Genomic DNA, 51,137 nt, shown 5'->3' with positions numbered 1-51,137 from the left:
AATCCCGATAAAGGTCGAAGGGCGATAGCCCCACATGGAATTCAAGGCCGCTGGCATTACATCTCTCTGCTACTGATGCCAGATATTCACGGTCCGATTTGGGCCAAGAGCGCTGCCACGCCTTGCGAAGATAAGCGTCGGCTTTTGGCGCGTAGAGGTACGCTTCTACGCCAATCGCTGGCAGCCACTTAACCATTAGCAAACGTGAAGCTTGCGTCCAAGACCTACCGTAAAAGCCCTCTAGGACGCCCAAAAGTGGTTTATCAGCCTTCAAAACGTTGTTTTTGCTTCCTGTGGTTATGAAAAATCTGTATCCATATTCGCAAAAGAACTAGGTTTTACGCAACAAACTATGGAATATCCCCAAATAATCGCTTTACTATAGAGGTGACCCCATTTCCTCGCAGGAATGTTGTCACCGGAACAAACCCAATGTTCCGTTTTGAAGGATTTAGTTCCTTTATGTTTCACTCCTAATGGTCTTATTGGGCTCCTTTCGGAGCCCATTTTTTTGCCTGAAATTCATGAAAACAACTATTTTTCAGAGACTTAAAGTATATATCTAGAATGACTGTCATAAATAGTTAGGGCGACGGGATCGTGACTGACTTCAATGGGGGACTCTTAGCGGCGGGCCCTGTTGTCGTTCTGCTGTAGTTAGCTTGGCGCCAGTTTAGCGCCAGTACAGCCCCTGCCAGGTATCGATCGACCATTAAACGGATTTGATGCTGAGCACAGCGCGCGTAGCAGTTGACGCAGCAGCTTGTCTCGCGTTGACACTTACATCGTGTGTGTAGGGCGATCTGAGGTCAGCATTCCTGCAAGATGTTCTTCAATTTTGGCGTTTGCCGCTGCATCCTGCTCGGAGAATTGCACACCAATACCTGAGGTTCGGTTGCCCTGAGCACCGCGAGGCGTCACCCAAACTACTTTGCCCGCGATGGGGATCTTTTCGGCCACCTCCATGAGTGTCAGCAGCATGAAAACTTCATCGCCAATTTCGTAGCTCTTATTCGTAGGCACAAAGAGCCCGCCATTTTTGATAAACGGCATATACGCTGAATAGAGAACCGCCTTGTCCTTTATGGTCAGAGACAGAATTCCCTGGTGACCTGACGACTGTTCATTCATGATGATCGGGGCGTATCCTAGGCAGTCTTGAGTGTAGCATTGCGTTTACCTCTCCCATAGCCCATTGAGAGCGGACACCGCACTGAATCGCAAAAGATCGACATTAGGATTGCTGCCGCTTCGCCTGGCAGCACGCAGTCGATTAATGTCATCGAGTGCCATGAATCCTCGCCGAGCTGCATTTGAGCGAAGTTTGCCCGCAGGAAGCCCTACGAGCCAGCTTTGCAACACACTCTCAATGACATCCAGTGCACTGCCGGGTTCAACATTGGCTACCGCCTGCTCGAAGGCGAGCGATTTTTGTTCCTGGCGCAACATTTCCCGCGCGCTGCGGTGTAAACCAATAAGTGCATCGCGCTCTTCTCCGTGCAACTTATCCAGAGCTTCGAGGGGCCGGGTGTTACAAAGCCCCAGCATTTCCTCTGCGCTATCCGGACTGACGTCACTCTCACCCAGCGATGCCATCAACCAGTCTCGCGCAATAGTTAAGGTTGGTGAAGGCAGCTGCCAACGCTGACAGCGCGAGCGGATCGTTGCTGGCAAGGGGTAGCCACTTGCAGTAACCAGCACTATGAACGTATCCGACGCGGGCTCTTCCAGACATTTCAAAAACGCGTTGAACGCCGCCACGGTTAATGATTCCGCAGGCGAAATAAGGATCACTTTGTGCTGCCCAAGCGTTGGCGTACCCGCCGCAAAGCGAGTGACTTCCCGAATAGCATCAATACCTATGGCTTTACCCGCTTCCAGGGGCAACACACTAATAAAGTCAGGGTGGGCGGCAGAAGCACTCAAAACGCAGGTTTTGCAATGGCCGCAGTTCCCCTCATCGTCACGCTCACTGCAGAGTAAAAACCGCGCCACGGCCAGTGCCAACATATTTCGCCCTGTGCCGGGCTGCCCTTCCAAGAGCATGGCATGAGGTAATCGCTGCTTGCTGAACAGCCTTAACAGACTGGACCACTCGGCGCCGTGCCAGGGGACACAGCGGGACTGTGGCGGAGGTGTTTCCAGCGTGGGCGGCAATGCCATTAGACCTGCACCAGCGGAGGGCAGGCAATCAAATCCTTCACAACCGCTTCCAAGGCGGACTCTACTTCGCTTAGCTCGGCGGCGGCATCGATGATTTGGTATCGGCCGCTGCTCCGCCTGGCTCGGGACAAATAGGACTGTCGTACGCGCTCAAAAAACGCCTGGTCCTCTAGCTCAAAGCGGTCCAGCGCTCCCCTGCCCCGCGCCCGCGACAAACCCACCTCTGCAGGAACATCCAGCAATAGAATCAGATCGGGCCTAAGTTCACCTTGCACCAGGTCTTCCAATACGCCCACGGGGGCCTCTCCGATGTTTCGACCAGCGCCCTGATACGCGTAGGTGGCATCGGTAAAGCGATCACATAAAACCCACTGCCCTCTATTGAGCGCGGGGATGATGCACTCGGACAGATGCTGGGCGCGGGCGGCAAACATCATGAGTAGTTCGGCTAGCGGATCAATAGCGATTTCCGACGGCGCAAGGAGCGTTTCCCGTAGTTGCTCGCCCAACCGGGTTCCCCCGGGCTCGCGCGTGCAGACGATATCAACTCCCGCCTCACGCAATCGCTCTTCGACAAAGGACATGGCCGTGCTTTTACCCGCACCTTCGCCACCCTCAAGCGTGATAAATAAACCTTGCTGCGCCACTACTGCTTGTTCTCCGGTGTTGATCGATAATCGGCGCGTCGAGACAACTGATAGCGACGCACTGCGGCTTCATGCTCATCTAAAGTAGCGCTGAATTGATGACTCCCATCGCCTCGCGCTACAAAATACAGGGCGTCACCATCTTCGGGGTTTACCGCGGCCATGAGTGCAGCTCGCCCCGGCAAGGCGATGGGCCCCGGAGGCAGACCATGATGTCGGTAACTATTGTAAACATTAGTTTCATCACGCAGATGTGAGCGCCGCAGATTACCCTGAAACGCGTCCCCAAGTCCGTAGATTACCGTGGGGTCTGTTTGCAAGCGCATACCCATTTGCAGTCTGCGTACAAAAACGCCTCCTATAGCCGGCCGCTCCTGGGCGAGACCCGTTTCTTTTTCTATGATCGAGGCCATAACCAGTGCCTCGTAGACATTGCTGTAGGGAAGCCCTGACTGACGCTGCCCCCAGATTTCTTCCAGCGCCTCCTTCATCATGCGGTGCGCCTCTGTGAGCAAATCCAGATCGCTGTCGCCGCGCTCGTATTGATAAGTCTCGGGCAAAAAATAGCCCTCGGCGTTCGTTGCGGGCGCGACTAACTCCAGCAAGCGGGGATCATCAGCATCTGACAGCAGCGACGTAACCCCTTCACTGGACTGAATCAGCTGTAGTGCTTCGTTGAGCGTGATGCCTTCGGGTATCGTTACGAGGTAGCGTACGGTTTTTCCGCTTTGCAACAGCGAGAGTAAGGTTTTGGGAGTCGTTTGGGGCTGTAAGCGATACTCGCCCAATCGAATTCGGCTATCAGCCCCCAACAGACGCCCGGCTAGATTAAACAGGCGCTCCTGTTTGAGCACTCCCGCTGTGGCAAGGCGCCGTGACAATCGACTCAGGCTGTCCCCTGCCTCTACCTGCACGATGAGACCCTCTTCCGGTATCACCAACGGGCTTTGCCACCACTCGCGAATGACCAGCGCGACGCCGATGGAGACCAATAAGGCTGCAGCGGCAGCAATCCCTAGAGTGCGCAGCATTGCCGAGCCTCATCAAAATACGCAGTTTGTAACTGGCTGACTATCGCGCTGGGCTCAAAGAGACGATTTCCCCAGCGGGAGACACCGCGAATGCCGATAACGCTATTGCAAAGAAACACCGCGTCCGAATTACTCAGCTCAGCTTCAGTAACAGGCGTTTCTGTTACCCGCAGACCAAGCTTCACAGAGAGGCTCTCGACAACAAGTCGGCGACGCGTGCCTGATACGCCACTTTGATCGCAGGGTGAAGTTAGCAAGTGGTCGCCCTGCAAAAAAAACACATTGGCATTGCTGGAACACTGATAGGAACCGTCACCTCTTGTCAGCACAACATCATCCACGCCCCGCTCATCTGCTTCCGCGGCGGCCATCACTTGCTCCAGACGATTGCAATGCTTTAGACCCGCGAGCAGCGGTTGATCCCCCATGATAATTGATGAGGTCGCCACCTCTGCAGCCGGCAGCGCTTCGAACGGTTCCCTGCCAAGGGGCGAGTGCGCAGCAGTCACCCTGGCTGCGACTCCTTTTGAGGGCGCATAACCTCGCTTGCCGTCCCCGCGGCTCACTGTGACACGCAAGATCCCTGCTGTGATTTGATAGTGATGCTGCACGCCGGTGATGGCATCGCGAACCTCCGCCATATCTACAGGTATGCGCAAGCGGTCTACTCCCAAACGGAGTCGCTCAAGATGCAGATGAGGCCAAAGGGGAATTCCATTGGCGATAAGCAGCGTTTCGAATACGCCATCGCCGTAGAGAAACGAGCGATCAGTTGCCGGCACCAGCAAGGCGCTGTTCTTCGCCGCCGCTGCCTCCAAGCTAAGGCCTACACGCGGCCAAAGATTAGCGAGCCATTGGTACCACCAAAACCAAAGGAATTGGACAGGCTGTGCGTGATAGTCATCTCTCTTGCTGTGTGTGGCACGTAATCCAGTATGCAGCCCTCACCTGGTGTATCCAGATTGATTGTCGGCGGCGCCACTTGATCGCGAAGGGCCAGTACTGCAAAGACCGCTTCTACCGCGCCTGCCGCACCCAACAGGTGTCCAATCATGGATTTAGTCGAGCTCACGGCAACCTTAGACGCTGCAGAACCGAACACTGTCTCCACTGCCCGGCTCTCGGCTACGTCGCCAGCAAGCGTAGAGGTCCCATGAGCATTGACGTACTCGATCACAGCAGGGTCAAGCTGCGCGTCAACTAAGGCATTGCGCATAGCATCAGCAGCACCACGGCCGTCTTCGGGCGGCAGTGTCATGTGATAAGCGTCTCCACTCATGCCAAAGCCATTGACCTCGGCGAAAATCTGAGCGCCCCGCGCTTTCGCACTCTCGTACTCCTCGAGGAACATCATGCCGGCGCCATCCCCCAGCACAAAACCGTCGCGATCAGCGTCCCAGGGGCGCGAGGCTGCTTCGGGGTCATCGTTGCGGGTAGACAAAGCACGCGCGGCGGCAAAACCACCAAGACCTACTTTAGTTGTTGCCATCTCGGCACCGCCCGCCAGCATCGCGTCGGCATCACCCTGCGCAATCATCCGCGCTGCGAGCCCTATGTTGTGTGTGCCACTGGTACACGCCGTAACAATAGCGATGTTGGGACCACGCATGCCGTAACGCACAGACAGGTTACCGGCGATCATATTGATGATAGAGCCCGGTACGAAAAACGGGGAAATGCGCCTCGGACCTGTGCTATTTACGATTTCTGAATTCTTCTCGATTTGACCAATGCCACCGATGCCCGAGCCAATGGCACAACCCACGCGCCCCGCATTTTCTTCGGTGACAGTAAAGCCAGCATGCTCTACGGCTTGTATCCCCGCAGCCATACCGTACTGAACAAAAGTATCCATTTTTCGGGCGTCTTTTGCCGGAAGGTACGCCTCTATATCAAAGTTTCGAACGCTGGAGCTAAATCGCGTGCTGTAAGCGTCAACATCAAAAGCTTCGATAGGTGCCGCGCCGCTGCGCCCCGCGAGAATCGATGCCCAGCTTGACTCCACGTCGTGTCCCACGGGAGTCACCAACCCCATTCCCGTTACAACTACGCGTCTTCCCTTCACAATTGCTCTCCCTTCGCTACCGAATCACTGTCAACTTACAGGCCACACACAAACAGAAAAGCCGTGATACCTGGCGGTAGTCACGGCTCTTCGCGTGCTAAACGCGCTACGGCGCGCTAGCAATGCACTCAGGAGAGGTGCTCGTTAATGTAGTCAATAGCCAGCTTAACCGTTGTAATTTTCTCGGCTTCCTCGTCGGGGATTTCAGTTTCGAACTCCTCTTCGAGCGCCATTACAAGCTCTACTGTGTCAAGCGAGTCTGCTCCGAGATCTTCTACGAAAGAGGCCTCAGTCTGTACTTCTTCTTCTTTGACGCCGAGCTGCTCAGCGACGATTTTTTTTACGCGTTCTTCAATGCTGCTCATGATCCTCGAATACTCCTGCTGAAGGAAAACCTACATCCCCAATGTTCTTGGGCAGGTCGGAAGTCTACCGGTTTTTTTCTAGCCGGCATACACCCACCCAGAACATTAAGCCATGTACATTCCACCGTTAATATGAATTGTCTCACCCGTTATGTACGCTGCCGACTCGCTGCATAAAAATGCAACTAAGGCTGCGATTTCTTTTGCCTCCCCCAAACGTGCCAGAGGAATCTGGGACAACATCGCGCTTCGCTGATCGTCGCTTAGCGCCGCCGTCATATCGGTATCAATAAATCCCGGTGCGACCGCGTTGACCGTGACATTTCTGCCGCCAATTTCTCGAGCCAATGCTCGGGAAAATCCTTCTGCGCCAGCTTTGCTGGCCGCATAGTTGCTCTGACCTGCGTTCCCCATGGAGCCTACCACCGAAGTAATGTTCACGATGCGTCCCCAACGCGCTTTGGTCATACCGCGAAGCGCTGCCTTGGATGTTTTAAACAGCGACGTGAGATTGGTATCCAGAACGCCCTGCCACTCATCATCCTTCATTCGCATGAGAATATTGTCGCGGGTAATGCCAGCGTTATTGACGAGAATGAGAGGCGCGCCAAAGCGCTCATTGATCTCTCCCAGCACGGCCGCAACGCTTTGGGGATCTGCAACGTCCAGTCGCATACCCGCGCCACCGTGGGCACTCAAACGCTCATTGATAGTTTCAGCACCACTGTCGCTGGTTGCAGTACCGATGACTGTATGCCCCTGCTGGGCCAAAGCATCGGCAATAGCTTGTCCAATACCACGCGTTGCTCCCGTCACCAGGGCGACACGCGATTCATGGCTTTGAGTTTCTTCGGACATTTTCGACCTCAATAATTAAATCAGGCGCCGAGTTCTGCAACGGCGGCCCGAAGGTTTTCTGGCTCTTCGAGGTACACGCAGTTTGCACTGCGATCAATACGACGCAGCAGTCCACCAAGCACCTTTCCCGCGCCGCACTCCGCGAACTCGACAGCGCCGCCCGCTTGCAAGGCAGCCATACAAGCGGTCCAGCGAACCGGGGCAGAAATTTGCGTTACGAGCAGGGCACGGATCTTCTCGGGATCCTGCTCGGTCTGAGCATGCACATTATGCACAACCGGGATATCAGGACTGGAAATCGTCAGCTCCTGCAGTACTTCGGCAAGCTTTTCGCCCGCGGGCTGCATGAGCGACGTATGGAAAGGCGCGCTAACGGGTAAGGGCATCGCTCGTTTTGCGCCTGCCTCCTTTAACGCGGCAATGGCTGCGTCAACGTCGGCGCTGGTCCCGGCAATAACGACCTGGCCCGGCGCATTAAAATTCACCGCCTGGACAACGCCATCGCTGTGCGCAGAAACCTCTTCGCAAGTCGCGTTCACAAGTTCATCGTCCACACCGAGAATCGCCGCCATGGCTCCCACACCTACGGGAACAGCCGTTTGCATAAAGCGGCCCCGCTCACGAACCAGAGAAACAGCATCGCGGAGAGTTAATGCACCTGCACAGCAAAGTGCCGAGAATTCTCCAAGACTGTGTCCTGCCATCGCAGCGGGACGAACGCCGCCTTGTGCCAGCCAGGCCCGCCAAAGCGCCACGGAGGCCGCAAGAAGCGCCGGCTGAGTATATTCAGTGAGATTGAGTTGCTCTGGATCACCGTCTCGAATCAGCGCAAGGAGGTCGAACCCCAAAGCGTCAGACGATTCTTCAAAAACAGCCGCCGACTCCGAAAACTCCAGAATCGCGTCATTAAGCATGCCGACGCGTTGACTACCCTGGCCGGGAAACAAAAAGGCTAAATCTTGGCGCATACATCCCCTTTGCAAAATCACTGGATCTCAACAGCTAGCATTCCACGTGAGTTTGGATAGAGACCGTAACAAGTACCGTATCCAAACCTCGCTTATACAGGTCTAGCAACGAACTGCGGCACCTTGGCAAAGTAAATACGATTCTTTCATCGCGCTTCACTTATCCAAAGGTGCCGCTAATTACCTACCGGACAGCCCAGCGCTAACGCACCGGGCTGAAGGACTTAGTCGTCAGATCCGGTCTCAACCACTTTTTTGCCACGGTAAAAACCGTCAGCAGTTATGTGGTGACGGCGATGAGTCTCGCCAGTAGTCTGATCGACGTTAAGCGTGGGTCCGCTTAGCGAATCATGCGAACGGCGCATGCCACGACGCGAGCGGGTCTTTTTGCTCTTTTGAACAGCCATGAGCTATTTCTCCTTCGTATCGTTGCTCTCCAGGAGCGACGATAAAACACTAAAAGGGTTTTCCGATGCTTTATCGGTCGACCCCAGTTCTTCGTTATCTGATCGGCTGGGCCGATCACTCTTAGGTGGCTCGCATTCTCCCTGCGGATGGTAAGCCACCACGGGCAATGCGAGCGCCAATTCTTCTTCGGCCACTTCCCACAGATCCACCTCGTCTACCGCTATCAGCGGTTCCAGACCTGCAGACAATTGTTTTGCCTGTTCGTCGTCCGGCACTATCCCCAAACGGCTATCTGGTGTGAGTTCGCAGACCACTGGCTGTAGACAGCGCTGACATTCCAGCACGACGCTTCCCTGCATCTCTACCGCCGCAAACTGTTGTCCTTCTTCGTCCTCCCCGAATTCCACCGTCACATTTATCAACGGTGCACGGGGGTCCAGTAGCTCTGCAAACTGAGGTAATTGCTCAGCGCCAAGGCTACCCGAATAGCGCGCCGACCGGGTCACCGCCTTGCGTATATTGACTCGGTTCGGGAGAGGGGCTGCCGACATGGCGGCGCACTATAGTGATCGCCCCCCCTATTGTCAAAAAAATCTTTACAATCCCGAGCGTTAGCTTAAGCATGGTGATATGAATCAAGCCTCCAATGCCCAGCTCGTCCTCGCCTCTACATCACCGTACCGTCGGCGCCTTCTGGAACGCCTGCAGATTCCCTTTAGCTGCGTAGATTCAAAGACCGATGAAACCCCCGAACCCGGGGAGCGGCCAGAGTCCCTCGCCCAGCGTCTGGGAGACGGAAAAGCACTTGCGGTAGCAACGCAGTATCCCGAATTTTTTGTCCTGGGTAGCGATCAGGTCGCCTCGACCGCCGGGCAGCTTCTTGGCAAGCCCGGCACCGTGCCGGCGGCAGAGAATCAGCTGCGCCTGTGTAGTGGGCAGTCCGTAATTTTCTTTACGGCGGTGAGTCTTGCCCGCGGTAACAAAGTCATTGCGCGACGCTGCGTGCAAACCACGGTGAAGTTTCGCCACCTGTCGGACTCGCAGGTTGCAGAGTATGTAGATCGGGAGCGCCCTTTAGATTGCGCAGGAAGCTTTCGCTGGGAAGGATTGGGCATCTGCCTCTTTAGGGCTCTTGAGAGCAGCGATCCTACGGCACTCGAAGGGCTGCCACTTATTGCGACCTGCGATATACTTAAAGACGCCGGCATATACCCTTTATAAATAGTTATTTAGCACATCTTTTTAATATTATTTCTAGCTCGTTATCTAGAGGCGCGCTCAGCTGATAGCGCTGCTCATTGAGCACAAACGATAACGATTCTGCGTGGAGAAAAAGACGTTTTAAGCCCAGCTTTTGAGCAAGCGCTTCACTGCGAGGGCTCTGGTATTTGCCATCCCCAAGCAGCGTGTGGCCCGCGTGCAGCGCGTGGACACGAATCTGGTGGGTTCGCCCGGTGAGAGGCCGGGCCTCCACCAAGGTCGTCTCCCTGAAACTGTCTCGAATTCTAAATTCAGTCACGGAGGGTTTACCGCCCTTCGCGACCTTAACCTGCCGCTCTCCCGATTTACGCTCAAAGCGCTGGAGCGGCGCGTCAACCAGACGTTGATGCCGGGGCCAGCTGCCTTCCACAAGCGCCAAATAACGCTTGTCGATTTTTCCCTGAAGGCGTAGCAGCTCGTGCAGGGCACGTAAGGCCGCGGGCTTCTTGGCCACAAGTACCAGGCCAGAGGTTTCCCGGTCCAAACGATGCACGAGTTCGAGAAAACGCGACTCAGGCCGCATGGTTCGCAGGGTCTCGATCATTCCAAACTGCAAACCACTGCCACCATGCACAGCAATTCCTGACGGCTTGTTAATCGCCAGGAGGTGATCATCCTCAAACACCACTCGCGCTGCGATCCGCTCCTGCCATCCAGGAGGTGCCGCGCCTGGCTCTCTAGGCGGGGGGGCGCTCAGGGGAGGCAGGCGGACAATATCACCCAGAGTGAGTCTTTGATCGGGCTTTACTCGCCCCTTGTTCACGCGGATTTCGCCTTTGCGCATGGCCCGATAGAGGCGAGTCTTGGGTATCGAGGGGCATTCGCGCAGGACAAAGTTGTCCAGGCGCTGGCCTTCGCCACGCTCGTCGACCGTTAGGTGGCGAACACCACTCATAAACGGCGGGCCGGCAAAACCAATCGCATCATCAGCATGGGGTCTATCGTCCTTCTTTTATTTGAGCATAGCCAAGCTTGCTGCTACTATGGTGAACGAACGGTGGATTTAGCGCCTCGATTTTACCCCTTGTACGTTTCAGCAGCTGATTCCTCACGGGAATCGCTGATTAGGAACGGGCCGCCCAAACTACTTTCTCTCGGCAAAGGTCCGGCAAAGGTCCGGCAAAGGTCCGGCAAAGGTCCGGCAAAGGTCCGGCAAAGGTCCGGCAAAGGTCCGGCAAAAGTTTGGCCATACGAGTTCACTGTTCAAAAGTATACGATGTCGCGCAAGCATGAGACGAATCCAGGCCCCCGCGACAAAGAAAAAGACAAAGAGACCGACAATAGAGTTCAACAAACATTGAGTTACATACAACGCTGATTGATTAGTTAGCTGTTCCCCGAGCAAGCATTGGTTCAGGCGCCGAGATTTAAGGCACCGACCCTTAGACACTCAAAGAACGTGCTCAGAGAAAATCCTCTGTTCGACTAACGAAGCTAAGCAAGCAGCGCCCGATGCAACACCAACAACCAGGGTTGCCGGGGCAAGACCAGAATTAGCGATGAGCGACAGCCAATGCTGACTGCTCAGAGATAACAACTAGTACAGCGAAACCGCCATAGTATGGCAGAGCTTTGCTGTAACACACTGAGTTTTGGCGGGTTTACGATTTCGTAGATCTGCGTTTTATGACTGTGTGTACTGGCGTGCGCCGGCTAAACCCCTTGAGAGGTTTAGTTAGACATGAAGAAGATGCTGATCAATGCTACGCACGCAGAGGAAATGCGCGTGGCACTTGTCGATGGCCAGAAGCTTTACGATCTGGATATCGAAAATAGAACCCGCCTGCAAAAGAAAGCCAACATCTACGTTGGCAAAATCACACGAGTAGAACCCAGTCTGGAGGCCGCCTTCGTCGACTTCGGCGCCGAGCGTCACGGCTTTCTGTCAGTTAAGGAAATCGCCCGAGAGTACTTCTATCGCAATCCCAGGGACATCGACGGCAAGTTTTCTATTCGCGATGTCGTCAAAGAAGGCACGCGCCTGGTCGTTCAGGTGGATAAAGAGGAGCGAGGCAACAAAGGCGCGGCACTCACCACCTTCATAAGCCTTCCCGGCCGATACATGGTGTTGATGCCCAACAACCCCCGCGCCGGCGGTATCTCCCGGCGTATCGAGGGCGACGACAGAGCTGAGCTGCGCGAGGCGCTGAGCGCACTGGAAATCCCAGACGGCATGGGCGTCATTATCCGCACCGCGGGCGTTGGACGCTCTGCCGAGGAGCTGCAGTGGGATTTAAACTATCTGCTGCAATTGTGGGAAGCCGTTAGCAAGGCTGGCGAGGAAAATCGTTCACCCGTACTTCTGTACCAGGAGAGCAATGTCATTATTCGCGCAGTCCGTGACTATCTCCGCGATGATGTAGATCAGGTTCTCATCGACTCTCCGGATGCGTTTAAGCAAGCCATGGATTTCGTCAGCATGGTGATGCCTAAGTACCAGCAGCGCATCAAGCTCTATGAGGACAACATTCCCCTCTTCAACCGGTTCCAGATCGAAAGTCAGATCGAGTCTGCCTTCCAGCGGGAAGTGAGACTCCCCTCCGGTGGATCTATTGTGATCGATCCTACCGAAGCGCTGGTGTCTATTGATATCAACTCGGCCCGAGCCACCAAGGGCGTGAATATCGAAGCGACCGCGCTGCAGACAAACCTCGAAGCCGCAGATGAGGTCGCGCGTCAGCTGCGTCTGCGAGATATGGGTGGACTGATCGTAATCGACTTTATTGACATGCTCGCGGCAAAAAACCAGCGCGCCGTCGAAAACCGTATGCGAGACGCCCTGGCCATTGATCGCGCTCGCGTTCAGGTGGGGCGAATTTCGCGCTTTGGACTCCTCGAGATGTCACGGCAGCGTCTGCGCCCTTCTCTTGGCGAGACCAGCGCAATCGTTTGCCCCCGCTGTACGGGACAGGGCAGCATCCGTGACACCAAGTCACTGGCGCTCTCGATTCTTCGCTTGCTCGAAGAGGAAGCGATCAAAGATCGCACTGCAGAAGTGCGCGCCATTGTGCCCGTCGACGTCGCTGCCTATCTGCTGAATGAGAAACGCGTCGCGCTGAGCGAAATCGAAACCCTGACGCGTGTTCGTGTGCTTGTCATTCCAAACCCGAATCTGGAGACGCCGCACTTTGAAGTTACGCGGCTTCGTGATGATGAAGTCGATGGGGATCAACAAACCAGCTACAAGGTAGAAATTGCTGTCCCTGATGCTGACAGCATTTCGGATTCACACGATCACAGTCTGCCCACTCAGGAAGCGCTGGTGCAAACCATCGCTCCTACAGCCGCCCCGGCGCCCGTAGAGACTGTTGAAGCCGGATCGTCCGCTCCAGCCGCTGCTACCGCAGCAGCAAGCACCGCTGTAGCGGGAGCAGCGGTCGCAGCGAAACCGGGTCTGGCCCAACGCTTATGGGTAAGCTTCTTCGGTGATCCCAATGCAGCGGTCGAAGAAACAGCGGCCGATGCACCAGAATCAAAGGCTCCCGCCTCGGTGGAGACGGATAACTCAGACAGCGACGCCTCGGATGAGGATCGTCCCAAGCGATCTCGCGGACGTCGACGACGCGGCGGTCAGGGCCGAAACCAGAATCGCAGTGGAACCAGCCAGGATCAGAGCACTGACACCGATGTCGAGGAAACCACGGCCGAGACCAGCGAAGCTAGTACGGACCTTGATTCGGACAGCGACAGCAATGAAAAGTCGGAAGAAGGTCCTCGCCGGCGTCGCCGTCGCCGCTCCCGCGGAGGTCGCCGTTCTGGCGGCGAAGGCCAGGAGAATAGCGGCGAAGCCAACGGTGAGTCTGCAGATGACGCTGATGAATCTTCAACTGCAGTCGCATCGGAAGACGATGACAATGCCTCTACAGAAGACAAGCCTCGAAAGCGGCCCAGTGATCAACGCCGAGGAGAGCCCCGCCGTCGCCGTCGTCGCCCCGTAGCAGCGACAGCAGAACCCGCTGTAGAAGGTAACGCAGACGCAGCCGCAGAATCCGGTATTGAAGCAGTCACTGAAGCCGTAGCGGTCGCTACTGTTGCGGAAACAGCGTCAGAGACCCCCGCAGTCACTGCTGAACCCGCTGCCGAAGCAGAGTCTCAATCGCAAGTTGTTAATCCCGAGGGTGCCGAGACGGTAGCGACGGACGAGCCTGCTGACCAGCCCGAGGCAGATCTTGCTCCGGTAGAAGAAGCTGGACTTGATTTAGCCGCAGAAGCGAGCCCTGAAATCGATGCTCAGCCAGAGCCCGCAGTTGCCAGCAGCAGTATCGAGGCCGCGATGGGTGTGGGTGCCGAGCCAGCCGAGCAGCCCAATAACGTTGTGGAAGCAAGCATCGAGACTCCCGCTGTTCAAACAGAGGTCGCTGCCGAATCCACAGCGACCTCAGAAGCAGAGTCCCCGGTCCCTACCCCGGAACCAGCACCGAGCCTGCACGTAGAGGCAGAGGCGGCTAATGCATCAGGCGCAGGACTCAATGATGGCGGGCGTGCAGTTAACGATCCCCGCGTCTCCCCTGCCCCTGTTTCTGAGCTGCATATAGAAACAGGGCAAATAGTGCTGTTTTCTGAAAGCGAGGCGCCGGCGGTAGCGGCACCCGAGCGTCAGGTAGCGCGTGCAAGCAACGACCCCAGAGGCCCCAAAGAGGCGGCCAGCGCGGAAGGATAGAGCTTGAATCCAAGCATTTAGCGAGCTTGCATTAAAGAAGTTGACTAGAGGGTCTGTCTCTCAAAGTCGTTATTCGAAAACACCGGAGCAAGGCGCAGTAAAGCGTCGGGCCCCGGTGTTTTTTTATGGGGCTTCGAAAACAACCTTGCCATCAACCATGGTCATGACCACCTTGCTCTTGTGCATGGAGTACGGATCCAGGGAGAACAGATCCTGATCCAAAACCACCAGATCAGCCTGCTTGCCGGGTGTGATTGAGCCAATCTCATTCTCAAGACCCAACTGAAAAGCACCGTCTAACGTGTAGCCACGGATAGCCTGCTCGAGGGAGATTCTCTCATCAACAGGGGGCTGGGGCAGATAGTCCTTGTCACCGGGTGGTTGTCGCGTGAGTGCCATCTCAATGTTGAAGACGGGGTTCATACCGTCAAGGCCAATCCAGCTAGCAGGAAAGTCACTACCCAGGGTAACTTTGCCGCCGGCCGCAGCAATGGAGTTTAGGGGGTACATGTGCCCCAGTCTTTCTTCTCCCAGATATGCCAAGGCGATGTCATCGTAGGCATACCAGGTCGGCGTCGATTGCACGATAACGTCCAGTTCGCCAAAGCGTGGCACATCTGCTGGATTGACCACCTGCGCATGACAAATCGTAAAACGACTCGTGGTGTCGGGGTGCTCTGCACGAGCGTACTCGACAAGGTCTAGAGCCATTCGCACCGCACCGTCGCCAATAGCGTGCAAATGCACATCGTTTTTTTTAGCGGCGGCACCAGCAATCACTGCCTTGGTTTTCTCAAGAGGCACGAGGGGCTCGGCACGGTGGCCGGGGGGCTCTATATAGGATTCAATGGTATAGGCCGTTTGAGCCTCTACGGTGCCATCCAGCGACACCTTTAACACTTCAACATCGAAAAACTCCTGATCGTAATCTGTGGAGAGTCGCTCAAGATCATCCAATGCAGTCATTAAGCCCCGCTCGCTGTTGACGTAATGGGAGCCAACTATCCGCAGGGGTAGCTTCCCCTCCCTCGCTCGCTTACCCATGAATCGAAAAAGTTCTCCGTCTCCCTCGATCATCCCTGCATCGAATGCGGCGGTAATACCCATGGAGGACATGCTGGCAAAAAAAACATCTGCGGAAGTGTCGAGAATGCCAGCGTCGATTACGCCCAACGCCTCCGAGATCCAACCAAATGCTTCGCCCTCAATAAGCCAGCCTGTGGGACTGCCATCGGGATAACGACGATAGTAATGCGCGCCGGGCTTGGGGTCCGGGGTTTCTGCCGTAAGCCCTACCATTTCCATAGTCAGCGTATTGACCCAAGCGGAGTGAAAGCCCTCATCGAAGATAATCACTGGTCGATCCGACACGACCGAGTCGAGATCTTTTGCCGTGGGACCCTCGGGGCCAAAGGCTGCCCCCAAAAAACCCGTGCCAATCAACGGATTCTGATCCGGATACTTCTCAGCATGTTCCGCTATCGTTGCCAGAGCTTCGGCGCGGGTCATATCCGGTGACAGCGATGCGGCAAACAGATACGGAAGCGTCGAACCCACATGCATATGACTATCGATGAAACCCGGAAGCAATAACTTGCCCGCTAGATCATGGCGTTGAGTGTCGGTGCCAATAAAGGCTGCTGCGCCCGTGTCACTGCCGACATAGACGATGGTATCCCCTCGGATGGCAACGGCCTCCGCCCAGGGTGCCGACGCGTCGAGCGTGTAGACTTTGCCACCAACGAAGACCTGATCGGCGGGCGTCTCCTGCGCCGAGATTGGACTGGCAACAAAAGCTGTCCATGCCAGTAAAGCAATACCCTGAAAAACGCGCATCTTCGTCGCTCCTTTAATCCGAAAACCTGGGGATACTCTTACGCCAGGAGCAGGTAATCAAGTGAAGCTGACTCTGTTCCCGGCGTTAGTTACTATGTATTCACACACTCTCGCCCACAAGTACGGCTTCAACAAGTACTGGCTCGGCAGACTGAACACGCACTTGATAAAGGAAATACCATGGCGCAGCAAAACGCTGATCAGGCAAACTGGTTAAAAGCGACTTTGCGAGATGGCTACGATCGACTCCAGCGGGGCGATCAGGCAGGAGCCGCAAATTGCTGCCGTCAGGTCTTGCAACGCAAACCCGATCTGGTCGAGGGTCACTTCCTGGTGGGCATGATCGCCATGAATGCAGAAGATCCGAAAACGGCGATTCAGGGTTTTGGGTCTGTCACCAAACTTCAGCCAGATCACAGCGGCGCCTGGGCGCAGCTGGCGCGACTGTTTATGCGTCGAGGGCAGATCAATCGCGCGGAGGATGCTCTGCATAAAGCGGTGGCTCACTCCGATGACAATGCCGTTGTCCACGACACCATAGCCACGGTATACACCCAGCTTGGCGACGCACTGAGCGCCGCGCAGTGGCAGGAAAAGGCGCTTGAAGCTCAACCACAAAATATCGGCTTTTTGATCAACCGCGCCAACAATCAAATGTTCTTGGGCGATTTTAAGGGCGCACGCCAGCGACTGGAGGAGGTCCTCCTCAAGAATCCAAAAAATGCGAATGCCCACTGGCTGCTCTCCGGTTTGGAGAAAGCTCGAGATCGACAACACATTGAGGAATTGGCGTCACTCCTGTCCACGGAGAAACTGGGTGATCGCGATCGCGCTTATCTTGCCTACGGCCTGGGTAAAGAACTTGAAGACATGGAAGATTGGCCAGCGGCGTTTCGAGCCTTCGCTGAGGGCGCAGCGGCGCGGCGCAGAGGCATTAAGTTCGACGAGAATAGTGAAAAGGCTGCATACCAAGCCCTCGCCGACACCTATACAGAGGACTGGCTTGGCAATAAGCAGACTGGTTGTGACGCGCAAGCCCCAATTTTTATAGTAGGACAGCCCAGGACAGGCACTACTTTGATAGAGCGTATTATCACCAGCCACAGTGAAGTTCACTCTGCGGGCGAGTTGCGCCAGTTTGAAGGCGCCTTCCGTCGCTTATTGCGAGAGCGAAGCGATGACGGCCTCACGGGCGTCATACGCGCCACTGGCGATCTGAACCCCGAAGAAATCGGCCGCGCCTACATGACGCTCAGCAAGCCCATGCAGGGCGAGGGCTCGCGTTTTGTCGATAAGTTACCCATGAACTTCAGGTTTTTGCCTTTGATTCTGGCTGCACTACCCAATGCGAAAGTAGTCCACGTCAGGCGGGGACCGATGGATGCCTGCTTCGCAAGCTTTAAGCAGTTGTTCGCTGATGCCTACCCGCATTCCTACGATCAGGAAGAGATGGCTCGCCATCACGGTCGCTATTACGCGCTGATGGCCACCTGGCGCGAGCGTTTTGGAAGCCGATTCATAGAAGTAGATTATGAAAAGATCGCTGGCGATCCCCAGCCCCATGCGCGAGAACTCATCGCAGACCTGGATCTGCAATGGGAAGACCAGTGCCTCGATTTCTACCAGCAAAGTGGCGCAGTAACCACAGCAAGTGCGGTGCAAGTCCGAGAGGCGGCACACACTCGCTCCGTGGGTCGCTGGCTGCGCTACGAGTCCGAACTTGCACCTATGCAAAAGGCTTTGACAGATCTCAACATCCCCCTTGAGCATTAGCACCCTACCCCATAGGGGTGTGTCTTTTACTGCGTCAGAGCTTGTCTCTCTTCTGCTAGTTTCGTAGTCTATGGTCGATATCGACAATCAGGGTTCCGGGTTTGATGGCGGACAGTCGTTGTGCCGTGAAACCCATGGAAGTTGCCAAAGAGCATATTCCCAAAGATCGATAGGTGATATGCCCGCAAAGAAAAGTCTCTAGCTGCGCATTATGTGCAGCGGGGTTTTAAGGTTAGCGGCTTCATAGGAAGCGCGGCTTAAAGACCTCGAGGCACTTATAAATGGCTTTGCCATCATGCATACAAGGGGTCGTCATGAATAAAGCTACACCCAAACGTTCTTTCACTGGTTCCTCAAAACCATCAGCTTTTGCGAAACCATCAAGTTCGCGCCGACACCTTGCACTGGCAGTATCTGCGGCACTGGCCGCAGGCGCAGCGCAGGCGCAACAACTAGAAGAAGTCATCGTTACTGCGACCAAACGTGCCGAGTCGGTGATGGATGTACCCTTGGCCGTCCAAGCTTTATCCGGAGACTTTTTGCGCAAGGTCAACACGGACGACATTAAGGATCTCGCAAACTTTACGCCGGGAGTTACCGGCAATTCCAAAGACAGCTTCCTGGACACCATTGCTGTTCGCGGAATCACCACCAATGACTTCGGAAACGGCGGCGACCCTTCTTTGGGCGTGTACAAAAATGGCTTCTATCAGGGCAGAAACGGCTCCGGCGTTACCAGCGTTTTCGACCTGGAGCGCTCAGAGATTCTTCGCGGACCCCAGGGCTTTCTCTTCGGGCGCAACTCCATCGCTGGCGCCGTAAACATCATTAGCCGCCGACCTACAGCTGGTGAGTCAGATTCTTATATGGACGTGCGTGTTGGGGAGCGGGGGATTTTCCGCTTTGAGGGTGGCACAAATTTCGACGTGAGTGATTCCATCACTGTGCGGATTGCGGGTCTTCATTCGCAGGAGGACGGTTATTCCACTAACGAGTTAACCGGGGAAGACTATATTCAGCATGAGAAGAGCGCCCTGCGCTTTACGGGCTCTTACGATGCTGGCGGCAACCTTACTGCCAACCTTTTTGTAGAGTGGGAAGATCGTGATCAGTCTGGCACCGTATACCGCGCGACGGGTAATGGACCAGCATTTGCAACGCTGGAGGGTATCTATGGCGACATTCCGCTGCCATCAGATCCTCGGGATGTTCGCGTTGATGGACCAAGGAATGGTCTGTTTGACGGTGGTGAAATCTTCCAGGTCAACTTAGAACTGAATTACGACCTTGGTTGGGCAACGCTGACATCGTTAACGGGTTATAAAGAGCACGACTACGGCTACACCGAAGATTTCGATGCAACCTCCATCACCATCTTTAACTACGAGCAGGTGCAGGAAGGAGAGTATTTTGAGCAGGAACTGAGACTCACCTCGGATAATGAGGGTATGTTCAACTGGTATGCGGGCCTCTCCTACTACCAGGAAGACATCGATACAGAGTTTCTCGGGCAGCAGGACGAAGACCTCTATTGCAACATTTACTGGGGCGATAACTGTCAGGGCGTTTTTGATTTCTATAACAACTACTACGACGGCGCGTATGCGTATGTGCTCTACGACTACTGGGGAACCTATGACTGGACCCCTAGCCCTAATGGCGGACTGATTGATGACTGGAACCGTACAGTCGGTAGTTATAGCGGCTGGGCTGCCTATGTAGACCTTCAGTTTCGCTTTACGGAACAACTGGATGCGAGCATCGGCATTCGCTACAACGATGATGAAAAAGAAATGTCCCAGGAGGTGCTTACGGGCCGCAACGGGAGCATCTTAGGGCAGGTCGTACAAACCGGATTCACCACACCCCTTGGCCCCGTGTCCGATACACAGAGCTGGAGTGAGCCCACGTGGCGGGGTGTCGTTAACTGGCGCCCTGCAGATGACCACCTCTTCTACGTCAGTGTTACTACGGGATACAAACAAGGCGGCTTTAACAGCTTCTCTGTCGATCCCGGAGGTCCGTTCAGTGGCGTAGAAGCCGTGCCGGGTTTATTCCGTCCCTCCTCCTTTGACTCTGAAACCGTTATTTCTTACGAAGTCGGCTACAAAGCCACGCAACTTGATGGCCGCAGCCAACTCGCTCTAAACGCTTACATGTACGAGTATGAAGATCTACAGGCTACCTGTGGAGTACCCGGATCGCCGGTCGTTGTCGTCTGTAATACCGGACAGGTTGACGGCACCGGTTTTGAAGGGGTTTGGAACTTTGCCATCAGCGATGTTCTGAGCTTTGGCATGGGTGTCTCGTGGTTCGATAGTGAAGCCACAGGCATACAAGACTTCTGTGGGGGCGGAGAGGTGCTACTGGATGACATCAATGCCTGTGAAGGCTCTCCTATCCCCAACATCCCTGAGTGGACTGCGTACGGAACACTGGACGCGGTCATACCAATAGGCGCCGGGGAAATATTTGGCAACCTGTCTGCCAGCTGGGAGGAAGACTCGGTAACCGACTGGGAGCCCTTTGCACCGGAAACCGTGGCTGCGGGCCTCCGAGAAATTGGCGCCTATACCGAGGTTCAGGCGCTCGGAGGATACCGGTCTGATACGGGCTGGGCTCTTGCGCTGTACGTGGAAAACCTTCTTGATGATGAGTATTTTGATCAAGAAACAGGCATCAGTTTCGATGGCTCGCCTTACGTGCAGTTTGGTTTCGGTCCCAGCCGACCGCGAACGGTAGGTATGCGCTTTACCTGGAACTTGTAAGCCACACATGCCCTCACGGCTTAAGATCAGCCGCCGAGATTTTCTCGGCGGCGTTGCCCTTGGCACTACTGCTGGAGCCTTAAGCCCGCTTGAGCTTCTGGCTCAATCCAATAACACAGCCTCCTACCCACCCGCTCTTACCGGCATGCGGGGCAGTCAGCCCGGCTCTTTTGACGTAGCCCATGCTATGGCCTGGGGCGGAAAAAAGTTCGCCACCCCCAAGGAGCAGACAGACAACGACTACGATCTAGTTGTGGTCGGCGGGGGCATTTCTGGTCTTGCCGCGGCCTTCTACTGGCAGCAGGAAAACGGTCCAGATAGTCGCATACTTATTCTGGACAACCACGATGATTTTGGCGGCCATGCGCGGCGTAACGAATTTACCGTAGACGGCAAAAAACTCGTGGGTTACGGAGGGAGTCAGTCCATAGATACGCCAGGGAGTTACTCCCCGGCGGCTGCTCAACTCCTCCGTGACGTCGGCATTTTTACCGATCGTTTCTATGAGTACTTTGACCAGGAATATTATGCGCGTAAGGAACTCGGTCGTGGCAGCTATTTCCCTGAAGCGGTGTATGGCAAAGACCTCACACTCCCGGGTTTGCGAAGCTGGCGCAGCACCGAAGACAACGCGCTTAACGAAGACGATGTAAAAGATTATCCGATACCCCCGAGCGCAAGGCAGGCACTCCTTGAGCTAATAAACAGCACAAATAACTATGCGGCCCACATTCCGCAGAAAGAACGCGCGGAGTGGCTTCGCAAGCAGAGTTATCGGGATTTCCTGCTTAACACCGTGGGCGTTCCTGAAGATGTTTACTACCTGTTCCGGGACGGCGCCCGAGGTTGGTGGGGCACGGGCTGGGATGCGATTTCAACCCTCTCGGCCTCTAGCATGGGGATGCCTGGAACTCTGCATCTGGATCTTCCCGAGGGTAGCTCCGGCGAACCTGAACGTGACGAACCCTATATCTTTCATTTCCCCGACGGCAACGCAGGCGTCGCAAGAGCCATTCTACGCAAGCTCATACCGACAGCCGTGCCCGGCTCGACGATGGAAGACCTGGTACTGGCCGACACCGACTATTCCAAGCTGGATACGCGGGGCAGCCCCTGCCGCCTCCGCCTTAACAGCACGGCAGTTGATGTGCGGCACACCACAGATGAGTCGCAGGTCGACGTAAGCTATGTGCGCGATGGAAAAACCTACCGTGTTCGCGCAAAACATGCGGTCCTGGCCTGTTACAACGCCATAGTTCCGCATATTTGCCCGGAGCTACCGGATGATCAGCGCGAAGCAATTGCCTACGGCACCAAGGTTCCTCTCATCTATGTAAGCGTAGCCATGCGTAACTGGCAGCCCTTCGCGGAGCTGGGCATGCACAGCATCAACGTCATGCAAACCGACTTTATGCATTCCTTTGGGATGGATTTTCCGGTGAGCATGGGGGGTGTGCAGTTCCCGGAGAGTCCCGATCAGGCAACTATCCTTCATGGCACGGTCGTGCCTTGTGCGCCCGATCAGGGTTTAACCGCCCGGGAACAACATGTGATTGGTCGTCGTTCCATTTACGAAATGAATTGGGATGAGATGGAGAGTCGAATTGTAGGTCAGATCTCTGGCGCGCTCAGGAGCACGAGCTTTGATGCGCAACGCGATATCGCGGCTATCACTGCCAATCGGTGGCCTCATGGCTACAGCTACGAGTACAACGACTACTCCGATCCTCCAGAATATGGACCCAGAAACGGTCCACACATTTTGGGCGCGCGACAAATGGGTCGTATCTCCATCGCCAATTCCGACGCGTCTGCCTACGCCTTTGTGAACGGTGCGTTGGATGCAGCTTATCGCGCTACGCGTGAGCAGCTGGCTTAGCCTGTGGACCCTTCCAGTCCCGATGCCCTGAGCCTCATTCCCACCACGCTGGTTTTCGCTCTCGCCATTTGGACCCGCCGCCCCATTGAATCGCTACTGTGCGGGTCCCTGCTGGGCTTACTTATGCTCCATGGCACCGGCTTTGTAACCGGGATGGCCGAAGCTTCCGTTGCGGTACTCACTGATCCGGACGTCGCGTGGATCATTCTAGTCTGCGGTCTCATGGGTGGCTTAATCGCCCTGTTAATGCGCAGCGGTGGCACCAGTGCGTTTACACATTTTCTAGGCGATCGAGTCGGTGACCGACGCGGTGCGCTATTCGCAACCTGGTTTCTGGGGATTGCCTTGTTCGTCGATGACTATCTGAACTCCCTGGCCGCAGGCGCGGCCATGCGGGACATCACGGACAAGTTCAAGATCGCCCGGGAGAAACTCGCTTATGTCGTGGACTCCACAGCCGCACCGATAAGTGTCATTGTCCCCTACTCTACCTGGGGGGCTTTCTTTGCAGGGCTGCTGGTAGCCAACGGCTTGGCTGAAGATGGTCAGGGCCTGAGTGTTTACATCAGTGCGATTCCTTACATGTTTTATGCTTGGGCCGCCGTTTTGGTGGTCCCGCTGGTGATTGCCGGTTGGATCCCGTCATTAGGTTCCATGAAAGCGGCTGATCAGCGCGCGCGGGATAGCGGACTCACGGTGCATCCAGAAGCCACGCATATCGAGGCGGCGAATAAATCAATCAGTGCTAAAGAGGGAGTGAAGCCACGGCTTTGGCTGTTCATTGGGCCCATGGTCTGCCTGGTCGGCGCGACCATAGCCTCTGGCAACGACTTCCTCGTGGGGATATACATTGCCCTGGGCGTCACTATCGCGATCGTGCTCGGGCTGCGTATTTTAGATCTGCACGACACCTTCGACACTGTGCTGGATGGGTTTAAAACAATGCTGGAGCCCCTGGCGGTGCTTGTCGCTGCGTTTATCCTTAAAGAGGTGAACGACGAACTAGGGCTTGCTACCTACGTTGTGGTCAATCTTGAGCCCCTGCTCACCGCCCAGTTGTTACCCTTCGCGATTTTTGTGGCCATGGGCCTTGTTTCATTTTTCACTGGCTCAAACTGGGGTGTGTTCGTCATCATTCTACCCATCGTCGCTTCCCTCGGGCAAAACCTGAATGCAGATATGACCCTGCTGATCGGTGCCACACTGTCCGCCAGCACCTTTGGTAGCCACGCCTGCTTCTACTCGGATGCGACGGTGCTTACGGCCCAGGCGACAGGATGCACGCCAATGCAGCACGCACTCACACAGCTGCCCTACGCTCTGATAGCTGCCGCGATTGCCGGCGCAGGGTACCTTGCCATGGGCTATATTCTTTAGATCAACACGACTCAATAGACACCGTATTGGAGGAAATAAATGAAGAAAGCAAACGGTTCGCAAAAACTCATCGCCGCCCTATCCGTCGGCGCGATCTCGCTTAGCGCGTCACTCTTCGCCCAGGCAGATGACGTGGTTTACCCCGCAGAGATGAGTAGTGATGCTATTGCAGGCGCCATCTTCGATCATCCAGACACCCTAGTTAAAGGCGAGGGTGCCGACACGGTGAAAGACATCACCTCACTACTCTCCTCCGACGGTCGCTTCGCGAGCGGCATGTACCTTGCCGGTAAATCTCGCTGGGTCATCGAAGAACCCTATGGCGTCGACGAGTTTATGTACTTTCTCGAGGGCGGTGTCACGCTGACATCCAGCGATGGCACGATCACCAGCATCTCTGCTGGAGAGGCTGTCACTATTCCCAAAGAGTGGACGGGTATCTGGGAAACTGATGGCTATAAAAAAATATGGGTTATCTACTCCGAGGATGGCTCCGCACTCGAGTAATCTGCGATAAGCAAGCCCAAGCTTGGCAGAGTTAGCAACAATCAGGAAACTACCGTTGCCTTGGCGCTATCAGTAGGTATAATTCCGGCCTCTCGCGGCATCGCGGGAATCCGGTGGGCTGGCTGAGTGGTCGAAAGCGGCGGTCTTGAAAACCGTTGAAGGTTTATCCCTTCCTAAGGTTCGAATCCTTAGCCCACCGCCATTTTTCGGCTCTACCCCATTAACGGGGGATGGACCGTTTCTCACTACACTCGATTGATGATGCCATCCCATCCACAATGGTCCTGCTAGACACCGAGGAAACAGGTCGCAAAGGACAAGTCGATCTTGTTCTCGATCAGTCTGTGCTGCGCAATATTTGCCTCATCATAGCTGTGGTGCTCACCCTGTTCGGTGCAAATAACCTCTCCACCGGGTTTCAGGTTTTGGGTGTCATCGACTTTGTATTAGCTGCTGGCATGCTCGCCAGTGCCGTTCGACTATTTTACTCGCAGCCCACACTAACGTTGGTCTTAGCAACGCTCACCGCCGGTGCTCTGGCGGTTTTAATGGCGATCTACTCAAACGCCTTTGGCATTTACTGGTCCTATGTCATAGCGGTCGCGTCCTTTTTGGTCGTCAACAAGCGCACAGCGCTGATCTTTAATGCGATTTTCATACTCATTGCGGCACCCCTCACCATCGATACCCTAGGAGCTGCCACCAGTGTTCGCCTGGCAATCACGCTGTCGCTGCTAACGGCGTTCGCCTACATTTTTTCTTCGCGCATCGAGGAACGCACAAAAGCTTTGCTGGCAAACGTCGAGGATCTAGACAGAGCAAGCGCTGTGAAATCCGAGTTTATTGCAAACATGAGTCATGAAATGCGTACGCCTTTAACAGCTGTTTTGGGCTACGCCGAGGTCTTGAGTGCGGACAACAGTCTTGCTGCTAAGGACCAGGAGAAGCTGGAGGCGATCATCTTTGGTTCACGGCACCTGGCGAGCCTTATTGAAGATGTTCTGGAGTTAAGCAGAGCTGAAAAAAGCCAATTGGAGGTCTGTCCCGAGCCTGCCAATCTGAAGGAGCTACTGGAGAACTTCGTTAAACTCCTGGAGCCTCAAGCGCAAGCTAAAGGCTTAAGCCTGGCACTCACTCTGCGCGAGTCACTACCAACCTACGTTACCACCGACCCCCGGCGGCTGAAGCAGATCCTCATGAACCTCGCGGGAAATGCGATCAAGTTCACTGAGGCGGGCTCTGTGGAGCTGGATGTCGACTACAAAAAAGATGCGTCCGAGCTGACAATCACGGTGAGTGACACCGGGATTGGTGTCCCAGAAGAGTTTCGACCTACGCTCTTCGAGAAATTTTCTCAGGCCGATTCTGGTATGAGTCGAGAACACGGCGGCGCCGGGCTGGGGCTATTCATTAGTCGAAGTTTAGCCATGCTTCTTGGCGGTGATATCGAATACATTCCGCAGGCCAACGGCAGTGCCTTCAAACTCACCATCGGCGCAGAACCCTGTCCGGATGAGACGGAAAAAGAGACCGAGAGAAGTCCTGCGGTACTACACGACGCACAACAGTTTTCGGGCCACGTGTTGATCGCTGAAGACTCACCTGCCAATCAGATGCTTATTGGAGTAATCGTAGAGAAGTTTGGCCTCAGCCATGACAAAGTCAGCAATGGACAGGAGGCCGTCGAAGCTCTGCAAAAAGAGCGTTACGACCTGATTTTGATGGACCTGCAAATGCCGGTCATGTCTGGCATCGAGGCGACCCAGGCGATACGGGAGTTTGATCAAGAGCTGCCGATCATCGCCTTAAGCGCAGATGTATTGCGCCACGATCTCCAGTCTACGGAGATGGCCGGTTTCACGGGTTTCCTCGCAAAACCCGTGGATGTGGAGAAAATGCGCTCGATGTTTTCAGAGATCTTACCTAGCCCCACCGAAACGAGCTTTTAGAAGGCGCCCGCGGGTCCCGGGAACACCACAGGAGTTTCACTCCCGTCTTCGGCTACCGCAGAGACGCCAAAGAAGTAGTTATCAATCACCAAATTGGTGAACTCCCACTCATTTACCTTCCCGACGAAGCGCGAGTTAGTCCATTGCGGCGCCGTTGTCTTACGCCACCAAACCCGGTACCCCGCTAGGTTTTCCCGAGCCTTGGCCGAGCCTCCGTGGCTCCAGGTCAAGGTGGCAGATGCTCGCACCGCTCCCTTGGCTTTGACATCTGCAGGAAAAGGCGGTGCTCCAGCAATCCCAGCCATGGATACCGCATTTAGAGCGGTAAGTTTTGCTGCGTAGTGGGGGTTCACTCCATCGAGCGTGTCACCATATTCACGCCCGTCTTCTGTTCGTAGATCTTGATGTTGGCGATCGTAGTGCTCGTGGGTCTCCATGATTCGCACACCGGGAATACCTACTGCGTTGAACGGCCGGTGATGCCCTCCTCGGCCAAAACGATCAAGGCGGTAGACCATTTCGACATCCAGGTTAGTCATGTAACGATCCGCCATGTTGTCGATATAACGCGCCAGATTCCTCGAGGGGCTATCCACCTCGCCTCCGGTGAAGCGCCGTGCCCGCGCCTCCTCCTCTGTTTCGACGGCTCGAGTGCCCTCAGAAAACACACGAGCCACAGTGTTATCAATGACGCCGTCGATCCCCGAGATGTTGGAAATCATGTCGTTATTCAGCACGGCTTTGATCTGCCAGCCCTGCTCCAAGGCGTGCGCAGCAACAATGCGTCCACCAATAAGACCCTGCTCCTCACCCGCAAGGGCAGCGTAAACGATACTGCCATCAAAGCGGTGCTGGCTAAGGACTCTGGCGGCTTCAAGAACCCCGGCAATGCCTGAGGCATTGTCATTGGCCCCTGGGCTGTCAGACGTCGAATTCATCACATCTGACACGCGGCTATCGATGTCTCCGGACATGAGAACCATACGATCAGGATCCAGCGCTCCGCGCTGAATTGCGACCACAGAAACGATTTCCACGGGATCAGGAACACGCCGTTCTCCTGAAACTGTCTCTCCAATGTAGATAACGTCGAGGCAGTCATTACAGCTTCGGGAAATGCGTTCGAACTCATTGTAGATCCAGCGCCGCGCCGCTCCGATACCGCGACCCTGGCTTTCTGTCTCTGATGCAGTGTGGCGCGTACCAAAGCCCACCAGAGTCTCGATATCGCCCAGCACCCGTTCAGCATTGGGCGCCTCCGCTATGTCGTAAAGTGCCATCACCTCTCCCGGCGGAGCGGTCTGTGCCTGCGCTCCCCCCGCGACCGTAAGCAAGAGCCCGAAGAGTGTCGAGCCAAGTACCTTGCTTACCGAAGTGTCTGAAACTCGAGTAGCGTCAGCAATGCTGATCAAGATGTGTCTCCTTAAAGCGCTCATTGTGGAAGTGTTGTAACGAGGAAGCTGGTGAACGATGCCCAAGACTGCACGTCAGCCTTTTCCTGGTATCGGGAGCTACCGAAAACGCTAAACGCGTGCGGAGCGCCGCTGTAGGTCGTCATTTCGTGAGTGACACCCTCTGCTTCGAGTTGCTCTGCGAGGGAGGCGAAATCCGCCATGCTGACAGCAGTGTCAGCACTGCCGTGATAGACCATCACTGGCGCCTGAGCATCTGCGTAGTTCTGACCTTCTGGCGTGGTTAAACCCCCATGAAAGCTCGCAAATCCTTTTAGGGGCTCTCCTGCTCTGGCGAGTTCCAACACTGCGGTACCCCCGAAACAGTAGCCGATCGCGACGGCCTCCGAAACATTCGCCCCGCTTTCACTGGCAGCAGCCAATGCGCCGCGCATGAGTGCGCGCATTTTCTCGCGATCCTCATACAACTCGCCGGATCGAGCGATCTTATCCTTTGTTTCTGTAGGTCTGACGCCCTTGCCATACAAGTCAGCCGCAAACACGTTGTAGCCCAACTCAGAAAGCATTCCTGCGCGCTTCATTTCGTAGTCTGTGAGTCCGTCCCAATCGTGAATGATGAGGACTGTCCCTCGGGCATCTGTCGCCGCTTCAAAGTATCCCTCATAGGCTTCTCCCCCCACCTCGTAGGTCACCGACTCGCCGGCGACCGCCCCTTGTGAGCCAAGAGCGCAGATTGCCAGTAAGCATAATCCCGCTTCTTTGATATTCTTCATTGGTAACTCCCGTATCTCGTCCGTGGATGACAATTCCTTATCATTAAATTTACGCAGGCTCGAGGCAAGCAGTTTGACGGCTCTTGATTGGTGGGTAATCGGCGCATACTTACTGGCAATGCTCGCGCTTGCTGCGTGGCTTGGCCGCAGTCAATACTCCGAACGGGAATACTATCTTGGCGGAGGTCTACCGGCACCGGCTCTTGCAACATCTATCCTCGCCACGCAGTGCTCCACGAACAGTCTCCTTGGCGCGCCGGCTTTTGTAGGCTTTGCAGCGGGCGGCGGAATGCTCTGGCTCCAATACGAGCTGGCGGTGCCCCTCGCAATGCTGGGTCTGGCTTTTTTGTTTCCTGCGGTGCATCGCAGCGGCGTCATATCAATCTATGCCTTTCTTGAGCAGCGTATCGGTCGCGCAGCAAGATTGACTGCCAGTGCGAGTTTCTTGTTCTTTCGGGGTATAGCCACGGGGGTCACCGTTTATGGTGTGGCATCGGTGTTGTCCTTGATTACCGGCATAGGCTACATCCCGGCTGTCGCAATGCTCATGGGCGCCACCATAAGCTACGACGTCATGGGCGGCATGCGCGCCGTTGTAGTTTCAGATGTCCTGCAAATGCTGCTGTTGATCGCCGCCGTCGTGGTATCGCTGATTTGGCTGGCACCGGATCTATGGGAGCAGGCAGATGCGCTAGCGCAGAGAAGCCATCCCCTGGTGAATGACTGGGGTCTCAGTGGCGAAACTAACTTTGGGTTTTGGCCCATGCTTTTTGGAGGGCTGTTCCTTTACATGGCGTACTACGGCTGCGATCAAAGCCAGGCGCAGCGACTCCTCGCCGCGTCAAACGAGAGAGATCTGAACAAGATTCTCGTATTCAATGGACTCCTGCGCTTTCCGCTGGTTCTGGCTTACTGTTTGCTTGGCCTCGGCCTCGCGGCCTATGCGCTGCAACGGCCCGAATTTATTGCTGAGCTTCCGGTAACCGCCTCGGGCGCCCCCAACCTCAACATGGTTTTCCCTGCGTTTGTTCTTCGCGAGTTTGCACCGGGTTTGGCCGGACTCGCGATAGTAGGCCTCTTCGCTGCAGCGATGTCGTCCATCGACTCGGCCTTAAACAGCCTATCGGCCAGCACCCTTGAGGACTTTATGCCCGCAAACGGGCCAAACACCGAGCGTCGCCGCTTTTTGCAATCAAAGATTGTCACGCTGTGTTGGGGTGTATTTGCCGTCGGATTCTCTTTCAGCGTTGAACACATCGCCAGCACGCTACTGGAATCAATTAACAAGGTGAGTTCCTTGATCAACGGACCACTACTGGGACTGTTTATCGTCGCCATTTTATTGCCGGGAACCCGGTCTAGCGCAGCGGTGGTCGCCTTCGCGGTTGGCATCGCGCTAAATCTCGCGCTTTGGAAGTTGATGCCAGAGGTGTCCTGGCTCTGGTGGAACCTCACTGGATGCATCGCCACCCTTGGGCTTACCGCATTGAGTGTCGGCGCAGGCAAAGCATCGGACACCGTAAATGCAGCTATTCGGTCCGTAAACGTACCTGCAGGCACCTACAGAAGTTTGTTGGGCGGCTTTTTCGCAATGCTAGCGCTCTTGGTGATAGCCCAACTCTATCTGTAAAGATCTTAATAATAGTTTGTTGATGTCCAATGTACCGCTATACTCTGCGCTGACTCAGGTGGTAAGTCTGGCATCCGATTTCTCAAACTAAGCTATACTTATCAATACGTTAACGCGTATAGTTAAACAAGAAATGATTGCCTGCCAAGGGAACTTTTACGGGCAGCGGTCGTCATAGTATGTGTACCGACAACTCAGCTTAACGCGAGGCAGGAAAAAATGGCTAATCCAAGAGTGTATGACGTTGATGCGGCATTAGGCGCGGCGGTCAGCACCAACAAGGTCCTGAGAAACACTTACATGCTACTGGGCATGACGCTGTTGTTCAGTGCTATTACCGCAGGCATCTCAATGCTTATGGGCCTTCCTCAAGGCGCTGCACTGATTCTTAGCCTGGTGGGTTTTGGTCTGCTCTTCGTGGTCAACAGAACGGCGGACAGCTCCAAAGGCCTCGTGGCGATTTTCGCCTTTACCGGAGTTATGGGAGCCTCACTGGGGCCAATGCTCAACTTCTACCTGGCGATGCCCGGCGGCCCGGCCCTCGTATTGCAGGCTCTGGCAGGTACAGCCGTCGTATTTTTCGGCTTGTCAGCCTACGCACTCACAACTCGCAAAGACTTCTCTTTCATGGGCGGTTTTTTGATGGTGGGTTTGATCGTCGCTGTTGTCGCAATGATTGCTAACATCTTCCTCGCAATCCCCGCACTGTCACTGACTATTTCTGCGGCTGTGATTATGATCATGTCAGGACTCATCCTGTTTGATACCAGCCGGATCATTAACGGCGGCGAGACCAACTACATTCGTGCGACAGTCAGCTTGTATCTCAACATCTACAATCTGTTCATCCACATTTTGCATTTGTTGACTGCCCTGTCCGGCGACGACTAAGTAAAACGATCGCGACCAAAGCCCCGGCAATGTCCGGGGCTTTTTTTGTGGGTACATTGTTTATACTCCCTGCCCATGCGTTACACCCTTCTCGTACTTAACGGTCCCGACAGCGGGTCCAGCGGACGCCACGCCCTGGAGTTTGCCAAGGCCCTGTATCTTGCCGAACACGAAGTGGCCTGTGTCTTCTTCTATGATGCCGGCGTGCTCACTGCCTTGTCGGGCTGTGAGCCCGTCGCCGATGAAGATGACTTACGTAAGGGCTGGCAGCACTTTGCTCAAACCACTGGGACGCGCTTGCTCGCCTGTGTTGCATCGGCATCGCGCTTCGGCGTTGGTGATGGCCGAACACTCAAAGATCGATGTCTCCCCGAGTTTGCCATCGCAGGACTGGGAGAACTCATTGAGTCATCCAGTGAGTCGGACCGCTTTATGACCTTTGCGGACTAGACGCTAACATGACGACGATAGACTCACAGCGCCGCCCTCTCCTGCTCTTCCAAAGCGCCCCTTACGAGGGCTCTCTGGGCCGCTCCGCGCTGGACGTGGCCCTCAGCTTCGCTGTCTTTGCACAGCAGCCTCAGCTGGTGTTCTGTGGCGATGCTGTTCTGTCTCTCAAAGCCGGACAGAACGCGGAGTCCATCGGCAGAAAGTCAGTGCGCAAGGTTATCGAGTCGCTTCCTCTTTACGATGTCGACACCGTATTTGTAGATCAGCGATCTCTTGAGGCAACGGGGTTCAGTGAGCAGGATCTCCCTGCCTTTGCTATCGCTCTTACCCCAGGTGAACTGCGCAATCTGCTCAATGAGGCCAGCCATGTCATTAGTCTCTGAGGGCACACTGCACTGTATCGCCCGGGATCCAAGCTCTACGTCCGGACAGCGACTTCTGGAACAGTTACAAGCGGGTGATTCGGTGCTTCTTTTGGGCAAGGCGGTAACCCTTGCGGGAACATCGCACCCCGCGGCGCCTGAATGGATCGCTACCGGCGCCTCACTGCATGCTCTGGCAGAGGACCTTCTGGCCTACGCTGTGCAAGATGCTCACCCTGCGGTTACCTCTATAGATTACGCAGGCTGGGTGGCTCTTAGTGAAAGCCTGCGTACACAAACGCTATGGCGATGACGGATACAGCGCTCCCTTCACTCACAGAGGAAGGTTTTCTGGTGAATACCTCTGACTGGACTACCACTATCGCTGAACAATTGGCGCTCAGAGAGTCCATCAGCCTCAGCGAGGCACACTGGGAGATCATTGAGTTGTTGCGCGACTACTACGCGAGCTACGACTCGTCCCCCGCTATGCGCGCCCTGGTAAAGTTCTGCAAAATCCGACTTGGCGACGAGAAAGGCCGCAGTATTTATCTTCTAAAGCTGTTTCCCGGCTCACCGGCGAAGATAGCGAGTAAGATTGCCGGCCTCCCAAAGCCCGCGAACTGTCTTTAACAATGCTGCCCTGGCAAACCGACCCCGAAAACTACGAAACGCTGTTTGCACAAAAGTGTGCGCACGTCGAAGAAGACCTGTTGGCGCTCTCCCCCCCGGTCGCCGACCGCTTCTCATCGCCAGCTGAGTCCTATCGTGTGCGCGCTGAGTTTAGAGTGTGGCACGACGAGGACGATCTCAACTACGTGATGTTTGATCCAGCCGATCCACGCACGCCGGTCGTCATTGAGGACTTTGCTCCAGCGCTTGCTCCCATTCGGGAGCTTATGCCTCGATTGCGGGATTACCTGAAACCGCGACCCGCTCTGCGTAAAAAGCTCTTTCAGGCGGAGTTCATGGCCACTACCACCAACGAACTTTTGGTGACCCTGATCTATCATCGTCCGCTCGATGAGCAGTGGGAACAGGAAGCCTATCAGCTGGCAGCGGAGTTTGGCATTTCCCTTGTAGGGCGTAGTCGCAAACAAAAAAGGGTGATTGGGCAGGACTTTGTAAGCGATCAATTTTGTGTCAATGGCCGTTGGTACCACTATCGCCAATACGAGCAGTCCTTTGTGCAGCCCAATGCACCGGTGAATCAAAAAATGCTGAACTGGGCTTGGGAGCATTCCAGAGAATGTCCCGGCGATTTACTGGAACTCTACTGCGGCAACGGTAACTTCACACTGCCCCTGGCCTCCCAATACCCCAATGTAATCGCCACCGAGCTTGCTAAGAGCGGAACAAAAGCCGCGCTTGAAAACCTCCAAAACAACGGCATCGATAACGTCCAGGTAGTGCGTCTGAGCGCGGAGGAAGTCAGTCAGGCAATGGCCGGTGACCGGGAGTTTCGACGGCTTGCGGCCCTACCCCAGCCGCTGAGTGACTATGAGCTTCGCACGGTATTTGTAGATCCGCCACGAGCAGGTCTTGATTCAGCAACGCTCGAGTGCGTTCGTCAGTTTGATACGATTTTATACGTGTCTTGTAATCCGACCACGCTGAAGCAAAACATCCAGGACTTAAACAATACACACTCAGTGCACAGCTTTGCGCTGTTTGATCAGTTCCCTTACACGCAGCACATAGAAAGCGCAGTACTGTTAAAGCAGCGGTAAATCCGCTTGCGAGTCGTAAGTCATCTGTTCTAAGACAGCAATTGTAAGGCTGTAATTGTAAGTCAGCAGATGTGACTCAGCAGCTGTAAGTAAGTACTAGGACAGCGCGGCTACGCACTTGGTTAGCACGTCATCAACGCGTTCGATATCTATAGCAGCGATCTCCTGATAGGCCAGATCTAGCTCCCGGCAAACCTCTCGCGTGCGAAGTCGTCGCGTCAGCGCGCTTGTGGGAACGTCACGCTCCCAGCACTCGATGTAAAGCCCCAAGGCAGGCACATAGAAGTCAGCAGTAAGCTCTTCTTCTACCGGCAGCCTGCGATCGCGCGCATGAGCAAACTGCGCTTCGTAGAGCCAGTCGCAGACCCTCAGCTGCAACAGGCTGTCTACCGTATGACCGTCAAGGCCACAGCGTAACGCTGGAGGCTCTGGGGGCGCAGCAGCAGATAAGGACTGATCGTCAGTGTGAGCAAAGAGATCCGGTGCCACGGTATCGCTTGCCGTTGCCACCTCGGGTGTCGCTAAGGGAGCCGAAGTCTCAAGGGAGAACCCGTCTCCAAGCAGACGAGTCAACTCCCGGTGCACCACGAGGTTATCGACAATCTCATGAGGCCAGGTGACCAGTAATAGGCCGTTGTCTTCGTCTCGTTCCTGCCTGCCTCCAAAGCGCTCTCCCAGACTAGTAAGCTCCAGGCCGCGACGAGACAACTTGAGCAGCCCCAGCTCGGCGAAATTGCGATTTATCTGTCGCGCTCCAAGGTGCGGATAATAGCGCTGCATACCACCGGGGGTTATACGCTGATTACTCTCAATTGCTGTGAGAAGCGGATGCTCCAACAGGGACTCAGGCCAAACGATATAGGTACCAAAACGCTGACTCTGTAAATAAGCGCCGCCCTGAAGCTCTCCCTTCGCGGTCAACGCCCAACTCTTGCCGCGGCGGTCGATCCATCCGTAGTCGCGCAATGTGACAAACAGTTGCTGTATAGGCAGCTTTAAACGCTTGGCCAGCGCTGAAGTAGACAGTCGACTATCGTCAGCGGCCGTCATTGGCTATGCAGTCGCTGCGTAGCGCGTAGAAAGCGCGTCATAGAGTTGCGCCTCGGCATCAGCAGACCCGGTGTCGATGTCGGCAAGGAGCTCCATGAGATGCTCGTTGTCTTCTCGTCCGTCCCATAGTTTGCGATAGCTGCCATCCTTGTATCCATGATCCTGGCGGAAAAAGTTGAGCACGTTTTTTCCGAGATACTGGCGACACAAACCAGAAAAGTCTAAAGAGGCGGCGCGCAGTAGCGATGCGAACGAGGCAATACAGAACCGCTTTTCTCCCGCGGCGACTGCGGCAAGGGCCTCAGCCGAATCAAGCACAGATAACTCAGTCGCTGGGCTCGGCCAGCTTTCCATAATCTCTGCGGCCAACTGCTCTGCGGTCGAGTCCTGACGAAAGTAAGCAGACATACCAAAGTGCCAGATATCGATGACCTCCAGCTGGACCTGCTCCAGATCCGGATCCTGATGCTTCCACCACTTGTAACCATGATGATCCACTAACTCCGCGCACTCGACCCAGATGGCTCGGTGCCAGGCGAAATTTTGTGAAATCCATTCAGGGTGGACCCGAGTATTCATGCGATCCTGCATGCGCAGCATCGTGGTGAGTGCTTCCTGCATTTACTCTCCCGTTTATTCTATGAGTGCAGATTGTTAACTGAATCTCTCGCGCTGTTCGTCCAGTGCCTTGCGAGCCCAATATTCTCCAGCCGGAACAAGTTCACTGGCTCTATGAAACTCGTGAGACTCGCAAATGTTACAGGGGATATCAATGAGAATATCCGGCGGATTTCCCGCAAGCTGATGACGAGCGATAGTGTCTTGCATCGTGTTAAACATGCCCAACATCACATCGGTAAGCGCCGGCACGACGGTGGCCGAGGCCTGCTGAGGCGGCGAGCGAACGTCGCCCTGCTTCTCCTCACCTATTCCGTTCGAGGACGACCTGTTAGAAACGTCTGAATCGCGTCCAAAAAAACGCTGCAGATTGTCGAGAAAGCCATCGATCGCGGAATGGGGATCCTCCGTCAGCTCTCCATCGTCTCTTTGAGTAGTGACGCCGGAGGTTTGCAGCTCCGTCGCATCAGTATCGCCTGAAGGCTCATTGCCCATGGGATGCAACACCTCTCTTCCACTCAGACTAACCGCAACGGTAATTGTGCTTCCGTCCATGCGCGCCGGCGGAATGGGCAGGGGATTGAGAATGCCTCCATCGACCAACACGCGACCGTGTTTGACCAGCGGGGTAAATACACCGGGAACGGCGATAGAGGCTCTCACCGCTTCTAACAAATCTCCCTGGGAAATCCACACTTCTTTGCGACTTGCGATATCCGCTGCTACTACGGTTAGCGGTACCGGCAACGACTCCATCTGCACGCCTCCAAGCCAATCCTCGAGGCGCTCCATGAGTTTGTCCCCTTTCACCATGCCAGCGCGACCGAGCAAGGAGATATCCAGAAAGCGAAACACGTCCCAGCGCGTCAGTTGACGCACCCACTTATCATACTCGTTCAGATGGCCACTAACCCATAGAGCGCCGACCAGAGCCCCCATAGAACAGCCGGTGATAGATCGGATATGAAAGCCTCGCTCCTCAAGGACTTTTACGACACCAATGTGGGTAAGTCCACGGGCGCCACCGCTCCCCAGTACGAGATTAATTGGAATTGATTTTTCAGACATTGCGCTTTGGACCGCTACTTTGCTCTGCTAGCTGCTGGGCTTAAGCGTGACAGTTATGAGCTTCAAAAGCACGACATTGACGCTTATTGATCACTGCGGCTTCGAAGATCGCTATTCAGCCGCAGTCCCGAGGAAACCATTGGTCAGTGCTCAAGCTATCCAATGGATCGGCTTCGATGACCTCGAAACACAATTTGCCGATCTTTACGAAGGACTGCCATCGTCCTCCGACAAAGGAGGCGCCCGAATCCTCCTGTATGCTGGCGGACGCCGCCGCGCTGTGTCGCTGACCGTGGGCCTCAAGCGATTGTGCGAGATGCGGGTCAAACACCGTGGTAGAACGGCCTGAGCGAGTCATCTTTTGGGGGCTTTCGTCGGTCAGCGGTATTGAAAGATCAAGATCCCGAACATGCCGATTTGCAAGCACCCCCTTGCGGTCCGTGTTTGTTTGATGAGACACAACAGCCCTCTGTGCAGATTCCTCAGTCGCTGGATTGCCCTCCCCGTCATCTTGTATCCCATCAGTATGCCGTTCTTGGCTTACGCCAGGTAAAACCTTCGGCCTCGCCGAGGTCAATCGAATCTCAAGTGACGCTGGAACCATGCTCTCTGTAGGAAAACGCTCAGTCGTCGCCCATCGGTCACGGAAGTAGACCGATAAAAGTGCATGGAGTAGCAGCGACACGAGTAGTGCGAACAACAAGCCCCTAAAGGACTTTGCAGGTCCAATCGTCGGCTCAATGCTCAAATAATTCGCATAACTCACAGGATTTATGACCCGCAACACGACCGAATTGTTCCGGAGCCTTTACGGGAACAACGGCGTGCGCATGGTCTGAAATTGATGGAGCGACAATCGGCAAGATCCCTAACTCTTTCGCATTTAGAGCGATTTAGGTGATACTGCGAGCAGAGACGCTAACTATGGACACCCCAATGCGCCAACTAATACTCAGCCTAAGCATGCTCGCGATCGTAGCAACTGTTTCTGCCTGTTCATCGACCAGCGGCTCTTCTGTCGGCAATAGCAGCGCTGCTGCCAATGCGGTCGCTCAAGCAGATTCCGATGACCCACTCATCTGTGAGAACTATATTCCATCAGGAACGCGTATTGCCCGCAAGGTTTGTATAAGAAAGTCTGAAAAAGACCGCATTCAGGAACAAGCGCAAACAATCACGCAGGAAAATCAGCGGCAATCGGTTTTAGGCAGCCCAATAGGAAATGACTAGATCGGTCTAATCGGGTTACGCGTTTAGGCGCGCTTTACCCAGCAGCACTTCCACCACGTAGCGATTTGCCTGGGTGGTGACGACAAACAAATATGCGGACAGACACACAGTCTAAAAGCATACATCGGCTCCTCCCTGTTACTGCGCTTCGCTGACTGACGCTACCATCACAGTGCAAAGCCGCTACTCTTCAGTCTCCCATCTGTAACTGGCTAGACGCGTCAGGGGGGAAGTGATACGAGCTGAAATTAATTTCAGGAGGGACTCATGAATCTTTCAAACTTGAATGACTACTTGCAGACACTTGCAACAGTCGGAGCAATCATCGGTCTGCTGATGGTCGGCTACCAAGTGAGCGAGTCCAACAGGATAGCGAGTCAGCAAATGGCTTCTAGTGCCTTTAATCTTTGGACACAAGCCGCAATTTCTGAAGTCGAATCCGGTGTACTTAACACTGTAGCCAAATCCCTCACGAATCCTGACGAGCTGACCCTGACCGACAAGCTATAATTAGACGCTTATTACCAAAGCCTTATTTTCCGATACATGCACGACTTCATTACTGCGGAATTCGGTCAAGCTGAGGTTGGCTCAGAGCTCAAAGCAAGCCTCGTTGAGGAGCTCACGCGGGACGCCCCTGAGTTACTCCCCAGCCGTTTTTCACGAGATTGGTTTAAAAGCAACATGGCATGGATACACCCCGAGATCTCAGCAGCACTTGAGGTGGGCCTGCGGGGAGCACCCATCGGCTCCGAATACCTGCCAGCGGAGTAATGAAGTCGCGTAAAAAACTGTGGCTGTGTTTTGCTTTGAGGCCACATCCGACAGTATCTGTTTTAGCACGTCGCTAAAATTTTGAGCCTAGCTTTATTGCTGACGCAAATTAAGCGAAAGCGGCCATCCCTATTCGGCCGCTAACACCTCAAGGTGGTAGTTGGTCGATATAGCCTGCCAATTGCGGGCAGTCTGCATCGTGTGATTCTCAGGGTGCAACGGTACAGGTAGACTGCACTGATCAACGTCGCTTATCAGTGGGCTGGGCGAATGAAAGATCCTAGATCATTAAAAACCATTCTTCTTGAAGTGTTTTCTATCGTACTTGGGGTCATGTTGGCGCTAGGTGTCAGTGAGTGGCAGCAAGAGCGCGAGTATGCCCAACTCGCAGAAACGGCGTTGGCTAATGTTGCCCTGGAGTTAGAGTCCAACTTGGAGGACCTAACCCGGATTCACGAAAACAATGCTGAAACGATTGATCGCGCTGAAGTAGACACTGACGATCAGGGCTCGCCCACTGAAGACCGTCAATAGAATAGAGCTCGACAACGAGGTTTTCATCGAGCAGTTCGGCTCTTTCTTCGGCATGCTGCTGCAAATGGAGGTGGCTTTGTTGGAAGGCTACGAGCAGGCTCTCTCGAATCTCGCAAATGAGTGAGGTAAGCACCAGGTTGATGGGCAGCTCCTAGGCGAAAGCCCAAAAAACACAAAGCCCGTCAGAACGGGCTTTGTGCGGTTTTCGCAAAACTCACTTGCAAAGCGTCAGACTAAAGTTACTTGTCCATCCTTAATGTTGATGCGCCTGCCGTCGAACTTAGTCAAGGTAAAGCCATCAAAGCCAGCCTCATGTAATGTTCGCGACTTGTCCTGTAACAGCGCTATCGCCTGCTGCTCACCAACCGCAAGACCTTGTACGCCATCCTGCCGATAATGCACCCCAGCTGCATCGCGACCAATTGCTATGTTGTTAGCGAGCTTATTCAATTCGCCTCCTACGGTAAGATCGGAAGCGTAATAATCTAAGAGCTGTGAACCGTAGTCGTCTGAAACCACGGCATTCGGAATCACAAAATCCTCCTTAAAGAACGCCTTGAGTACGGTGACGCACGAACCTGCCACAGTGGCATGACCTGCTGGGTAGGACGGATGCGTTGGCGAGCCTTCGGTGTATGCCAACGGCAAGAAGTAAGTGCCTTGCTGGTCGTACAGCTTAGAGAGCGCAGCCGAGTTCAGAATATCGCGATGAAGCTCGTAATCGCGAGTAGATTCTATTTCGAAGTGTACCCGGCCAGCGTAGGCTTCGGGGCGCAGCAAACGATGTACGCGCCACTTTTGAAACCAGGCTCCGCTGAGAGCCAGGTTACCAGCGGTACTGACCAGATCGATGACAAAGGGACCACCGAGGCTGGTAAATGCGCCCTGGTTGTCAGTGGACCCATTGAAGTAGGGGTTGCCGGAGTCAATAGCGTTACCGCCGTACCCAAGGATGATCAAGGCGGCATTAAGATACGCCTGGTAAAGCACGTCGCGATGCACATACTCGGACAGAGCTCGATTGTCATTGATATAACGTTTAGGGCCGAAGGAAAGCAACTCCCCGGGCGCCCCACCACGCTGTACGTTAAGCCAGTTGCTCCCGTCCGTCATGAAGTCGACACCGGCCAAACCCGCCTCGTATTGCTGCACGACGTCAATGGGACCAAAGCTGAAGGGCTGCCAGAGAAACTGACTGATGTAAGGCCCCACCAGGTCGCCCGGCGTCTCTCCGCGAAAAATAGTGCTGGAATCCACGCTACCGCCTACACCGGGAGTCACGGAGAAAACATTGAGATCGTACACTGCGTCCCATAGCAACGAATGATTGTCATATTGACTAAACGGCACATCACGGGTCAGCGCCTGCCAATAGACCTCCCCCATCTCGCCTGCCAGCTCTGCACTTCGAAAACTGTGCGAAGGCGGCATGCGGGTAGCGTGACTGTCCAGTCCGGCGACTTCATACCGGAACGCCCCCTGGGGATTAGCAAGGGTGCGTGCTGCATCTTGGTCAAGCTCAATAGCATCAAAGTCGGCGCGCTCACCCGTACGCATTGCAGTCTGCAATGCTTCAAATGCCTCAGGAACAACTTCGCCATACTCATTACTGGGCAGCGTTTTCGTGAAACTTGCGTAGTAGTGCTCGTCGGCGTATCGCTGCTCGTCGTCATTGTCCAGCTGTGTGCCCAGCCCGCTGGTGTAGGACAGGTGCTGGTCGGCTGCGCTCTCCCGGATGGAGTGAGCTTCGATGGAGCGTCTGTTAGGCCCTCTTTGTTTTCTAACCGAGGAATCTGCATCGCTGCGACTAAAATCGTCTGCCACCGCTGAAAGCGGTGTTAGGACTCCCGCTGCGCCGGTGGTCAAAACCCCTGCGCCTATTTTCAGGAACCCGCGTCGTGAATTCGCTTCTCCTTCGCTATCTGATAAGTTCACCGTCGAACTGTCCGGATCGTTTGTTTTTGTCATTGTCGTTCCTATTATGCGGGGGTAAGGCAGTTAAACATCGATCTGCAAATTAACTACGCCGTTGCCCTACACCTATCGACAGTACGCTCTTTTCGTTACACATAGAAGTTACGGATTTGGGGTTCTCTAAACATAGATGCCAGTGGTTGACACTAAGATAGTAACTGGGTCAATAAGCAGCTCGGCGACAGCAAAGCCCATCGCAATACCTAATAGCAAACTAGCGAGCCATCAGACTGTCTGGATTCGCCTTGGGCGGCGTATTGCAGACAGCAAAGCCCCCGACACTCTAAGGCATGGCAGGCAACATCAAGTGCCGTATCTTTGAGCAAATTGTGCATCGCCGATTTTTCGTAAACCGAGCGAGCAAAAATCTAAACAGAGCTATATCGGTTGGAACTATAAAGAAAGGGTATATATGGTGCCCGAGGCCGGAATCGAACCGGCACGACTGCAATAGTCGGGAGATTTTAAGTCTCCTGTGTCTACCAATTTCACCACCCGGGCGTAGCGCGTCGTGAGGCGCGCGATTTTAGCATGCAGATCGCGCCGACGTGCCACCCTTGGGGCTAATTTTTCCTATCACGGTGCTAGACTCCAATCACTGACCCGCTTGCTGCGAATTCTGTGACGCTTTCTCGCTTTGTGCTGACTTTTACTCTTGCCGTAGTGGTGGCGGTAGCTGCCTTCACGGCGACTATGCGAGCCTCCCCGGAATTTACCCTACGCGTACTGATGAGAGCTACCGAAGCTTTCTCGCCTTACACCCTGGAGCTGGCATCTCCCAGACTGCAGTGGGCACCCTTTGAGTTTCAGGCAGAACTTTTGCTGGTCAATTACAGCAAGGAGCGAGGTCCACCCCTGATCTCTATCCAGCGCGCCAGTCTCGCCATGTCGCTTCGCGAACTGCTGCTGGGGGACATTACCCGAGGTGAGTTTAGCGCTGACAACGTCACCTACTATCTCGATGATGAAAGCAGTGACGCTCCCATTGATATGGAAGCCCTCCTCGCTCCACTCTCTCGGCTGCCAAAGAGCATCGACATAGCATCGGTGCATCTCATATCGCAAAGCGAGACCTTGTGGATCTTCCCACTCTACGACGTGCGGGCGAGCAGAAACCTTGCTGGCAGCATAGACCTCGACGCCGCAGCAAGTGTTGCCAATAGAAGCGTCCTGTTGGATGCCCAGGCAATTTGGAAAACCCGCGGCGACAGTCACCGACTGGAGCTGGACGCTCTGATTTCTGGCCTGGAAGAAGATTCTCAACTGCGCGCTGCTGGTTACGTGGACGCTGTCGCTGCGGACCTGCGCTACGAGCTCCGCGTGGAGGGACGCTATGAACGCGTCAGTGATTTTCTGGGCGCGCTCGATGCCAATGCGTATCCCTTTGCCGGAAACCTCTCGGTGAAAGGAACCCTCAACGGTGATCTCAGCACTTATACCCTGTCCCTGGATGAGATTGGACTGAGCAATAACGACGCTTACGAGTTTACAGCTCACGGACAGATCGAAAAGCTCCAAGCCGATGAAATCAGCTTGAAACTCAGGGCCAAAGGCTCTGCGCAGGAAATGGATGCGCTGGTACCACTGGAGGGTGCTCTCGGCCAAATCCTTTTGCGTAGCGAAGTAGAAATGGATATTGCGGGGTCCCTTGAGGCACCACTGATCCAGCGAGCTGCACTCGTCCTCTACGGATTGGGAGACACCCGACTGAGCCTCACGAGCCAGTCTCAAACACTGCAGCTCTCCGAACTTGGCAGCCTGTCCCCCGAACAAACCGCGCGCGTAAAAGTCGATGGCCGCATAGGCGATCTGGGTGAACTCTTAGTAAGCACAGGATCGCTGGCTAAAGACTTAGCCGACACAACCGGGTTGACCGGAGCGACCGCTACTTTTACCGGGACAGCGCAGGGCAACGCGAATGAGCTCCGTATTGACCTCAATGAGTTGCTAGTAACAAACAGACAGTTCAGCGTTAACGGCAAAAGCCGACTGTTGTGGCGAGAGAATGTTTTTTCAGCTCCGGTCATAGAACTGCAAGTGACAGACAGGCAAGGCCCGGGGACTCTTAGTGCCAGCGGAGCGATAGCCGACCTGCCTCGCGCCCGGGGACTTGCTATAAAGGTAGATCTCGATGAGTTTCTATCCTCAGCCCTACTGGAAACCTTCGATGTCCAGCTGCCCGTAAACCTGGGACCGATAAACGGAGAAGCCCTCTTATTACGCGCCGCGGATACCCTTCGTCTTTCCGAGGTGCATCTCACGGGCGACGTCTTTCCTGGCATCGTTGCCGAGGTGCACGGTACGGCAGACCTGTTTGATGAGGACATCTCCGCCGATCTTGACCTGCGCTTACGCGCACGCGATGAGCGAGCCTGGGACGCCATCAGTCCCCTGGCAAGTGCGCCTCAAAAAGTCCAAGCCCGCATGCGCCTTCGACCCGGCTACCTGACTATGCTCTCGGACATCACCATGGGGAGCACCCACATTCAGGGGGTTTTGAGCGGCGATGTTGACCGCCGAAGGCTAGAGCGCCTGGCCATCGACTTTTACACCCCGACACTTCATTTGAGCGACTTTGTTCTGCGCGACACGGGCCAGGACACTCACGCGATGGATCAAACCACAGACATTCAAAGCTTCAATAGATCACTACCGGAGTTCCCCCTCTCATTAACGCTGCGCAGCGGTACAGTGACAGGCCCCATGACAGAGCTTGCAGACCTGAGCCTGGCTTTGGATGCAGAGCCTGGACGACTCATACTTCGAGAACTGGATACACGCTATGGCGACGGAGAACTCATTGCGCGTGGCAGTATCGATAGCACGGTGACGCCGCCCGCGATCAGCTTCGCTGGACGAGGTATTAGAGTCCCTCTGGGAGCGCTCACCAAAGACCTTGGGCTGCAGCAAACTGTTACCGGCTCTCTTAGCTTTCAGGGGGGGCTTGTAACGCGGGGAACTAACAGTGATGCATGGCGAAGCAATCTTCAGGGCCGCATGTCCACAGCGCTCAGTGATGTCACGGTCAGTGGCGCAGCCTACGACCTGCTCATGAGTAATCTTCTCGCATGGTTGGTAAAAGGCGCTGCCGAAAAGACCACAACCTTCGACTGCAGCATGGCTCAATTTGATATCAAGGGTGGCGTAGCACGCAGCGATAGCCTCTACATTGAAACACCTCGCATGCTGGCGACGGGTAAAGCATCTATCGACCTGCCCCAAAACTCCCTGGATGTACGGATCGAGCCTCGATCAAAATCTCGAGCAATCCAGTTTCCCAGCGCTGTTCGTCTTGGAGGGGATTTAAACAACCCTGAACTTAGCGTTTCTGCACTGCAGGCCAGCGCTGATTTGTCGGCCCAAGCCCTACTGCTCCTCCCCAGCCTGACCCTGAAACTCTTTGGTCTAGACGGTCCGGACGATCTTAATCGCCCCTGCACAACACCGGGATACTGAGCAACTCTGTGCGTTTGCGCCGTGCTACACTCGCTGCCTCCAAGCTAGGAATCTACAACAAAAATGGCGCAGGCTCGGGGCGAGTTTTCTTCACGTTTTGGCTTCATCATGGCGGCTGCAGGCAGTGCCGTAGGTCTGGGAAACATCTGGGGCTTCCCCACTCAGGCTGCCAGCAACGGTGGCGCCGCGTTTCTTATTGTTTATCTTCTATTGGCCTTTGTACTAGCCTATCCGGCACTGATGGCTGAACTGGTTCTTGGGCGTCATGCCCACGCTAACGCTGTTACTGCGCTCAAGGGCACCAGCGACAAAGCAGTATTCCAACACATAGGAGCAACTGCAGGTATTGTCGGATTTATTGTCGCAAGCCTGATTCTAAGTTTTTATGCCATTGTCGCGGGATGGATGATTGCTCATTGTTTAGCTTCACTGGCAGCCCTCTTGGGCGAAGACGGCGCGGCGCAGTGGCTCGTAGGCTTTTCACTGTCGCGCAACGTCATATTCATGATGCTGTTCATGGGGCTCACCATCGCAATCATCTCTGCGGGCGTTCGTGACGGTATTGAACGCTGGTCGAGCCGCCTTATGCCCCTGTTGCTCATCACTCTCTTTACACTGGTAGCGTATGTGCTTACCCTTGACGGCGCGAGCGAGGGACTGCGGGTGTATCTAATGCCGGACTTTGAAAGCGCGCTCTCGCCACAGTTGATCATCAAGGCCCTGGGATCGGCTTTCTTTTCGTTGTCGTTGGGCGTTGGCACCATGCTGATTTACGGCTCTTACATCAGTGACAAAGAGAATCTGCCGGTCGCAGGAGGCATGGTAACGGCCGTCGACATTGGCATTGCCGTACTCGCCGGCTTTCTGGTGTTACCTGCGATGTATGTTGCACTCAACAACGGGGTCGAGATCTTTGCAGCCAACGGCACACTGCTTTCTGAAGACACTTTGATCTTCACAGTGCTTCCCGAACTGTTTTCGAATATGGGGATGGCCGGCGGAGTGGTCTCGCTGACCTTCTTTTTCTTGATGAGCATTGCAGCGCTTACCTCATCGATCTCCATGCTAGAGGTACCGGTGGCCTACACCATAGAGAATCACGGTGTGGGGCGTCTTAAAGCGGTCACAGGCATCGGCTTTGCAATCGCCTTGGTTAGCTTGGTCATTTTGTTGAATTTTGGGACTTTGTTTGGATTGGTGATCGCGTTCACTACGCGGTATAGCCAACCACTCCTGGGCTTTGTGTTCTGTATCTACGTTGGGTGGATATGGCATCGTGACTCAGTCCTGGCTGAACTCAAAAAGGGAGCCCCTGAGATTGCCGAAGGTTGGTTCTGGAAGATTTGGCCCTGGCACTTACGCCTGGTATGCCCCGCAATTATTTTGCTAATTTTTGTGCAGTCCCTGCGCTAAGTATCGAGTCCGTCCGGGAATTCTGAGCCGTAAGATATGCGCCGATTTGTGATTCTGTTTACCGCTATTCTTCTTGGTTTGTTCACTCTGGAACTGCTTGACCCCGTGCAGGCCGCCGTCATTCAACCGTTCACGGGGTGGCTGGCTGATGTCAGCGCAGCAATCATTATTCCCTTTGATGAGCACGTTCGCGCCAGCGGCAGGATTATCAGCCACACCCAGACGGGATTTGCTGTATCCATAGAAGCGGGTTGCAATGGCGTCGAAGCAGCTATCGTTCTCATTGCCGGTGTACTGGCGTTCCCGGCCAGCGCCAAGCGCAAAGCTGTGGCTATTTTGCTGGGTTTTTTGGCGATTCAGGTCATGAACATCGCCCGCATCATTAGTCTGTTCTATTTGGGACAGTGGAACATAGATGCGTTTACGTGGACCCATCTATACCTATGGCCCGTACTCATCATGCTAGATGTCCTGGTGGTGTTCATGCTGTACCTGCGGTACCTCACCCGAAGCGAACCAGCCCCCGCGTGATTATCTTCCTGGAAAAGCGTCCCCTACTGCGCTTTGCCCTCGCGGTGTTCGCACTGTTACCGGCATGTTTTGTCGCATGGCACTTTCTGGGAGCCTTTGTCGCCGCCCCCGCTCTGTTAGTGGTTGAGCCTGTGCTGCTCGGATGGCTTGGAAACACCATTGCCAGCATCAATCTGCAGGGAACGGACATGCTGATCTTGGCGAACTTCGGAGAAGATGGCGGACGCATTATGAGTGCCGCAGCCGCAGGAAATCAGCTGGGGTATACGATCAATACCCGCACGCTCTCCTACTCAATTCCCTTTTTTGCCGCCCTACACTTCGCAACGCCGATGCGCGCGAGCTGGGAGAAGTTTGCCTGGTGTCTTCTGGGACTTTGGGCTCTATTGGCTCTCGGCTTAATCAGCACAGCGCTCAAGGACTTGATGCTGGGCTTGGGCAGCCATTTCATGGACAACGAGGCAGTACCTCCTAGCGACGCTATCGCCCTGCTCTATCAGTTTTCGACTCTCATGGTGCCGCCCCTCGCCCCGGTAATTCTCTGGGCTTACACCGCCAAGGACTCGCCGGCTTTTCTCGGCTTGCTCCCAGAAGCGCTGAGGCCAGCCAAGGCTGAAGACGCAAGAATCTGATTACGCATAAGCCAGGGTTTGCCATTGCAATGGGCATAGTTGGCGCAACTTGCCGTGCATCCTCGGCAGGGTAAGCGGGGAGCATCAGCCGACATCGCGTAACCCCCCTACCGCGGCTGCCTGTCGATTGAGCTCTGCTTTGAACTCGACCCCGCGATCTTCTAAAACTGCTTGCAAGGCCTTCTCCATAAGATGCCGCGCTTGCCCTGTGTAAGCGTAGATGCAGGAATGCACTGCTGCATCGTGCCAGTTATCAATAGAGCAAGAAGCCGAATACTCTTCAAAATTCGCCAGCGCCGTTATGAGATCAGAAATGTGTTTGGGACATTCGCAATCGAGCGTGCTTTTCAGATTGGCCGCGGCTGACAACTCTGCCGCGTTAAACTGCCGCTCTTTGCCGGACATGAGTTCACCCAGATTGGTTTCGCCAACGTGTACTGCCGCTTCAGCAACCCCTCGCGCTATTTCAAAAGCGAGTTGCCCAGAATCCGGGGGAAAGCTCATAACGGCGATTTCGGACTTCTGAAGCTCTTCGAGCCAGTGACTGTTTCCAAAGCGATACGCGACGATTATTCGAGATGCCAGCTTGGATTTTTGAAGCTCCTGCAACCGTGCAACCTGCGCACTTCCCAGAGAACCGCATTCAACCACTAACACATCGGTGTGCTCCAAGGCTTCAAAAGCCCCAACGCTAATCTCTGCAAGCTCGGTACGCGCCAGATGGGCATTCACATTACTCACGCACCCCTGGTGTTTGTCCAACCAGTCGCATAGAGCAACGCCGACGAAGACCGCTCGTGGCTTGATTGCGGCATCGTCATTGCGTGCCCGCACGCCGCGCTGGCGCAGTAACAGCTCCAGCGTCTTCCGCTCCGACTTGGCTATCTCGCCTATCCGTGCACCATCACCCACCAGAGACGCTATGAGCTGTAGATGCTCAAGATCAGACTGGGTGTACTGGCGACGCCCCGTCGCTGACTTATGACTGGCGCCTAAACCGTAACGGCGCTCCCAGACTCGGAGCGTGTCGGGCTTCAGCCCTGTGAGGCGGGCTACGGTGCCGATACCATAGAGTGGACGGGGTTCAAACAGCGCTGCGTTCATAGGGCGATCTCGATAGAATTCAGGGTAGTTACGCGACAAAAGCTGTACTAGATCTCAGCAGGCAGCCCCTGTGTCTATTTTTTGTCGCAGAGATACCCGGACAATTCGCATTTAGAGGTATCCAAACCGCGACAAGCTGCCGTATACCTAGAGATCAAGTCATCGAGGTATACCCATTGCAATCGCTTGCTGTAGAAACTGAAGACCGGGATTTGGAGCGTTTGTTCTCCGAGGCGCGGCGGTATCCGCTGCTCACCGCAGATCAGGAAAAGACCATTGATGGTGATAAATGGTCGGCCGTGAACGCAATACAAAAGCTGCTGACACATAGCTCGGTATCCCGACACTACCTGCGCACCTGGAGCAGCAACACCGCTCTCACCCCGCTGGATATCGCCTACTTCTCAAATCGGGAGCACCACTTCATCCTTCGCCGGGAATTAGCCAGCTACATGGCTGACGGTAAACAGGCGGATCGCATGGAAGCGTTCCACACGGCACTGCAAAAAAACCGAACAACGCGCACCCTGGATCAGCGGATGAGTGATCTCGAGTTACCGGCCAGTCTGGTGGTTGGCATTGCGACCGTCGTCTTACGAATAGATGGCGTGGTTCTTCAAGACAGCGTTGCGGACGCGCTTCAGCAGTGGGGAACCTTCTGGACACATACGGACAAGCGGCCCAAAGAGTCTCTTAGTGCGCCATTGCGCGATGAGCTCATAGAGTGCCTAGAGCGCTACTCTGATGCCCGAGATACGCTGACTATGCACAACTTGCGTCTTGTTTACTCCATTGCGGGCCGCTATCGAGGAAAAGGAGTGAATTACCTGGATCTCATTCAGGAAGGTACCCTGGGTCTGATTCGTGCCGCTGAGAAATACGATCACAGCAAGGGATTTAGGTTCAGTACCTACTGCTTCAACTGGATCACCCAGGCCATCCGACGGCACGTGGGTGACACGGGTGGGTTGATTCGCTATCCCACTCACGTCCAGGAGCAGGTCAATAAACTCTATCGTCTGCGCATTACAGAAAAGCAGCGCACGGGAGAAGAGCCCGGTGATGCCGCTCTGGCAAACGCTGCGGGCTTGAGCCTTGAGAAAACGCGTGACCTGCTGCAACTTCGCAATCTCGGCGTATCACTGGATGCTCCGCAATACGACGATGATGACGGTACCCTACTGGATACTATCAGCGGTGGTCCCTTTGGGGCGTCAGAGGCAGAAGCAGAAACCGAATCCCTCCACGACCGACTGATTTTAGAAATGCAGGGACTGGATCAAGCAGAGCGTGAGGTCGTCATCGCACGCTGGGGTCTTCACGACGGCCCGCCTCTATCCAGAGCAGAGATCGCTGACCGTATGTCCGTAAGCCGAGAGTGGGTTCGCCAGCTGGAGCGTGCGGCACTAAAGAAGCTGAGCGGTAACGAGCGTATACGCGCTGCGTTTTCGGACTACATCGACGCAGCCAACTGACAAGCCAATTCCCTGGGGGATTGGCTAACAGACCTCGCTGTTATGACTCTATTGCTTCAAGTGCTGCATTTAGGGTGGGAAGTGCAAAGCTAAAGCCCGAGACCTCTAAGCTGGCGGGTAAAACTCTCTGTCCGCTGACGAGCAGTTCGTCGGCCATTTCACCCACCATGGCTCGCATCACAAATCCGGGCATGGGCAGCGCGAGCAGCGTTCGATGAACCATTCGCATCGCGTCGCAAAATCCTCGACTGGTGGTCGGGTTCGGCGCCGTGACGTTCAGCGGGCCCATGATCTCGGCGTTGTCCAAGGCGTAACAAAACGCCGAGACCACATCATCGCGGTGTATCCAACTAAGCCACTGTCGGCCATCGCCAATCCAGTTCGCCAATCCCATTTTGAATGGCTGAGCCATTTGGGGATAAGCCCCGCCCCCGGCGTCCAGGACAACGCCTAGCCGCATAAGGCACAGCCTTGCATCACCGGCGGCCTCTGCAGCTGCGGCCTCCCAATCCCGACAAAGCTGCGCGGAAAAGCCCTCTCCAGCCGTTGAGGACTCATTGAGCTCCTCGTCGCCGCGAGAGCCGTAATAGCCGATAGCACTGGCATTGAGCCAAACGGAAGGGGCATCTCCTGACTTGCGAAAGTATTCTCCCAACTCTCGGGTCAACTCCAGACGACTACCAACGATTTCTTTTTTGTACGCGACACTCCAACGTTTTGCCGCCAGGGAAGCACCGGCCAGGTTTATAACTGCGTCGATGCTTTCGGTGATGGCATCCAGCGTTTGAACATACTCGACCTTCGCTGATTCAGCCGGCGCAGGCCGACGGCTAAGTACGCAAACGGTGTACCCTTTCTCCAGCAGTGCAGGAACCAGGGCCTCACCAATAAACCCGGTACCACCCGTAAGCAAAACACGCATAACAACATTCCTTAGATAAACTCATGATACTTACCCCTCCAGCGCCCATTTAGATCAAAAACTGGACAGGCAATCCGCACAGCTTCAACTCCACGTATCATGTCTGTATGAGCACCCTTCCACTACCTCGAGCAGACCAGAACTTTGTCATCGCGCTGTTGAACGCCTTGCCGGCACTCGTGATAACCGGCGCGGGGATCAGTGTTGCCACGGGTATTCCCACCTACCGTGACCGCAAAGGCACTTGGTTGCGCAGCGCGCCGATCACCCATCAGCAATTTCTCGGGGACTCACGCCAAAGGCAGCGTTACTGGGGACGATCCCTGCTGGGCTGGCCCGCGGTGCGCGATGCCAGACCCACCTCTGGACATAGGCTTTTGGCGAAACTGGAGCGTGAAGGCCTCATCACCCATATCGTCACACAGAACGTCGATCGCCTACATCAGCGCGCCGGTAGCAGCAAAGTTACGGATCTACATGGCCGTCTCGATCGCGTCATCTGTTTGGGATGCAAGACCCTGGTGAGCCGCGATCTTCTGCAGGCTGATTTAGAGCGACTCAACCCTGGCATTAATCACGGCACGGTGTCAGCGA

General features: G+C 54.9%; 48 protein-coding genes and 2 tRNA genes. 26 read left to right on the top strand and 24 right to left on the bottom strand.

What is annotated here, in order from left to right; translation table 11 throughout:
- From ACTG39_RS09700 to ACTG39_RS09645, 12 genes are all read right to left on the bottom strand, one after another.
- Positions 1 to 196 (bottom strand): beta-N-acetylglucosaminidase domain-containing protein (locus ACTG39_RS09700; protein ID WP_439107347.1); only part of this gene is annotated, 196 nt, incomplete at its 3' end.
- Between the two features lie 584 nt (positions 197 to 780).
- Entirely contained in the window at positions 781 to 1,131 is a 351-nt protein-coding gene (locus ACTG39_RS09695) for a PilZ domain-containing protein (protein ID WP_439107346.1), read from the bottom strand.
- 45 nt (positions 1,132 to 1,176) lie between these two features.
- Complete coding sequence (locus tag ACTG39_RS09690; protein ID WP_439107345.1) at positions 1,177 to 2,163, bottom strand: DNA polymerase III subunit delta'; 987 nt, start codon at positions 2,161 to 2,163, stop codon at positions 1,177 to 1,179.
- Positions 2,163 to 2,810, bottom strand: a complete 648-nt coding sequence (gene tmk / locus ACTG39_RS09685) for a dTMP kinase (RefSeq protein WP_439107344.1) — start codon at positions 2,808 to 2,810, stop codon at positions 2,163 to 2,165. Before tmk ends, ACTG39_RS09690 begins: the two co-directional genes overlap by 1 nt.
- A complete protein-coding gene (gene mltG, locus ACTG39_RS09680) occupies positions 2,810 to 3,841 on the bottom strand; it encodes an endolytic transglycosylase MltG (protein ID WP_439107343.1) in 1,032 nt (343 codons plus the stop codon). Before mltG ends, tmk begins: the two co-directional genes overlap by 1 nt.
- Entirely contained in the window at positions 3,826 to 4,659 is an 834-nt protein-coding gene (gene pabC, locus ACTG39_RS09675; RefSeq protein WP_439107342.1) for an aminodeoxychorismate lyase, read from the bottom strand. The genes mltG and pabC overlap by 16 nt, the downstream gene beginning before the upstream one ends.
- Positions 4,660 to 4,667: 8 nt before the next feature.
- A complete protein-coding gene (gene fabF / locus ACTG39_RS09670) occupies positions 4,668 to 5,906 on the bottom strand; it encodes a beta-ketoacyl-ACP synthase II (RefSeq protein WP_439107341.1) in 1,239 nt (412 codons plus the stop codon).
- A 128-nt stretch (positions 5,907 to 6,034) separates the two neighbouring features.
- On the bottom strand, positions 6,035 to 6,271 hold the full coding sequence (gene acpP / locus ACTG39_RS09665; RefSeq protein ID WP_008295499.1) for an acyl carrier protein: 237 nt from the start codon (positions 6,269 to 6,271) through the stop codon (positions 6,035 to 6,037).
- A gap of 105 nt (positions 6,272 to 6,376) precedes the next feature.
- The gene (fabG, locus tag ACTG39_RS09660; RefSeq protein ID WP_439107340.1) at positions 6,377 to 7,129 is read right to left on the bottom strand and encodes a 3-oxoacyl-ACP reductase FabG; all 753 of its coding nucleotides are present in this window, start codon (positions 7,127 to 7,129) and stop codon (positions 6,377 to 6,379) included.
- A 20-nt stretch (positions 7,130 to 7,149) separates the two neighbouring features.
- On the bottom strand, positions 7,150 to 8,097 hold the full coding sequence (gene fabD, locus ACTG39_RS09655; protein ID WP_439107339.1) for an ACP S-malonyltransferase: 948 nt from the start codon (positions 8,095 to 8,097) through the stop codon (positions 7,150 to 7,152).
- Positions 8,098 to 8,321: 224 nt separating this feature from the next.
- Positions 8,322 to 8,504, bottom strand: coding sequence for a 50S ribosomal protein L32 (gene rpmF, locus ACTG39_RS09650; RefSeq protein ID WP_439107338.1), 183 nt, complete (start codon positions 8,502 to 8,504; stop codon positions 8,322 to 8,324).
- Between the two features lie 3 nt (positions 8,505 to 8,507).
- Positions 8,508 to 9,056: a YceD family protein gene (locus ACTG39_RS09645; RefSeq protein ID WP_439107337.1), complete on the bottom strand. Its 549-nt coding sequence runs from the start codon at positions 9,054 to 9,056 to the stop codon at positions 8,508 to 8,510.
- 79 nt (positions 9,057 to 9,135) lie between these two features.
- Here ACTG39_RS09645 and ACTG39_RS09640 point away from each other — a divergent pair, with 79 nt between their 5' ends.
- Positions 9,136 to 9,726 (top strand): Maf family protein, encoded by a 591-nt coding sequence (locus tag ACTG39_RS09640; protein WP_439107336.1) that lies wholly within the window; start codon positions 9,136 to 9,138, stop codon positions 9,724 to 9,726.
- 4 nt (positions 9,727 to 9,730) lie between these two features.
- Here ACTG39_RS09640 and ACTG39_RS09635 read toward each other — a convergent pair whose 3' ends face one another.
- Positions 9,731 to 10,660, bottom strand: a complete 930-nt coding sequence (locus ACTG39_RS09635) for an RluA family pseudouridine synthase (protein ID WP_439107335.1) — start codon at positions 10,658 to 10,660, stop codon at positions 9,731 to 9,733.
- 786 nt (positions 10,661 to 11,446) lie between these two features.
- Here ACTG39_RS09635 and rne point away from each other — a divergent pair.
- The gene (rne, locus tag ACTG39_RS09630; protein ID WP_439107334.1) at positions 11,447 to 14,425 is read left to right on the top strand and encodes a ribonuclease E; all 2,979 of its coding nucleotides are present in this window, start codon (positions 11,447 to 11,449) and stop codon (positions 14,423 to 14,425) included.
- 123 nt (positions 14,426 to 14,548) lie between these two features.
- Here the strand turns inward: rne and ACTG39_RS09625 are convergent, their stop codons facing one another.
- The gene (locus ACTG39_RS09625; RefSeq protein ID WP_439107333.1) at positions 14,549 to 16,261 is read right to left on the bottom strand and encodes an amidohydrolase; all 1,713 of its coding nucleotides are present in this window, start codon (positions 16,259 to 16,261) and stop codon (positions 14,549 to 14,551) included.
- A gap of 180 nt (positions 16,262 to 16,441) precedes the next feature.
- On the opposite strand from ACTG39_RS09625, the gene ACTG39_RS09620 reads away from it, so the two are divergent.
- From ACTG39_RS09620 to ACTG39_RS09590, 7 genes are all read left to right on the top strand, one after another.
- Complete coding sequence (locus tag ACTG39_RS09620; RefSeq protein ID WP_439107332.1) at positions 16,442 to 18,034, top strand: tetratricopeptide repeat-containing sulfotransferase family protein; 1,593 nt, start codon at positions 16,442 to 16,444, stop codon at positions 18,032 to 18,034.
- Positions 18,035 to 18,348: 314 nt separating this feature from the next.
- Positions 18,349 to 20,802, top strand: a complete 2,454-nt coding sequence (locus ACTG39_RS09615) for a TonB-dependent receptor (protein WP_439107331.1) — start codon at positions 18,349 to 18,351, stop codon at positions 20,800 to 20,802.
- Positions 20,803 to 20,809: 7 nt separating this feature from the next.
- Positions 20,810 to 22,681, top strand: coding sequence for an NAD(P)-binding protein (locus ACTG39_RS09610; RefSeq protein ID WP_439107330.1), 1,872 nt, complete (start codon positions 20,810 to 20,812; stop codon positions 22,679 to 22,681).
- 3 nt (positions 22,682 to 22,684) lie between these two features.
- A complete protein-coding gene (locus tag ACTG39_RS09605; protein WP_439107329.1) occupies positions 22,685 to 24,058 on the top strand; it encodes a Na+/H+ antiporter NhaC family protein in 1,374 nt (457 codons plus the stop codon).
- 39 nt (positions 24,059 to 24,097) lie between these two features.
- Complete coding sequence (locus tag ACTG39_RS09600) at positions 24,098 to 24,565, top strand: cupin domain-containing protein (RefSeq protein ID WP_439107328.1); 468 nt, start codon at positions 24,098 to 24,100, stop codon at positions 24,563 to 24,565.
- Between the two features lie 112 nt (positions 24,566 to 24,677).
- Positions 24,678 to 24,767: transfer RNA gene (locus ACTG39_RS09595), tRNA-Ser, on the top strand.
- 28 nt (positions 24,768 to 24,795) lie between these two features.
- Positions 24,796 to 26,514 carry a response regulator gene (locus ACTG39_RS09590; RefSeq protein WP_439107327.1) on the top strand — a complete coding sequence of 573 codons (1,719 nt, stop codon included), beginning with the start codon at positions 24,796 to 24,798 and terminating at the stop codon, positions 26,512 to 26,514.
- Here ACTG39_RS09590 and ACTG39_RS09585 read toward each other — a convergent pair.
- Positions 26,511 to 27,926 carry a M28 family peptidase gene (locus ACTG39_RS09585; protein WP_439107326.1) on the bottom strand — a complete coding sequence of 472 codons (1,416 nt, stop codon included), beginning with the start codon at positions 27,924 to 27,926 and terminating at the stop codon, positions 26,511 to 26,513. The two genes, ACTG39_RS09590 and ACTG39_RS09585, sit on opposite strands and share 4 nt — an antisense overlap.
- 20 nt (positions 27,927 to 27,946) lie before the next feature.
- A complete protein-coding gene (locus tag ACTG39_RS09580; protein WP_439107325.1) occupies positions 27,947 to 28,699 on the bottom strand; it encodes a dienelactone hydrolase family protein in 753 nt (250 codons plus the stop codon).
- A 73-nt stretch (positions 28,700 to 28,772) separates the two neighbouring features.
- On the opposite strand from ACTG39_RS09580, the gene ACTG39_RS09575 reads away from it, so the two are divergent.
- The 7 genes from ACTG39_RS09575 (at position 28,773) to trmA (ending at position 33,762) form a co-directional block, all read left to right on the top strand.
- Entirely contained in the window at positions 28,773 to 30,329 is a 1,557-nt protein-coding gene (locus ACTG39_RS09575) for a sodium:solute symporter family transporter (RefSeq protein WP_439107324.1), read from the top strand.
- Positions 30,330 to 30,548: 219 nt separating this feature from the next.
- Positions 30,549 to 31,220 carry a Bax inhibitor-1/YccA family protein gene (locus ACTG39_RS09570; protein WP_439107323.1) on the top strand — a complete coding sequence of 224 codons (672 nt, stop codon included), beginning with the start codon at positions 30,549 to 30,551 and terminating at the stop codon, positions 31,218 to 31,220.
- 75 nt (positions 31,221 to 31,295) lie between these two features.
- Positions 31,296 to 31,670 (top strand): sulfurtransferase complex subunit TusD, encoded by a 375-nt coding sequence (tusD, locus tag ACTG39_RS09565; RefSeq protein ID WP_439107322.1) that lies wholly within the window; start codon positions 31,296 to 31,298, stop codon positions 31,668 to 31,670.
- Positions 31,671 to 31,678: 8 nt separating this feature from the next.
- The gene (locus tag ACTG39_RS09560; RefSeq protein ID WP_439107321.1) at positions 31,679 to 32,053 is read left to right on the top strand and encodes a DsrE family protein; all 375 of its coding nucleotides are present in this window, start codon (positions 31,679 to 31,681) and stop codon (positions 32,051 to 32,053) included.
- Positions 32,037 to 32,345: a sulfurtransferase complex subunit TusB gene (gene tusB / locus ACTG39_RS09555; RefSeq protein ID WP_439107320.1), complete on the top strand. Its 309-nt coding sequence runs from the start codon at positions 32,037 to 32,039 to the stop codon at positions 32,343 to 32,345. The genes ACTG39_RS09560 and tusB overlap by 17 nt, the downstream gene beginning before the upstream one ends.
- Positions 32,342 to 32,665 carry a TusE/DsrC/DsvC family sulfur relay protein gene (locus ACTG39_RS09550; protein ID WP_439107319.1) on the top strand — a complete coding sequence of 108 codons (324 nt, stop codon included), beginning with the start codon at positions 32,342 to 32,344 and terminating at the stop codon, positions 32,663 to 32,665. The genes tusB and ACTG39_RS09550 overlap by 4 nt, the downstream gene beginning before the upstream one ends.
- 2 nt (positions 32,666 to 32,667) lie before the next feature.
- Complete coding sequence (gene trmA / locus ACTG39_RS09545) at positions 32,668 to 33,762, top strand: tRNA (uridine(54)-C5)-methyltransferase TrmA (RefSeq protein ID WP_439107318.1); 1,095 nt, start codon at positions 32,668 to 32,670, stop codon at positions 33,760 to 33,762.
- A gap of 96 nt (positions 33,763 to 33,858) precedes the next feature.
- Here trmA and ACTG39_RS09540 read toward each other — a convergent pair whose 3' ends face one another.
- The 4 genes from ACTG39_RS09540 to ACTG39_RS09525 form a co-directional block, all read right to left on the bottom strand.
- On the bottom strand, positions 33,859 to 34,812 hold the full coding sequence (locus ACTG39_RS09540) for a hypothetical protein (protein ID WP_439107317.1): 954 nt from the start codon (positions 34,810 to 34,812) through the stop codon (positions 33,859 to 33,861).
- A gap of 3 nt (positions 34,813 to 34,815) precedes the next feature.
- Positions 34,816 to 35,433 (bottom strand): dUTP diphosphatase, encoded by a 618-nt coding sequence (locus ACTG39_RS09535; RefSeq protein WP_439107316.1) that lies wholly within the window; start codon positions 35,431 to 35,433, stop codon positions 34,816 to 34,818.
- A gap of 33 nt (positions 35,434 to 35,466) precedes the next feature.
- Positions 35,467 to 36,498, bottom strand: a complete 1,032-nt coding sequence (locus ACTG39_RS09530) for a patatin-like phospholipase family protein (RefSeq protein ID WP_439107315.1) — start codon at positions 36,496 to 36,498, stop codon at positions 35,467 to 35,469.
- Between the two features lie 115 nt (positions 36,499 to 36,613).
- The gene (locus ACTG39_RS09525) at positions 36,614 to 37,285 is read right to left on the bottom strand and encodes a hypothetical protein (RefSeq protein WP_439107314.1); all 672 of its coding nucleotides are present in this window, start codon (positions 37,283 to 37,285) and stop codon (positions 36,614 to 36,616) included.
- 137 nt (positions 37,286 to 37,422) lie between these two features.
- Here ACTG39_RS09525 and ACTG39_RS09520 point away from each other — a divergent pair, with 137 nt between their 5' ends.
- The 4 genes from ACTG39_RS09520 to ACTG39_RS09505 all read left to right on the top strand — a co-directional run bounded on the left by ACTG39_RS09520 (position 37,423) and on the right by ACTG39_RS09505 (position 39,036).
- Entirely contained in the window at positions 37,423 to 37,728 is a 306-nt protein-coding gene (locus ACTG39_RS09520) for a hypothetical protein (protein ID WP_439107313.1), read from the top strand.
- 267 nt (positions 37,729 to 37,995) lie between these two features.
- Positions 37,996 to 38,238 (top strand): hypothetical protein, encoded by a 243-nt coding sequence (locus tag ACTG39_RS09515; protein ID WP_439107312.1) that lies wholly within the window; start codon positions 37,996 to 37,998, stop codon positions 38,236 to 38,238.
- A 36-nt stretch (positions 38,239 to 38,274) separates the two neighbouring features.
- Positions 38,275 to 38,502, top strand: a complete 228-nt coding sequence (locus tag ACTG39_RS09510; protein ID WP_439107311.1) for a hypothetical protein — start codon at positions 38,275 to 38,277, stop codon at positions 38,500 to 38,502.
- 270 nt (positions 38,503 to 38,772) lie between these two features.
- Positions 38,773 to 39,036 carry a hypothetical protein gene (locus tag ACTG39_RS09505; protein ID WP_439107310.1) on the top strand — a complete coding sequence of 88 codons (264 nt, stop codon included), beginning with the start codon at positions 38,773 to 38,775 and terminating at the stop codon, positions 39,034 to 39,036.
- 228 nt (positions 39,037 to 39,264) lie between these two features.
- Here ACTG39_RS09505 and ACTG39_RS09500 read toward each other — a convergent pair whose 3' ends face one another.
- Together ACTG39_RS09500 and ACTG39_RS09495 are read right to left on the bottom strand one after the other, a co-directional pair.
- Positions 39,265 to 41,004: a vanadium-dependent haloperoxidase gene (locus tag ACTG39_RS09500; protein ID WP_439107309.1), complete on the bottom strand. Its 1,740-nt coding sequence runs from the start codon at positions 41,002 to 41,004 to the stop codon at positions 39,265 to 39,267.
- A 419-nt stretch (positions 41,005 to 41,423) separates the two neighbouring features.
- A tRNA-Leu gene (locus tag ACTG39_RS09495) sits at positions 41,424 to 41,511 on the bottom strand.
- A gap of 120 nt (positions 41,512 to 41,631) precedes the next feature.
- On the opposite strand from ACTG39_RS09495, the gene ACTG39_RS09490 reads away from it, so the two are divergent.
- The 4 genes from ACTG39_RS09490 to ACTG39_RS09475 all read left to right on the top strand — a co-directional run bounded on the left by ACTG39_RS09490 (position 41,632) and on the right by ACTG39_RS09475 (position 47,042).
- The gene (locus ACTG39_RS09490; protein ID WP_439107308.1) at positions 41,632 to 44,466 is read left to right on the top strand and encodes an AsmA family protein; all 2,835 of its coding nucleotides are present in this window, start codon (positions 41,632 to 41,634) and stop codon (positions 44,464 to 44,466) included.
- 63 nt (positions 44,467 to 44,529) lie between these two features.
- On the top strand, positions 44,530 to 45,879 hold the full coding sequence (locus ACTG39_RS09485) for a sodium-dependent transporter (protein ID WP_439107307.1): 1,350 nt from the start codon (positions 44,530 to 44,532) through the stop codon (positions 45,877 to 45,879).
- A gap of 36 nt (positions 45,880 to 45,915) precedes the next feature.
- Positions 45,916 to 46,410 carry an exosortase H gene (xrtH, locus tag ACTG39_RS09480; protein ID WP_439107306.1) on the top strand — a complete coding sequence of 165 codons (495 nt, stop codon included), beginning with the start codon at positions 45,916 to 45,918 and terminating at the stop codon, positions 46,408 to 46,410.
- Positions 46,407 to 47,042, top strand: a complete 636-nt coding sequence (locus ACTG39_RS09475; RefSeq protein ID WP_439107305.1) for an exosortase H-associated membrane protein — start codon at positions 46,407 to 46,409, stop codon at positions 47,040 to 47,042. The genes xrtH and ACTG39_RS09475 overlap by 4 nt, the downstream gene beginning before the upstream one ends.
- A gap of 84 nt (positions 47,043 to 47,126) precedes the next feature.
- On the opposite strand, the gene ACTG39_RS09470 is transcribed toward ACTG39_RS09475, so the two are convergent.
- Positions 47,127 to 48,146: a MerR family transcriptional regulator gene (locus ACTG39_RS09470; RefSeq protein ID WP_439107304.1), complete on the bottom strand. Its 1,020-nt coding sequence runs from the start codon at positions 48,144 to 48,146 to the stop codon at positions 47,127 to 47,129.
- Between the two features lie 176 nt (positions 48,147 to 48,322).
- On the opposite strand from ACTG39_RS09470, the gene ACTG39_RS09465 reads away from it, so the two are divergent.
- On the top strand, positions 48,323 to 49,621 hold the full coding sequence (locus tag ACTG39_RS09465) for a sigma-70 family RNA polymerase sigma factor (protein ID WP_439107303.1): 1,299 nt from the start codon (positions 48,323 to 48,325) through the stop codon (positions 49,619 to 49,621).
- A 40-nt stretch (positions 49,622 to 49,661) separates the two neighbouring features.
- On the opposite strand, the gene ACTG39_RS09460 is transcribed toward ACTG39_RS09465, so the two are convergent.
- A complete protein-coding gene (locus ACTG39_RS09460; protein ID WP_439107302.1) occupies positions 49,662 to 50,543 on the bottom strand; it encodes a TIGR01777 family oxidoreductase in 882 nt (293 codons plus the stop codon).
- A gap of 107 nt (positions 50,544 to 50,650) precedes the next feature.
- Here ACTG39_RS09460 and ACTG39_RS09455 point away from each other — a divergent pair.
- Positions 50,651 to 51,137: Sir2 family NAD-dependent protein deacetylase (locus ACTG39_RS09455; protein WP_439107301.1), on the top strand; the 487-nt coding region annotated here is incomplete at its 3' end.

Origin of the sequence: Congregibacter sp., assembly GCF_965662665.1 — a bacterium.
Taxonomy (GTDB): domain Bacteria; phylum Pseudomonadota; class Gammaproteobacteria; order Pseudomonadales; family Halieaceae; genus Congregibacter.
The sequence above is the reverse complement of the archived record's forward strand: the minus strand, read 5'-3'. Positions and strand labels throughout refer to the sequence as shown.

Coding starts and splice junctions, on each gene's coding strand:
- ACTG39_RS09695 (WP_439107346.1), bottom strand. CDS start 1,131: ATGAATGAACAGTCGTCAGGTCACCAGGGAATTCTGTCTCTGACCATA.
- ACTG39_RS09690 (WP_439107345.1), bottom strand. CDS start 2,163: ATGGCATTGCCGCCCACGCTGGAAACACCTCCGCCACAGTCCCGCTGT.
- mltG (WP_439107343.1), bottom strand. CDS start 3,841: ATGCTGCGCACTCTAGGGATTGCTGCCGCTGCAGCCTTATTGGTCTCC.
- acpP (WP_008295499.1), bottom strand. CDS start 6,271: ATGAGCAGCATTGAAGAACGCGTAAAAAAAATCGTCGCTGAGCAGCTC.
- fabG (WP_439107340.1), bottom strand. CDS start 7,129: ATGTCCGAAGAAACTCAAAGCCATGAATCGCGTGTCGCCCTGGTGACG.
- fabD (WP_439107339.1), bottom strand. CDS start 8,097: ATGCGCCAAGATTTAGCCTTTTTGTTTCCCGGCCAGGGTAGTCAACGC.
- rpmF (WP_439107338.1), bottom strand. CDS start 8,504: ATGGCTGTTCAAAAGAGCAAAAAGACCCGCTCGCGTCGTGGCATGCGC.
- ACTG39_RS09645 (WP_439107337.1), bottom strand. CDS start 9,056: ATGTCGGCAGCCCCTCTCCCGAACCGAGTCAATATACGCAAGGCGGTG.
- ACTG39_RS09640 (WP_439107336.1), top strand. CDS start 9,136: ATGAATCAAGCCTCCAATGCCCAGCTCGTCCTCGCCTCTACATCACCG.
- ACTG39_RS09635 (WP_439107335.1), bottom strand. CDS start 10,660: ATGAGTGGTGTTCGCCACCTAACGGTCGACGAGCGTGGCGAAGGCCAG.
- rne (WP_439107334.1), top strand. CDS start 11,447: ATGAAGAAGATGCTGATCAATGCTACGCACGCAGAGGAAATGCGCGTG.
- ACTG39_RS09625 (WP_439107333.1), bottom strand. CDS start 16,261: ATGCGCGTTTTTCAGGGTATTGCTTTACTGGCATGGACAGCTTTTGTT.
- ACTG39_RS09620 (WP_439107332.1), top strand. CDS start 16,442: ATGGCGCAGCAAAACGCTGATCAGGCAAACTGGTTAAAAGCGACTTTG.
- ACTG39_RS09615 (WP_439107331.1), top strand. CDS start 18,349: ATGAATAAAGCTACACCCAAACGTTCTTTCACTGGTTCCTCAAAACCA.
- ACTG39_RS09610 (WP_439107330.1), top strand. CDS start 20,810: ATGCCCTCACGGCTTAAGATCAGCCGCCGAGATTTTCTCGGCGGCGTT.
- ACTG39_RS09600 (WP_439107328.1), top strand. CDS start 24,098: ATGAAGAAAGCAAACGGTTCGCAAAAACTCATCGCCGCCCTATCCGTC.
- ACTG39_RS09590 (WP_439107327.1), top strand. CDS start 24,796: ATGGACCGTTTCTCACTACACTCGATTGATGATGCCATCCCATCCACA.
- ACTG39_RS09580 (WP_439107325.1), bottom strand. CDS start 28,699: ATGAAGAATATCAAAGAAGCGGGATTATGCTTACTGGCAATCTGCGCT.
- ACTG39_RS09570 (WP_439107323.1), top strand. CDS start 30,549: ATGGCTAATCCAAGAGTGTATGACGTTGATGCGGCATTAGGCGCGGCG.
- tusD (WP_439107322.1), top strand. CDS start 31,296: ATGCGTTACACCCTTCTCGTACTTAACGGTCCCGACAGCGGGTCCAGC.
- ACTG39_RS09560 (WP_439107321.1), top strand. CDS start 31,679: ATGACGACGATAGACTCACAGCGCCGCCCTCTCCTGCTCTTCCAAAGC.
- tusB (WP_439107320.1), top strand. CDS start 32,037: ATGTCATTAGTCTCTGAGGGCACACTGCACTGTATCGCCCGGGATCCA.
- ACTG39_RS09550 (WP_439107319.1), top strand. CDS start 32,342: ATGACGGATACAGCGCTCCCTTCACTCACAGAGGAAGGTTTTCTGGTG.
- trmA (WP_439107318.1), top strand. CDS start 32,668: ATGCTGCCCTGGCAAACCGACCCCGAAAACTACGAAACGCTGTTTGCA.
- ACTG39_RS09540 (WP_439107317.1), bottom strand. CDS start 34,812: ATGACGGCCGCTGACGATAGTCGACTGTCTACTTCAGCGCTGGCCAAG.
- ACTG39_RS09535 (WP_439107316.1), bottom strand. CDS start 35,433: ATGCAGGAAGCACTCACCACGATGCTGCGCATGCAGGATCGCATGAAT.
- ACTG39_RS09530 (WP_439107315.1), bottom strand. CDS start 36,498: ATGTCTGAAAAATCAATTCCAATTAATCTCGTACTGGGGAGCGGTGGC.
- ACTG39_RS09520 (WP_439107313.1), top strand. CDS start 37,423: ATGGACACCCCAATGCGCCAACTAATACTCAGCCTAAGCATGCTCGCG.
- ACTG39_RS09515 (WP_439107312.1), top strand. CDS start 37,996: ATGAATCTTTCAAACTTGAATGACTACTTGCAGACACTTGCAACAGTC.
- ACTG39_RS09510 (WP_439107311.1), top strand. CDS start 38,275: ATGCACGACTTCATTACTGCGGAATTCGGTCAAGCTGAGGTTGGCTCA.
- ACTG39_RS09505 (WP_439107310.1), top strand. CDS start 38,773: ATGAAAGATCCTAGATCATTAAAAACCATTCTTCTTGAAGTGTTTTCT.
- ACTG39_RS09500 (WP_439107309.1), bottom strand. CDS start 41,004: ATGACAAAAACAAACGATCCGGACAGTTCGACGGTGAACTTATCAGAT.
- ACTG39_RS09485 (WP_439107307.1), top strand. CDS start 44,530: ATGGCGCAGGCTCGGGGCGAGTTTTCTTCACGTTTTGGCTTCATCATG.
- xrtH (WP_439107306.1), top strand. CDS start 45,916: ATGCGCCGATTTGTGATTCTGTTTACCGCTATTCTTCTTGGTTTGTTC.
- ACTG39_RS09470 (WP_439107304.1), bottom strand. CDS start 48,146: ATGAACGCAGCGCTGTTTGAACCCCGTCCACTCTATGGTATCGGCACC.
- ACTG39_RS09460 (WP_439107302.1), bottom strand. CDS start 50,543: ATGCGTGTTTTGCTTACGGGTGGTACCGGGTTTATTGGTGAGGCCCTG.